Origin of the sequence: Acidovorax sp. NO-1 (assembly GCF_000238595.1) — a bacterium.
In the GTDB taxonomy this organism is placed as follows: domain Bacteria; phylum Pseudomonadota; class Gammaproteobacteria; order Burkholderiales; family Burkholderiaceae_C; genus Acidovorax.
This window is the reverse complement of record NZ_AGTS01000079.1, coordinates 1-48496: the sequence shown is the minus strand read 5'-3', so window position 1 is coordinate 48496 and position 48496 is coordinate 1. Positions and strand designations below refer to the sequence as shown.

Genomic DNA, 48496 nt, shown 5'->3' with positions numbered 1-48496 from the left:
TTGCCGTGCTGGACACAAAGCCCGAGGCCAGCGCTGACAACGCCACCGCATGGCGCGCCTGCATGAGCCGCTTCGCCACATGCGCGAGCGACTGGATGGCCAGCAGCACGATGACCAGGCGCACCACCACCTGGGGGTTCAGCACGTCTTGCCACAGGGGCGCATTGGGCGCCAATGGATACACGAGCAAGGCCAATGCCGCCAGAATGAGGCCGCTGCGCACTTCGCCCGGCTGCAGCCACTGGCTGGAGAACTGGTGCAAGGTGGTGCGCAACGCCAGCAGGCCGGTCACCACCACCGCCAGGGCTGCTGCCAGGAGCTGGTCGCGCGCACAGGTCACGCCAATGAGGTAGGCCAGCAGCAACGCAATTTCAGTGGTGACTCCGGGGTCGCCCGAGCGGTCTCGGGCATAGGCCACCACCGTCAGCGCGGCCACCAGCAAAGCGCCCACCACCACCAGCGCCGGAATGGCTGTGAGCGCAGCCGCTGCGCCCCCGATGGACGCCAGCGTGAAGGACCGGACACCTGCCAGCGAACGATCAGGTCCGGCCCCCTTGCGCCGCTCACGTTCGATGCCCATCAGCAAACCGCACCCCGTAGCGCTTGCCAGAACGGCCGCTGCCGTGGAAAAACCTTCGAATCCCGCCATTGCGCCCCTGCTCTGTGTTGATCTGGTGCTGCATGTTGACAGAACGGCGCGCACGGGCGGCGCGCTGTTGTGCAGCCGGTTAGGTATTGGCCCCAAGTTTGGTGTCAGGTCGATCGGATATAACGAAAACTCTTTGTTACCTTCCATGCAAGAACTTCCGAACGCTGTACCCGCTCCCGGCCCGCGAGGCTCCAGCGACGCCTTGTTGCGGCTGATTGCGGATTCTGTGCCTGCGTTGATGGCCTACTACGATCTGCCAGGCCTGCGCTGCCAGTTCGCCAATCAGGGCTACGCCGCCTACAACGGCCATACCACCGAGTCCATCATCGGCCTGACGGTGCAAGAGGCTATTGGCGACAAGGCCTGGGAGGCCATCCAGCCCCATGTGGAGCGTAGCAGCCGGCGCGAGCACGTGAAATACACGCGCGAGCAGACCCTGCCCAATGGCGAGGTTCGCATGATCGAGGTCAACCTGATCCCGCACTTTGATGCCGACTCGCAGCAGCTGGGCTCATTCGTGCTGATCACCGACATTACCGAGCGCTGGCGTGCCGAACGCACGGTGCGCCAGAGCGAAGAGCGCATGCGCAAGTTCACCGAGGCCACGGACGAGGCGATCGTGTTCCACCGCGACGGCATCATCACCGACGGCAACGAAGCCCTCACGCGCCTCACCGGCTATGCACTGACGGAAGTGGTGGGCCTGTCCATCTTCAACTTCATCAGCCCCGAGTGGCGCGCCGTGGCCCTGGACTACACCCGGTCCGGCCGAGAAGATCCTTACGAAGTGACGATTCGCCACAAGGATGGTCACGCCATTCCCGTGGAGGTGGTGGGCAAGACCATGCCCCTGCACCACGCAGACTACCGCATCGTGGTGGTGCGCGACATCACCGCCCGCAAGCAGGCCCAGGAGCGCGAAGCCTTCATCGCCCTGCACGACAGCCTCACGCAGTTGCCCAACCGGCACTTCCTGATGGAGCAGCTCTCGCAGGTTCTCTCGCTGGCCCGCAGGCGGCACGGGCGGTGCGCTGCGCTGTTCCTGAACCTTGACCACTTCAAGACCGTCAACGACTCGCTGGGCCACCATGCCGGCGACCAGCTGCTGTGCAACGTGGCGGAGCGCCTGCGCCAGGGCGTGCGCGACGCCGATGTGGTGGCGCGCCTGGGGGGCGACGAGTTCGTGGTCGTGCTCACCGACGTGGCCAGCCCAGAAGATGCGGCGGTGGTGGCCGATAAGTTGCTGGCCGCCATGCATGGCGTATTCACCATCGACCAGCTTCCGCTCACCATCTCGCCCTCCATCGGCATCGCGCTGTACCCGGAACACGGCCACAGTGCTGACCAGCTGCTGCGCTGCGCCGACGCCGCCATGCACCACGCCAAGGAGAGTGGGCGCGGAAACCGCCAGTTTTACGACCCCAGCATGGATGCCAGCGCCCTGGACGTGCTGCGCCACGAACGCCTGCTGCGCGAAGCCATTGCGACCGACGCGTTCGAGCTGCACTACCAGCCCCAGGTACGCCTGTCCGACGGCGCGCTGCAAGGCCTGGAAGCCCTGGTGCGCTGGCGCCACCCAGAGCGCGGGCTGGTCGGCCCCGACGAGTTCATCACCTTCTCGGAATCGCGCGGCCTCATCACGCCCATCGGCCGCTGGGTCATGCGCGAAGCCTGCCGTCAGCTCAAGGAATGGCAAGACCAGGGCCTTGCCATGGTGCCGGTCGCGGTCAACCTGTCCGCCATCGAGTTCCGCCAACGCGACGTGGCCGCCGAGATCGCCACCGTGCTGCGCGAAACCGGATTGGCGCCGCACTACCTGGAGATCGAGTTGACCGAGTCCGTGCTGATGCACCAGACCGGCCAGGTGCTGGACACGCTCAACGCCCTGAAGGCGCTGGGCGTGGGCATATCGATTGACGACTTTGGAACAGGCTATTCATCACTGGCGTACCTCAAGCGCTACCCCATCGACAAGCTCAAGATCGACCGGTCTTTTGTGGCAGATACCCCGGGCAACGCAGACGACGTTGCCATCGTCACGGCCATTATTCAGATGGGACACAGCTTGCAGCTGAAGACCGTGGCCGAGGGGGTGGAGACGGCGGAGCAGGTGGGGCTGTTGACGGGGCTGGGGTGCGATTTGATTCAGGGGTTTGTGGTGTCGGAACCGATGGATGCAAGCAGGGCGAGCGACTGGCTGCGGAAATAACCACAGGCTTGTGGACAATAGCGCCATGCCCCTCATCCCCGACTTCATCGCCCCCACCCGCCACACCGATCCGGCCGACGCTCTGGCGCAGGTGCAGCGCATTTACCAGCAACAGATAGACCACCTGCGCGAAGCCATGCACCGCTTTGTGGGCGGTGAGACGCCCGGATCGCCTGTGCGTGCGTTCTACCCCTTTGTCCGGGTGCACACCACCACGGTGGCGCGTGCCGACACCAAACTGGCTTATGGCTTCGTCGAGGGCCCTGGCCGCTACGAGACCACGCTCACGCGGCCCGACCTGTTTGCCAACTACTATGCCGAGCAGTTCCGCCTGCTGCGCGCCAGCCACAACGTGGAGCTGGAAGTGGGCACCAGCGCACACCCCATCCCCATCCACTTCTCGTTTGCCGAGCACGACCACATCGAGGGCACGCTGACCACCGAGCGCCGCATGCTGATGCGCGACGTGTTCGACCTGCCCGACCTGGCCGCCATGGACGACGGCATTGCCAACGGCACCTGGCAGGCCCGCCCGGGCGAGGCGCAACCGCTGTCGCTGTTTACCGCACCGCGCGTGGACTATTCGCTGCACCGCCTGCGCCACTACACGGGCACGGCGCCCGAGTGGTTCCAGAACTTCGTGCTGTTCACCAATTACCAGTTCTACATTGACGAATTCGTGCGCCTGGGGCATGCCGAGATGGCCAAGGAGGACAGTGAATATGTGGCCTTCATCGAACCGGGCAATGTCGTCACGCGCCGGGTGGGGCTGCCCGCCCAGACTGGCGACGAGCTCGGCGTGGCTCCGCCCCGCCTGCCGCAAATGCCCGCCTACCACCTGGTGCGCAAGGACGCGAGCGGCATCACCATGGTCAACATCGGTGTGGGCCCGTCCAACGCCAAGACCATCACCGACCACATCGCCGTGCTGCGCCCGCACGCCTGGATCATGCTGGGCCACTGCGCGGGCCTGCGCAACAGCCAGCAACTGGGCGACTACGTGCTGGCCCACGGCTATGTGCGCGAAGACCATGTGCTGGACGAAGAACTGCCGCTGTGGGTGCCCATCCCCGCGCTGGCCGAGATTCAGCTCGCCCTTGAATCCGCCGTGGCAGGCGTGACTGGCGTGAGCGGTGCCGACCTCAAGCGCATCATGCGCACCGGCACCGTGGCCAGCACCGACAACCGCAACTGGGAATTGCTGCCCGACAACCAGCCCCAGCGCCGCTTCAGCCAAAGCCGCGCCGTGGCGCTGGACATGGAAAGCGCCACCATCGCGGCCAACGGCTTCCGCTTCCGCGTGCCCTACGGCACCCTGCTGTGCGTAAGCGACAAGCCCCTGCACGGCGAGATCAAGCTGCCCGGCATGGCCAACCACTTCTACCGCGAGCGCGTGGACCAGCACCTGCGCATCGGCATCCGCGCGCTGGAAATGCTGCGCGCCGAAGGCATGGCCCGCCTGCACAGCCGCAAGCTGCGCAGCTTTGCGGAAGTCGCCTTCCAGTAAACGCTGCACCGTTTCGAACGGCTGCGCACTCCACTACCGCCCCGCGCCCACGGTGCCGGGGTGGCGCCCCGCTGAGCAGCCCCACGCAAAACGCTATCTTTTCAATAGCTGCCAGCGCTTATCCAATAAGCGCTAGAGGCCTATTTATCCGCAAGCACTGAAGCAGCGCGACCCCAATGCCGCCACAATGGCAGCATGAGCGAACTCTTTGCCGTCCAGAACCTGTACAAGCACTACGGCGATGCCACGGTGGTGAACGATGTGTCTTTTGCCATCGCTCCCGGCGAATGCCTTGGCGTCATCGGCCCCAACGGGGCGGGCAAGACCACCACCATCCGCATGTGCCTGGGCCTGACGGCGCCCGACAGCGGCAACGTGCTGTTCTACCCCGAGGGCGCTGCCGCGCCGCTGTACATGCCGCGCGATGCGCTGGCCATCAAGGCGCAGTTGGGCGTGGTCACCCAGTTCGACACGCTGGACCCGGACTTCACCTGCGCCGAAAACCTGCGCGTGTTTGGCCGTTACTTCCGGCTCAAGGGCCGCACCATGGACGAGCGCGTGCCCCAGCTGCTGGAGTTTGCCGCGCTCACGCACAAAGCAGACGCCAAGCCGGGCGAACTCTCGGGCGGGATGAAGCGGCGCCTGTCGCTGGCCCGCGCCCTCGTCAACCGCCCGCGCCTGCTGCTGCTGGACGAACCCACCACCGGCCTCGACCCGCAGGCCCGCCACCTGATGTGGGAGCGGCTGCAACTGCTGCTGCAGCAAGGCACTTCCATCTTGCTGACCACCCACTTCATGGACGAGGCCGAGCGCCTGTGCTCGCGCCTGCTGGTGCTGGACCACGGCAAGAAAATCGCCGAAGGCAAGCCGCGCGAGCTGATCGCCCTGCACCTGGAAAGCGACGTGGTCGAAGTCTTCGGCGTGGGCGCCGTGGCGCTGGCCGAGGACGCCCACCTGCGTGCCCTGGCCGCGCGCGTGGAGATCAGCGGCGAGACGGTGTTCTTCTACACCCAGAACGCGCAGCCCCTGTTGCAGGCGCTGGGCCAGCATGGCCACCTGCGGACGCTGCACCGCCCTGCCAACCTGGAAGACTTGTTCCTGAAGCTGACGGGACGGCAGATTCGGGAGTGAGGCGCCAGCGTGGCGTCAGGTGTCCGCGCATCCACCCAAGCCATCAAAAATGATAGCTGCCAGCGCTTACTGAATAAGCGCTAGCGGCCCATTTCACTTAAAAACCAGCCTCAAGCCTTGCGCGGCTTGACCTTGCTGGCCGCCAGCTTGGCGTTGCTACGCGCCGTCTCCACATCGGCCGCGCGCGCCAGGGCCACGCCCATGCGGCGCTTGGCAAAGCTCTCGGGCTTGCCGAACAGGCGCAGGTCGGTGCCAGGCACGCGCAGGGCTTCGTCCACGCCGTCAAACACGATGCCCAGGGCTTCCACACCGCCATAGATCACCGCGCTGGCGCCGGGGTTGCGCAGGCTGGTGTCCACGGGCAGGCCCAGGATGGCGCGGGCGTGCAGTTCAAACTCGCTCTGGTGCTGAGTGCACAGCGTGACCAGGCCGGTGTCGTGCGGGCGGGGGCTGACTTCGCTGAACCAGACCTGCTCGCCTTTGACGAACAGCTCCACGCCGAACAGGCCAAGCCCGGAGGGCTTTCCGTCAAAGCCCACGCCCAGGTTGTCGGTCACGGCCTTGGCGATCTGGCGCGATTTTTCGAGCGCTGCGGGGTGCATGGGGTGGGGCTGCCAGCTTTCCACATAGTCGCCACTGACCTGTACGTGGCCGATGGGGTCGCAGAAGCTGGTGACGATCTGGCCGTCAGCGCCCACCGAGCGCACGGTGAGCTGGGTGATTTCGTAGTCAAAGTCAATGAAGCCTTCGACGATGACGCGGCCGTGGCTCACGCGGCCACCGGCCATGGCGTAGTCCCAGGCTTTTTGCACGTCGGCCGGGCCGTCGATCTTGCTCTGGCCCTTGCCCGAGCTGCTCATCACGGGCTTGACGATGCAGGGGTAACCAATGCCTGAATCAATCGCAGCCTGCAACTCCTCCAGCGAATTACAGAACTTGTAGGGGCTGGTGGGCAGGCCCAGCGTTTCGGCGGCCAGCACGCGGATGCCCTCGCGGTCCATGGTCAGGCGGGCGGCGCGGGCGGTGGGGATGACGCGCACCACACCAGCAGCCTCCAGCTCTTCGAGCATCGGGGTGGCAATGGCTTCGATCTCGGGCACCACCAGGTGCGGGCGCTCGGCTTCGATCAGCGCCTTGAGCTGGGCCGGGTCGCTCATGGTGATGGTGCGCGCGTGGTGCGCCACCTGCTGGCCGGGGGCGTTGTCGTAGCGGTCCACGGCAATGGTTTCCACCCCCAGGCGCTGCAGCGCGATCAGCACCTCCTTGCCCAGCTCGCCCGAGCCCAGCAGCATGACTTTGGTGGCATGGGGGGACAGAGGGGTTCCGAGGGTGGTCATGGTGGGTGCTTTCGAGAAGGTGAAAAAGTCGGTAAATGGCGGGACGCAGGCGACTTTAATGCACCCGGGCGCAGAACTTGCAATCGCCCTGACATGCCCCCACCGCCCATGCCCTCCCCTTCCAGCACGGCCCGCTCGCACAGCCCCACCGACTGGCACGCCCAGGAGCTGCTGCTGATGCGCGAGGTGATGCGCCTCATCGGCCGCAGCCTGGCGCCCGGCCTGGTGCTGCGCGAGATGCTGCACCTGATGAGCGAACTGCTGGGCCTGAACCGGGGGCGCATCGTGCTGGTGGACAACGCCCCGTCCTCCCCAGCCGGCGCGCCGCGCACCGCCTCCATCCAGCACGCCTACGGCCTCACCCAGGCCGAGGTGCAGCGCGGGCGCTACGCCTGGGGCGAGGGCATCACAGGCCGGGTGCTGGCCACTGGGCAGCCTGCCATCGTGCAGGACATTGATGCCGAACCGTTGTTTCTGGCACGCGCAGTGGAGCGCAGCCAGCTGCCGCCCGAGACGGTGGCCTTCATCGCACTGCCCATCGAGGTCAACAACGCGCCCATCGGCGTGCTGGCCTGCCACCGCATCCGAAGCCGCCAGCGCCACCTGAACGACGACCTGGCGGTGCTGCGCGTGCTGGTCACGCTGGTCGGGCAGCTGCTGCAGCTGGAAGCCCTGGTGGCAGAGCAGACGCGGCAGCTGCAGGCGCGCAACGCCGTGCTGGCCAATGCGCTCAACACCAAAAGCGCGCGCTACGGGCTCATTGGCAGCTCGCCGCCGCTGCTGCAGGCCTTGAGCGAGCTGGAACGCGTATCGCAAACCCAGGCCACCGTGCTGCTGCTGGGCCAGTCGGGCACGGGCAAGGAGCTGTTCGCACGCGCCGTGCACCTGGCCAGCGGGCGGCGCGACCGGCCCTTCATCAAGGTCAACTGCTCGGCCATTCCGGATGCGCTGTTCGAATCCGAACTGTTTGGCTACGAAAAAGGCGCGTTCACCGGCGCCAGCACAGCCCGCGCGGGCTGGTTTGAGCAGGCCGACAGCGGCACCATCTTTCTGGACGAGATTGGCGAGCTGCCGCTGGCCCTGCAGTCCAAGCTGCTGCGCACGCTGCAGGAGGGCACGCTGGTGCGACTGGGTGGGCAGCGCGAGGTGAAGGTGAACGTGCGCCTGGTGGCGGCCACCCACCGCGACCTGGCGGCCGATGTGGAGGCCGGCCGCTTTCGGCAAGACCTGTACTACCGCCTGCACGTGATTCCGATCCACCTGCCCTCGCTGGCCGAGCGGCGCGAGGACATCCGCGCGCTGGCGCTGCACTTTGTGAGCCGCGCCAACCAGGCGCACCAGCGCAACGTGAACCTCTCGCCCGACGCGCTGGCGCGGCTGGAAGAACACCCCTGGCCCGGCAACATCCGCGAGCTGGGCAATGTGATCGAACGCCTGGTGCTGCTGACCAATGACACGCTGGTAACGCGTGGCGAGCTGGACCGATTTCTGCCCGCTGCGGCTGTGGTTTTGCCACCCGCACCGGCGCCCGTTCAGCAGATTCAGGCCAAGATGCCGTCTACCCCTATCGCCGCAGCACCGCTGGTGCGCGACTACGCCTCGGCCCAGTCCCACAGCGTTCAGGTGCTGCAGGCCGCGCTGGTCGAACACCACGGCAACCAGTCGCGCGCGGCGCAGAGCCTGGGGTTGACGCTCCGGCAGTTCGCTTACCGGCTGCGCAAAGCAGGCTTGAAGTGACGCCCAACACTGTGTCAACAATTTGTAGACACAGTGTTCAGCGTCCGCGTTGGACAGGCTGCGCTCTGGTGATAGTTGGCACAAAATACTATCAAATTAATAGCTTTCAGCGCTTTACCAATAAGCGCTAGCAGCCTATTTCATTCAAATTTCTTTGCATTCACAAGCTCTGGCACACCTGTTGCGATAAGGAGGGAAGGCATCCCGCCCACCACCGCACCGAAAGGTTTTCCATGAGCACCGTGACCGCTACCGCCTCCGACGCCGTCCTCATCTCACCCACCCAGTTGTTGGCCCTGCAAGCCGCAGAGCCTGTGGTGCTGATCGACACCCGCGACGCCGACACCTATGCCCTGGGGCACATCCCCGGCGCGGTGAACCTGCGCGAGACCTTCACGTATCTCGCCACCTCCACGCCCCAAGGCCTGCAGGAGCTGAAAGACACCTTTGCCGCGCACCTGGGCGCCATCGGCCTGTCGGGCGCCGAGACGGCCGTGTTCTATGAAGATGCGCTCAACAGCGGCTACGGCCAGTCGTGCCGGGGCTACTACCTGCTGACCTGGCTAGGCTACCCCAAGGTCAAGGTATTGAATGGCGGCTACTCGGCCTGGAAGGCGGCAGAGCTGCCCGTCTCCACCGAGACGGTGGTGCCCACGCCCGCCATCTTCCCCACCCAGCTGGCCACCACCGATGTGATGCTGACCAAGGAGGATGTGATCGAGGCCCTGGGCACCGACACCGTGCTGCTGGACGTGCGCGATGTGGACGAGTGGATTGGCGACAGCTCCAGCCCCTATGGCAAGGACTTTGCGCCGCGCAAAGGCCGCCTGCCGGGCGCCAAGTGGCTGGAGTGGTACCGCTTCATGAAGCCCTCGCCCCAGGGTCCGGTGTTCAAGTCGCCCGACGAAGTGCGCGCCGAATGCGCCACGGCGGGCATCAGCCCGGCGGACACGGTGTACCTGTATTGCTTCAAGGGCGCACGCGCGTCCAACACCTTCCTGGCGCTCAAGCAGGCGGGCTTTGCCGATGTGCGCATGTACTTCGGCTCGTGGAACGAATGGTCGCGCGACGACAAGCTGCCGATCGAAAGCGGGCTGCCGCTGGTCAAGTTCCCCAAAAAGCCTGCGCTGGCACTGGCGGCCTGAGCACCGTGCGTTGTTGCAGCGGGCATGGCCCGCTGCGAACCCTGTCCTTCTTTTTTGCATTCCCTTCTCTTTCTCCAAGGAACACCATGTCCACCGATCTGCTGGAACCCTCTGCCCCCGTCACCACCGTGCACACACACCTGCGCCCCATCGACCGCGACGGGCTGATGGCCTTTGCCGACAAGGGCCGCAACAACCCTGCCAGCCGGGGTACCAACAAGGTCCATACGGTGATGGAGGGGCAGTACCGCTCGCTGAGCTATGTGGGCAACCACGCGCCGGTGGTGGTGGACGAGCCCCTGCACCTGTTCGGCCAGGACACGGCGCCTGCGCCCGGCGAGATCGTGCTGTCGGGCCTGGGCGGCTGCCTGGCCGTGGGCATCACTGCCGTGGCCACCTGGAAGCAGGTCAAGCTCAGCAAGATCGAGGTGTTCATGGAAGGCGACATCGGCAACCCCGCCGCCTGGGGTGCGGGTGGCGCATTGCAGAAGACGCCGCCGGAGATGGGCTTTCAGGCGATCCGCGTGAAGGTGCTGGTGGAAGGCGATGCGCCGCGCGAGGTGCTGGACGAGATCGTGCAGCACGCCAACTTCTACTCGCCCGTGGCTAACAGCATGCGCAACCCCATCCCCTTCGAAATCAGCCTCGCGGACTGAGGGCGACACACAAAACTCTTCTGGCGTCGTTGCCGCGTCTTGTCGTACTACTCGTACTGCCTGCGACGCAGCGCCTAGCCAGAACCGCTTCGCTGAGTTTTGTGTACCGCCTCTACCTGACCAACCGTTCCCCGCGCACCCAAGGAGCCCCATGAACCCCGCCGACCTCCCCCCCAACTCCACCTGGACGGCGCCCTGCGGGGCGATGCGCTGCTGGCGGCCGTGCGCCAGATTGCCCAGGGCCCGCTGGCCGCGCAGGTGGAGGCGATTGACCGCACCGGCTACTACCCCTGCGCCGAGCTGCAGCAGCTGGCCGCCGTGGGCGCGATGAGTGCGCACCTGGACAGCACCGCAGGCCCGGCCGACTACGGCCTGGCCATCCGCGCCATGGCTGAGGCCTCGCGGGTGTGCGGCGCTACCGGCTTCATGATGTGGTGCCAGGCGGTGTGCGGGCTGTACCTGCAGCAGTCGGGCAACCCCGCGCTGATGGGCGAGGTGCTCCAGCGCCACGGAAGCGGCGCGGGCATGGGCGGCACGGCGCTGTCCAACCCCATGAAGAGCTACGCCCAGATCGAAAGCCTGCTGCTCAAGGCCACACCGGTAGAGGGCGGCTACCTCATCAACGGCACCCTGCCCTGGGTGAGCAACCTGGGGCCTGACCACTACTGCGGCGCGATTGCGGCGGTGGTGGAGGCCGACGGTGCGGCCAGCCAGCGCGAGGTGATGTTCCTGCTGCGCTGCGATGCCCTCGGCGTAGAGATGCGCGAATGCCCCAGCTTCTCCGCCATGGAGGGCACGGGCACCTATGCGCTGCGGCTCAAGGACCATTTCATCGGCACGGCCGACACCATGGCCGACCCCACCCGGCCTTTCATCGCCCGCATCCGCGCTGCGTTTGTGATGCTGCAATGTGGCATGGCCGTGGGCATCACCCAGGGCGCCATCGACTCGATGTGGGCGGTGGAGGCCCAATTGGGCCATGTCAACCAGTTCCTGGAAGACCGGCCCGACGCGCTGCAGGCCGAGCTGGATGCACTGACTGCACGCGTCATGCAACTGGCCCAGACGCCGTTCGACACAAGCACTGATTTCTTCATCGACGTGCTGGACACCCGAGCCCATGGCGCGGAGCTGTGCCTGCGCGCCGCCCAGTCCGCCCTGATGCACCAGGGTGCGCGCGGCTACCTGATGAGCTCGGACGTGCAGCGGCGCGTGCGCGAGTCGCACTTTGTGGCCATCGTCACGCCCGCCATCAAGCACCTGCGCAAGGAGATCGCCCGGCTCAGCACCGAGGAGATGCCTGCATGACGCCCGCCACAACCACCACGCCGTCGGCAGTCAACGCCTTCGCGTTGAGCGCCGCCTCGCAGGCCGTCTACGACGCGTTGGCCGACGCAGCAACACAGGCGCCCTGGCAAAGCTACATCTGCAACGCGTGCGGCTACGTCTACCACGAGGCCGACGGCGACCCCGATGGTGGCCTGCCGCCGGGCACCCGGCTGGCGGACATTCCGGACGACTGGGCCTGCCCGCTGTGCGGGGTGACCAAGGCCGATTTTTCTCCGTACGAAGCCCCCACGCTGGAGGCGCTGCGGGCGCAGGCCAGCGCAGCGCCCCCGGCCTACATCCGCCCGCGTGGCGAGCCGGGCGTGGTCATCGTCGGTGCGGGTCGTGCTGGCTGGCAACTGGCCGAGACTCTGCGCCAACAAAACGCCACGCTGCCCATCACCCTGGTGACGGCCTGCGCTGGCGACCGGTACGACAAGCCTTTGCTGTCGGTGGCCATGGCACGCCAGCTGGACCCGCTGGCGCTGGTGTCCGAGACCGGCCGCGATGCAGCGTTGCGCCTGGGCGTCACCCTGCTGGCCCACACCCATGCCGTGCGCATCTGCGCCGACACCCGCCAACTGCGCACCACGCGGGGCGTGTTGCGCTATGGCCATCTGGTGCTGGCTCACGGTGCGCAGGCCGCCTTGCCGCCGGGCTTGCCCGCCAGCCTGTGCTGGCGCGTCAACCACCTGGACGCCTACCAGCGCCTGCGCCAGCACCTGGGCGACCAGCCCAAGGACGTGCTCATCATCGGCGCGGGCCTGATCGGCAGCGAGCTGGCCAACGACCTGGCCCTGGGCGGCCACCGCATCACGCTGCTGGACGCCGCCGCCGAACCGCTGGCGCGCTGGCACGACCAGCAGGCGGGGCCACAGCTGCTGGACGCATGGAAGGACCTGTCCATCCGCTTTGAAGGCGGTCTGCAGGTGGAGCAAGTGGAGCGCGTGGGCTCGCGCTACCGCATCACCACCACCAGCGGGCAGCGTTTTGCGGCGGACGAAGTGGTGGTGGCTGCGGGTCTTGTGCCCGCCCACCGCCTGGCACAGAGTGCAGGGCTCGATTGGGCCCAGGGCATTGCGGTGGACGCAGACACGCTGCAAACCAGCGTACCCCGCATCCACGCGCTGGGCGATTGCATCAGCATCGACGGGCAGTGCAGCCGCTATATCGAACCGATTGCCCGGCAGGCGCGCACGCTGGCGGCCGCCATCCTGGGCCAGCCGTCGGCACCGTATGAGCACCGGGCAGCCGTGGTGCGCGTCAAGACCACCAGCCGGCCGCTGACCTTGCATTGAGGCAGCCTCCGCCCAGGCGGCGGCCCTGCCAGGGCTGGCATCGGAAAAATTTTTTGCATCTCCTGCATCCAAACGGCGTTTTCGTGGGTAGTACCTACAGCAGCGCAACTTGCTGCTGTCCTATCAACCCATAGACCAGAGAGAAACGCCATGACCATCCACACGTCTCCCATCTCCCGCCTGCTGCCCCTGACGGGTGCTATTGCCGCCGCCGTGCTGCTGAGCGCCTGCGGATCGATGATGTCGTCGCCGTCCAAATCCATGTATTCGCAGGACAGCCTGCCCGACAGCATCAAGGTTCCGGCGGGCAACAAGGTGGCGATGGAAACCGTGGGCGTGGGCGAGATCACCTACGAATGCCGCGACAAGGCCAATGCCCCCGGTCAGACCGAATGGGTGTTTGTGGGCCCCAAGGCCGTGCTGAATGACCGCAGCGGCAAACAAGTGGGCACCTACTACGGCCCGCCCGCCACCTGGGAGTCGAACGACGGTTCCAAGCTGACAGCCACCCAGCTGGCCGTGGCGCCATCGGGCACGGGCAACCTGCCCTACCAGCTCGTCAAGGCCAACCCCGCCATGGGCTCCGGCGCCATGACCGGCGTGACCTACATCCAGCGCGTGGCCTTGAAGGGTGGCGTGGCACCTGCTGCCGCCTGCACCCCCGCCAACAAGGGCGAGCGCCAGATCGTGAAGTACCAGGCCGACTACATCTTCTGGAAGGCCGCGTAAACCACGCACACCCAATCCCCGGCCCAGCGGGGGCTACCGCCGGACGGTGGCGGGTTTGCGGCTACGATGCGTCCACCATCCAGCCGAGGCCCCGCCGCATGCACAACGTGCCCCACACTCCTGGCGATTTTGACTACGAAGCCGCTTTGGCCGCCTGCGCTGCAGGCGACCGGCAAGCCATGCACCGCCTTTATGAACAGGAAGGTGCGCGGCTGCTGGGAGTCGCGCTGCGCATCGTGCGCCAGCGGGCTCTTGCCGAGGACATCGTGCACGATGCCTGCGTCAATATCTGGACGCGCGCCGCCAGCTACGACGCGAGCCGGGGCAGCGCACGCGGCTGGATCTACAGCGTGGTGCGCAACCTGGCCCTGAACGCCGTGCGCGACGGCAGCCGCCACGTGGATGTGGACGACACCACCACCCAAGCCCTGGAGGCCGACATGTCTGTGCAGGCCCACCACGAGGTCGAGGAAACCTTTGAACTCAACGCCAGCCTGGGCCGCCTGCAGCATTGCCTGGAGGGGCTGGACCCGGCGCGACGCAGCTGCGTGCTGCACGCCTATGTGGACGGCTGCTCGCACGGCGAAATTGCCGAGCGCCTGGGCGCCCCGTTGGGCACCGTGAAAGCATGGATACGCGCAGCCTGGTATCGCTGCGGGAGTGCATGGCATGACCGACCTGCGCAACACACCGCCTATGCCCTCGCCGGAAGACCTGCATGTGCTGGCTGGCGAGTACGTGCTGGGCACCCTGCCCGCCGCCGAGCGCCAAGCCGTGCAGCAGCGCCTGCAAGGCGAGCAAACACTGCAGCACGCGGTGGCCGAGTGGGAAGCCCGCCTGCTGCCACTGACCCAGCTGGTGGAGCCTATCGCACCGCCCGCTGCCTTGTGGGCGCGCATCGATCAGTCGCTGCAGGCCGCCAGCGCGCACAGCGCGCAGTCGGCTTCGACACTCGTTGCCGCCCAACCCCGGGCAAAAACCGAACGCAAGCCATCTGTGCGCTGGTGGGACCACCTGGGCCTGTGGCGGGCCCTCGCCGGCTCGGGCTTTGCCATGGCGGCGGTGCTCGCGGCAGTGCTCGTCACGCGCACCGCCCCAGTGGCCGCGCCGCCGCAGTTCATGGTGGTGCTGGTCGCGCCGCAGGACAAGGCGCCCGGCTGGGTGGTGCAGGCCAGCTCGCCGCGGCAGATCAGCCTGATTCCGCTGGGCGTGGCCGAAGTGCCCGCCGACAAGGCCCTGGAGTTCTGGACCAAGGCCGATGGCTGGAGCGGCCCCGTGTCGCTGGGCCTGGTGCAGCCCGGTCAGCCCCTGCAGATCCCGCTGGACAAGCTGCCCCCGCTGCAGCCCAACCAGTTGTTCGAGCTGACGCTGGAACCGCCTACAGGCTCGCCGATTGGCAAACCCACGGGTCCCATCCAGTTCATCGGCCGCGCCGTCAAGGTGCTGTGACGAACACGGCCTGGGCCCGATTTCAGTACTGCTTGTAGGGCAGGAACTTGCCCGACAGGACCACATTCACGCGGTCGCCATTGGGATTGGCCTCGCGCTGGATGTCCATGCTAAAGTCGATGGCGCTCATGATGCCGTCGCCAAACTCTTCGTGGATCAGCTCCTTGATGGTGGTGCCGTACACGCTCACCACCTCGTACCAGCGGTAGATCAGCGGGTCGGTGGGCACGGGTGTGGGCAGCGAGCCCTTGTAGGGCACTACCTGCAGCCACTTCTGCTCCTCGGCCGTCAGACCGAAGATCTTGCCGACGATCTTGGCTTGCTCGGGGGTGGCGGTCATCTGGCCCAGGCACAGGGCCGTGGTCCATTCCTTGGACTGGCCGACCTTCTTGGCAATGGCCTCCCATTGCAGGCCCTTGGCGACCTTGGTGCTGATGATCTTTTCGGTGACGTCGTTGCGGTTCATGGTGATGGCTCCTTCGGTTGGATGGGTTTTGGAACGGGGAACAAAAACTTCAGAGTGTAGCCCTCCCTGCCACCCACAAGGGGCGACACGTCAGGGCTTGGCTATTCAGGAATTCAGTGGGCTTTGGCCCGGGTGACCAGGAAGTCCACGATGTGGTTGCGCAGCGCGTAGTAGCCGTCCAGGTGGTGCAAGCTGGTGCGCGTGCGTTCGCGCGGCAGGGGGTTGACCACCACCTCGGCGATGCCACCGGGGCGGTAGCCCTCAGGCGTCTCGTTGCCGTTGCTCATGAGCAGGATGCGGTCGGCCAGCAGGATGGCTTCGTCCACATCGTGGGTGATCATGAACACCGTCTGCTGCGTCTGGCGCACGATGGTCATCAGCTCGTCCTGGATGGTGCCGCGCGTGAGCGCATCGAGTGCGCCGAAGGGCTCGTCCAGCAGCAGCATCTTGGGCTGGATGGAGAACGCGCGCGCAATGCCCACGCGCTGCTTCATGCCGCCCGAGAGTTGCGACGGCTTCTTGTCGATGGCGGGGCTCAGGCCCACCAGCGCCACGAACTTCTCCACATGCGCATCCACCTGGCTCTTCTTCCAGTCAGGCCAGCGCGACTTCACGGCAAACGCGATGTTCTGGCGCACCGTGAGCCAGGGCATGAGCGCGTGGCTCTGGAACACCACGCCCCGGTCCAGGCTGGGGCCGGCCACTTCGCGCCCGTCCATGATGACGGTGCCCGAAGTGGCGGTGTCGAGCCCTGCCAGCACATTCAGAATGGTGGTCTTGCCGCAGCCCGAGTGGCCGATGATGCAGACGAACTCGCCCTTGTCGAGCGTGAACGACACGTCGGCAAACACCGGCTTGGTGGGTACGAAGGCTTTGCTCAGCCGATCGATCTGGAGGAAGCCTTGGGTCACAGCGGGGGCCTTTCGTTGCGGGAGGTCAGTGGCGAGGGGGGCTGCAGCAGCTGGACGCTGGGTCACGTCACTCCACATAGGTCACCACCTTCTGCAATTGGCCAAAGGCCAGGTCCAGCAGCATGCCCACCAGGCCAATGACCACGATGGCGAAGATCACGTTGGTGAGCGAGAGGTTGTTCCACTCGTTCCACACGAAGTAGCCAATGCCGGTACCGCCCACCAGCATCTCGGCTGCCACGATCACCAGCCAGGCGATGCCCATGCTGATGCGCATGCCCGTGAGGATGGTGGGCGCCGCCGCAGGCAGGATCACCAGAAAGGCCTTGCGCAGCGGGTTGACCTGCAGCGTGGCCGACACGTTGAGCCACTCGCGCTTGACCGACGCCACGCCAAACGCCGTGTTCACCAGCATGGGCCACACCGAGCAGATGAAGATCACGAAGATGCCCGAGATGGATGAGTCCTTGATGGTGTACAGCGCCAGCGGCATCCACGCCAGCGGGCTGATGGGCTTGAGCACCTGAATGAACGGGTCGAACGCGCGGCGCAGCAGCGGCGACATGCCGATGACAAACCCCAGCGGTATCGCCACCAGGCAGGCCAGACCAAAGCCCAGTGCCACGCGGCCCAGCGAATGCGCGAGCTGGATGGCAATGCCCTTGTCGTTGGGGCCGTTGTCGTAGAACGGGTTGGACAGATGGCTCCACACCGTGCTGCCCATGGCACCCAGGGTGGGAAAGCCGCCGCTCTTGGGCGCGCCCGGGTCCTTGCCCATCATCTTGGCGTACTCGATCTGCTCGGCCGTCATGCCGGCCGTGCTGCCGCCCGCAGCGCCCGACGGCGCCGTGGCGATGTACCAGATGCCCAGCAGCGTCAGGAAGATGAGCACGGACAGCAGGCCCGCGCGCAGGTTGAGATTTTTGGCAGGAGTCATGTCATGCCGCCTTGCGGATGGGGAAGCTCTTGGCGTATTCGCTGGCCTTCGCAGCATCGAACTCGCGCCCCATGATCTTGAACTTGGGGTACGCGCCGTCGGGCACCTTCTGGTCCAGCGCCTTCATCTGCTTTTTCGCGTCGGTGATGAGGAACACCTTTTCGGCAATCTGCTTGTAGTCCACATCGCCTTTGATGTAGCCCCAGCGCTGCATCTGGGTGAGCATCCACACGGCCATGCTCTGCCAGGGCATGGGGTCGAAGTCGGCGCGGTCGGGCACGTTCTGGATCTTGCCCAGCCCATCGGCGAACTTGCCGGTGAGCACCTGGTTGATCACCGCCTCGGGCTGGTTCAGGTAGGCCTGGGGTGCAATCACCTTGGCGATCAGCTCGCGGTTCTTGGGGTCGCGCGCCATGGCGGCCGAAGTGAGCACTGCGCGGTACAGCGCGGCAAAGGTGTTGGGGTTCTTCTGGATGAACTCGGTGCTGGTGCCAAAGGCGCAGCAGGGGTGGCCGTTCCACAGGTCCTTGGTGAGCAGGTGGATGAAACCGACTTCCTCGAACACGGCGCGCTGGTTGAACGGATCGGGGCCCAGGAAGCCATCGATATTGCCCGCACGCAGGTTGGCCACCATCTCGGCCGGTGGGACCACGCGCAGCTGCACGTCGGTGTCGGGGTTCAGGCCGGCCTCGGCCAGGTAGTAGCGCAGCAGGAAGTTGTGCATGCTGTACTCGAAGGGGATCGCGAACTTGAAGCCCTTCCAGTTCTTCGGGTCGCGGTTGTCCTTGTGCTTGAGGGCGAGCGTGATGGCCTGGCCGTTCACGTTCTGGATGGTGGCCACGTTCATCGGCGTGGCGTTGGAGCCCAGGCCCATGGAGATCGCGAGCGGCATGGGGCTCAGGAAGTGCGTGGCGTCGTACTCCTTGTTGATCATCTTGTCGCGAATCAGCGCCCACCCTGCTGTCTTGGTCACCTCCACATTCAGGCCCTGCTTGCTGTAGAAGCCCAGCGGGTGCGCCATGATCAGCGGGGTGGCGCAGGTGATCGGGATGAAGCCGATCTTGAGGTTGGTCTTCTCCAGCGTGCCCTGTTTCTCTTGCGCCATGGCCTGCATGCTGGCCACGGGCAACACGCTCGCGATGGCCGCCATGGCCGTTCCCTTGCCCACCGCCTTGATGAAGCGGCGGCGCACTGCGTCTTGCGGAAACAGCGCCTTGACCAGCGTGGCTTCGATGAACTCGTTGCTGTAGAGCTCGAACTCACGGGTCTCGCTGCGCTGGCGCAGGGTGGCTGCGGCGGCATCGGCCGACACCTCGGCATGGTGGTCGGCCACCGTGTGGTCGCGGCCACAGCTGCATTTCAGCATCAACGGGCGGTCGGCATCGTAGGGCGAGAAGAATTCGGACATGGCACACCTCGAAGAAGTTGGTGCCAGGCGTTACGCAAAGCGCGGGCCAGTTTTTGCCGGTATCGGCCCGCTGTCGTGAATTCGTGGGTGTGGTGTCTACAGCGTGTAGGGCCAGCACTACAAATCGGTCGTGCAACGCACCGAATTCACTCTGCCGGTGTGCCACGCGCCAGCAGCGCAAGCTCCACATCGTTGCGCGCGCCGGTCTTTTCGAGGATGCGGGCGCGGTAGGTGCTCACCGTGTTGGGCGCAAGCTTGAGTTGTGCACCAATTTCGCTCACGCTCTGCCCGGCAGTGAGCAGGCGGAACACCTGATGCTCCCGATAGGAGAGCGCGTCCACCCCCGCAGGCGTGCCCTGCTGGGCGGTGCGCACCACCCCGGTGCGTTCCAGTGCACCTGCCAGGGCTTGCGCGGTCGCCTCCGTCAGGTAGCGCCCGCCAGCGGCCACCTTGCGCACGGCGGCCACCATGTCGTCGGGATCGGCGCTTTTGTGCAGATAGCCCGCCGCGCCCATCTGGATGCAGCGCACCGCGTACTGCCGCTCAGGGTAGGTGCTGAGCATCAGCACTGGCAGCGCGGGCCAGGCCTTGCGCAGCGCCTGCAGCACTTCGAGCCCGTCCATGCCCGGCATGGCGATGTCCAGCAGCACCAGGTCCAGCCCCGGTGTTCCCGTGGGCCCTTGCAGGGCGGCGACCTGCTCCAGCACCTCGCTGCCCTGGGTGGCTTCGGCCACCACGGTGATCTCGGGCGCACCGTTGGCCGGGTCGCCCAGCACCTGCTTGAGCCCTTCCCGCACGATGCGGTGGTCATCCCCGATCAACACGCGAACCACGGAATTCATGACAGCTCCAGAGGAATCAGCAATTGCAGGCACGAGCCCTGCCCCGGCGCGCTGGTGATGCTCAACCGGCCCCCAAGCTGCCGCGCCCGCTCGCGCATGCCCATCACGCCATAGGCGGTAGGCGCCTCCAGGGCCTGGCGGGTGGCGCCCACGCCGTTGTCGCGCACGCGCAGTTGCAGCATCTCGTCCTGCACGTCGATGGCAATGTCGATGGCGCTGGCCTGCGCGTGGCGGCCCACATTGCTCAGCATCTCCTGGAAGATGCGGAACACAGCGATGGCTGCAGGCTCGGGCAAGTGCAGGGTGGCAGGCACCTCCATCTGCCACGCCAGCTCCAGTTCGGCCGACTGCACGAACTCCTGTGCCTGCCACTCCAGCGCCGCCCATAGCCCCTGGTGGTCCAGGATGCTGGGGCGCAGGTCGGTGATGATGCGGCCTACGTTGTCCACGGCGTTTTCGATCAGGCGGCTCATGTTCTGGCATTTGCAGCGCATCTGGGTGCGCATGTCGCCCGCGGCCTCGGGCGTGCGCTCGCCCTGCTCGCCCAGGCGCTTGTGCAGCCAGTTGACATCCATCTTCAGCGCCACCAGCAGGCTGCCCAGCTCGTCGTGCACCTCGCGGGCGATGCGGGTGCGTTCGTCTTCGCGCACCTGCTCCGAGTAGGCCGACAGCTCACGCAGCTGCGCCAGCGCCTGCGACAGCTCGTGCGTGCGGGTGGCCACGCGGCGCTCCAGCTCGTCATTGGCGCGGGCCAGCTCATCGTGCGCGCGCTGCAGCTCATCGGCGGCACGCTTGCGGCTGGTGATGTCCACAAAGGCGATCACGGCTCCCTGCACCTGATCGCCTTCCAGAATGGGGTGGCTCGAATACTCCACGGCAAACGCAGTGCCGTCGCGGCGCCAGAACACCTCGGTGTCCACCCGGCAGGGCAGGCCCTGGCGGAACGCGTTGAAGATGGGGCAGTCGCTGTCGGCATAGGGGCTGCCGTCGGGGTGACTGTGGTGGGTGAGCGCGTGCATGTTGCGCCCCATCACCTCATCGGCCGCAAAGCCCAGCATCTGTGCGCCCGCGCGGTTGATGAACACGCAGTTGCCCGCCAGGTCGATGCCAAACACGCCCTCGCCCGTAGACTCCAGCAGCAGCCCCAGGCGGTTTTGCCAGAGGGCGCTGGCACCGGCAGGCAGGTTCAGGACATGGGTGGACATGGCTTGGGCCAAGCAATGGCCGTGCCCAGCTGGCTGGGCAACCGCTGATTGGGGGGCTGTGCGTGCGCCTGTCAACATCGCACAATCAGCGGATGCAAACTTCTTCCCCGTCCACCGTGGCCACCACCGTGGCCCCGCCCCCGCCGTCGGTATGGCGCCCGCCCAGCCTGTCCATGCGCTGGTGGCCCGTGTTCATGCGCAACCTGCTGGTGTGGCGCAAGCTGGCCATCCCCAGCCTGGTGGGCAACATTGCCGAGCCGCTGATGTGGCTGGTGGCCTTTGGCTACGGTATGGGGGCCCTGGTAGGGCAGGTGAATGTGGGTGGCGCAGCGGGCGACACCAAGGTGCCCTACATCCTGTTCCTCGCCAGCGGCTCGATCTGCATGAGCGCCATGAACGCGGCCAGCTTCGAGGCGCTGTACTCAGCCTTCTCGCGCATGCATGTGCAAAAGACCTGGGACGGCATCATGAACGCGCCCGTGAGCCTGGACGACGTGGTGCTGGCCGAAATGCTGTGGGCGGCGTTCAAGGCGCTGTTCACCGTCACCGCCATCCTGGGCGTCATGCTGGCCCTCTCAATCAGCCACAGCCCCAAGCTGCTGGTGGCCTGGCCGGTGCTGCTGTTTGTGGGGGTGATGTTCTCCAGCATTGCACTCATCTTCAATGCGCTGGCCAAGGGGTATGACTTCTTCACGTACTACTTCACACTGGTGCTCACGCCCATGATGTTTCTGTCGGGTGTGTTCTTCCCGCGCGAGCAGTTGCCCCCCATCGTGAGAGCGATCTCCGACTGGCTGCCGCTGACCAATGCCGTGGAGCTGGTCCGCCCGCTGTTCATGGACCAGTGGCCCGCCCACCCCTGGCGCCATGGCCTGGTGCTGGTGGTGACCACCGTGGTGGCCTTCTGGGTGGCCCTGGCCCTGACCCGCAAGCGCTTCAAGGCATGACCGCGCTGCTCGGCCCCAGCCATATCGCCATGCTGGCCAAGGGCGTTTCGGCCATCGTGGCGTCACGCGACGCGGCCCTGCGGCCGAGCATCATGCGCGCCGTGGGCAGCCACATCAGCGGCGATGGGCAGGAGGTCACGGTGTACCTGCGGCGCAGCCAGTCCGAGCAGTTGCTGCAAGACATTGCGCACACCGGCGAGATTGCCGTGGTGTTCAGCGTGCCATCCACCCACCAGACGCTGCAGCTCAAGGCACACCGGGCCACACAGCGCCCAGCCCATGACGGCGACTTGCCGGTGTTGCAGGCCTACCTGCAGTCCATGGTGCAGGAGGTGGGCCAGGTCGGCTACGGCCCGCAGTATGTGGGCGCCATGCTGGCAGCGCCGCTGCAGGATGTGGTCGCAGTGACCTTCACCCCCACCAGCGCGTTCGACCAGACCCCAGGCCCGCGCGCAGGCGCGCAGTTGTGTACGCCGCCCACGCCACCCGTACCGCAGCCATGAGCACCGCAGCGCCGTCCCTGCACAGCATCCGCCCCTGCCTGGAGGGCGCGATTCCCGCCATCATGGCGACCTGCGCCCCCGACGGCACACCCAACGTGGCCTACATCTCGCAGGTGGTCTATGTGGATGCGGGGCATGTGGCACTGTCGTTCCAGTTCTTCAACAAGACCCGCCAGAATGCGCAACCCGCGCGCGTCGGTGCTGGTGCTGGACCCACTCACCGCCCATTTCTACCGCCTGCACCTGCTGTATGAACGCACCGAGGACAGCGGCCCGGTGTTTGAGAGCATGCGCGCGCAGCTGGCGGGGATTGCCTCGCATACGGGCATGGCAGAGGTGTTTGAACTCAAGGGGGCCGACATCTACGCGGTGGAGCGCATCGAATCGGTGACGGGCGAAGGCCTGCCGGCACCTGCGCCGCGCTCCGGGCTGCTGCACACGCTGCGCCTGTGCAGCGAAAGCATCGCGCGCTGCACGGGGCTGGACGAATTGCTGCAATGCGCACTGCAGGGCCTGCAGGACAAGCTGGGCATCCAGCACGCCATGGTGCTGATGCTGGACGCCAGCGCCCAGCAGCTCTACACGGTGGCCAGCTGCGGCTATGCCACGTCGGGCGTGGGTTCGGAAATCCGCCTGGGTCAAGGGGTGATCGGCATGGCCGCGCGCGAGCGCACGCCGGTGCGCATCAGCCACATGACGCACGCCGCCCTGTACAGCCACGCCATCCGCGAAAGCATGGACGCACATGCCGCACCCGATGCACCGCCGCTGCGCGGCATGGACATCCCCTACCCCGGCCTGCCAGAGCCGCACAGCCAGGTGGCGGTGCCGCTGCTGTCGGCCGGGCGCCTGCTGGGCGTGCTGTTTGCCGAGAGCCCCGAGGACATGCGCTTTGGTTTCGAGGATGAAGACCTGCTGGTGGCGATTGCGGGCCAGCTGGCCGCCGCCATCGAGCTGCTGCAGGCCGCGCCCGATGCGCCCGAGCCGCCGCCTACTCCGACGGCGGCACCGCCGGTGAGCGGCAGCGCGCTGCGGGTGCGCCACTTTGCGGCCAACGACAGCGTGTTCATCAACGACGACTATCTGATCAAGGGCGTGGCGGGCGCCATTGTCTGGAAGCTGCTGCGCGACCACCAGCACACCGGGCGCGTGGACTTCACCAACCGCGAACTGCGGCTGGACCCCGCCCTGCGCCTGCCCGATGTGGCCGACAACCTGGAGGCCCGCCTGCTATTGCTGCAGCGCCGCCTGCAGGAGAACTGCCCGCACATCCACATCGAAAAAACGGGGCGCGGGCGCTTTCGGCTGTGCGTGCTGCGCCCGGTGGTGCTGGAGGAAGCCTGAGTTCTCTCAGTGCGCCAGACCTGGCACCACCGGCAGGGCCAGGCTGCGCATCAGCTTGGTCCATTCGGGCTGCGTGAGGTGCGGCTGCACCTGTGCCAGCAGTGCGGCGAGCACAGGGGCAGGCGCATGTTGCTGCATGTCCAACAGCATGGCCGTGCGCTCGGCGGGTGACATGTAGGGCTCCATCCAGCGGGCCACCACCATCATTTCGTGCGGCGGGATCGAGGCCACCAGCGCATCGTGCACGCCCGCCAGTTCTGCGTCGGTGTAGCACTGCCAGAGCACGCGGTTGTGAGCAGTCTCTTCCTCGTGCATGTGCTCGAAGTTGTGCGCCACAAACAGCGCCAGCTGGCGGTACAGGGCCTGGGTGGCGGCCGGGCGTGCGGGCTTGGCACAGGCCATCAGGTGGTTCACCCCGTCTGCCAAAGCGACGATGGCCTGTTCGTGCTCCATATGTTCACCGGCAATGCTCTGGCTGGAGCCGGGCAGGCGCGCCTCCATGGCGGCGTGCACGAACTGGTTTTCGTGGAGCAGGTGGGCGCGGCACAGGTCCAGCAGCTGTATCACGCGGTCGCAGGTCTGGGCAAACTCCAGGTCGTCGTCCACATCCATGCGGCCCAGGCCCAGCAACGTGTCGGCCATGAAGGCGCGCAGCGCCTTGTGGATGCTGGCGTACATGTCCATGCGGGGCGCGGCGGGTTGGGCTTGTGTCAGTGCGGCAATTTCGCGGGCATCAATCTTCATCACGTTCTTTCATGGCCCCGGTGGGCTCTTTCAGCGCCTTTTTTCTGGCGCCGGGCCGGGTGCACCATGCACCCGTTTCCATGCAAAGAAGTCTAGAAATTCGCCGCGCTTTTGCCTGTTAAAAACTCCTTAAGCAGACCCTTTGAAAACCTTAAAAATCGCGCTCCGGGCGCCAAACGTGAAATCTTTCACGGCGCGGCGCGCAGCAGGTCCACCGCTTTTTCCGCAATCATCACCGTGGGCGCATTGGTGTTGCCGCTCACGATGCGCGGCATGATGGACGCGTCCACCACACGCAGGCCCGAAAGGCCATGCACACGCAGTTCGGCATCCACCACATCCAGCGGCCCAGGCCCCATGCGGCAGGTACCCACGGGGTGGTAGATGGTGTCGGCGTACTGGCGGATGAACTGCTCAATCTCCGCATCGGTGCGCGCACAGGCCGATGCTGCCAGCTCCTTGGCACCGAACTTTGCGAGCGCCGGTTGCGCCAGGATCTCGCGCGTGCGCTTGAAGCCGCGCACCATGCGCTGCATGTCATCGGCGTCGCCAAAAAAGTTGGGGTCCACCAACGGCAATTTCATGGGGTCACGGCCTGCCAACGAGACGGCGCCGCGGCTCCTGGGCTGCAGCAGGCACACATGGGCCGAGTAGCCGTGGCCGAACACAGTCTTGCGGCCGTGATCCACCAGCTTGCCGATCACAAAGTGCAGCTGCAGGTCGGGCGCGGGCTCGGATGGGTCGCTCTTGATGAAGCCGCCCGCTTCGGCAAAGTTGGTGGTCAGCATGCCTGTGCGGTGCTTGCGCCACTCCAGGATGCCGCTCAGCGTCTTCGCCATGCCCGACAGCGACAGGCCGAAGAGGTCCTTCAGATCGGGGGCGTCCAGCACCTGCACCACATCGGGGTGGTCGTGCAGGTGCTGGCCTACGCCCGGCAGATCGTGCAGCACGGGGATGCCGTGCTGCTGCAAGTGCGCCGCCGCCCCCACGCCCGACAGCATCAGCAACTGGGGCGATATCAACGCGCCCGCGCTCATCAGCACCTCGCGACTGGCCTTCACGTGGTGCAGCGAGCCGCCCTGGCGGTATTCCACGCCCACGGCACGTTTGCCTTCGAACACGATGCGGGTGGCGTGCGCCCCGGTGACGACCTGCAGATTGGGCCGCGCCAGGTGCGGCGTGAGGTAGCCCTTGGCCGCGCTGTGCCGCTCGCCATTCTTGTGGGTGACCTGGTACAGGCCCACGCCTTCCTGCGTGGCGCCGTTGAAGTCGGTGTTGTACGGGTGGCCGGCCTGCACACCCGCGTCGGTGAAGTATTGGCTGAACCGGTGGGGGGCGCGCAGGTCGGCCACATTGAACGGCCCGCCTTGGCCGTGCCAGGCGTCGGAGCCGCGCTCGTTGTTTTCTGCGCGCAGAAAGTAGGGTTTCACGTCCTCCCAGCCCCAGCCGGGGTTGCCCTGGGCTGCCCAGTGGTCGTAGTCGGCATGCTGCCCCCGGATGTAGACCATGGCGTTGATGGAGCTGGAGCCGCCCAGCACCTTGCCCCGTGGCTGAAACCCCCGGCGGTTGTTCAGCCCGGCCTGCGGCGTGGTGTTCAGGCCCCAGCCGTTGAGCTCGAACTTGGCCATCACCGCCAGCCCGGCGGGGCAGTGGATGAGCACACTCTTGTCTGCCGGCCCTGCCTCCAGCAGGCAGACGCGCACTGCGGGGTCTTCGGTCAGGCGGCCCGCCAGCACAGAACCCGCTGAACCGCCGCCAATGACGATGTAATCGAACATGCTGTCTTGTCTCCTCCGCCATGCTGTGTGGCGGGTTGGTTATGTGGAGTGAAGCGCTGCTCACACAACCCGGCAAGGCGGTTCTGGCCAGGCGCCGCGCCGCAGGCAGTACGGGTAGCACTGCAGGCACGGCACGACGCCAGGAGAGTTGTGAGAGCGGCGCCGGGCCACGATAACCGAACGGTCGTGCGATTCGCCTTACCATTCCGCCCATCCGTTTCACTTTGAAGAGAGCTCTCTATATGACGATTCAGACCGTAGGCATCATCGGCGCAGGCACCATGGGCAACGGCATTGCACAGGCCTGTGCGGTGTCGGGCATCAACGTGGTGATGGTGGATATCTCGGATGCTGCAGTGCAAAAAGGCCTGGCCACCGTGGCCGGCAGCCTGGACCGCCTGATCAAGAAAGAAAAGATCACCGAGGCCGACAAGGCCGCCGCGCTGGGCCGCATCAAGACCTCCACCAGCTACGACGACCTCAAAGCCGCGCAATTGGTGATCGAGGCCGCCACCGAAAACTACGAGCTCAAGCTCAAGATCCTGAAGCAGGTGGACGCCATCGTGGCGCCCGAGGTGCTGATCGCATCGAACACCTCGTCCATCTCCATCACCAAGCTGGCCGCCGCCACCAGCCGCGCCGACAAGTTCATCGGCATGCACTTCTTCAACCCCGTGCCCATGATGGCGCTGGTGGAGATCATCCGTGGCCTGCAGACCAGCGATGCCACGCACGACGCCGTGAAGGCCCTGGCCGAGGCGCTGGGCAAGAGCCCCATCACCGTGAAGAACGCGCCCGGCTTTGTGGTCAACCGGATCCTGGTGCCCATGATCAACGAGGCCTTCTTTGTGCTGGCCGAAGGCCTGGCCACGCCCGAGGACATCGATGCGGGCATGAAACTGGGCTGCAACCAGCCCATCGGCCCGCTGGCACTGGCGGACATGATCGGCCTGGATGTGTGCCTGGCGGTGATGGACGTGTACCTGACCGAGTTTGGCGACAGCAAGTACCGTCCCTGCCCGCTGCTCAAGGAAATGGTGGCTGCGGGCCGCCTGGGCCGCAAGACTGGGCAGGGCGTGTATACCTACTAACCCCCTGAGTCGCTTCGCGCCTTCCCCCTAGCAGGGGGACGCCCCCAGCGCGGCGGGGCGGCCCTTGCGCCGGGGCACTGGTAAGGCGCCGCGCCGGTTTTTGAAGCCGCGGCCGCATGGGAGCGCTGCGCACATGCGTTGTCCCCCAGGGGACGGCGCAGTCGGCGCGCCGGGTTTTCAATCGTGGAAACGAAAAGGAGACCCGGCCATGTCAGAAGCCAACACCACCACACCATCCAGCACCATGCCCCCGCCCGAGGGCTGCATAGACACCCTGGTGCTCGGCCACGTACTGCTGATAGGCATCAACCGCCCGGCCAAGCGCAACGGCTGGACACCCCCCATGTTCCGCCAGCTGGCCGAGGCTTACACCCGCCTCGACGATGACCCCGAGTTGCGCGTCGGTGTGCTGCATGCCATGGGTGACCACTTCACGGCCGGACTGGACCTGCCCGCTGTGAGCGCCTACATGCAGCGCGGCGAGAAAGCCATCCCTGAAGGCCTGGTTGAGCCGCACGACTACGGCCTGCCCGGCTACCGGCGCCGCACCAAGCCCATGGTGGTGGCGGTCAAGGGCATCTGCTTCACCGTTGGCATCGAGCTGATGCTGGGTGCCGACATCGTGGTGGCCGCCGACAACTGCCGCTTCTCGCAGATGGAGGTGCAGCGCGGCATCATGGCCACGGGTGGCGCCACGCTGCACATGGCCGAGCGCGCGGGCACGGGCAATGCCCTGCTGCACCTGCTGACGGCCGACGAGTTCGGCAGCGCTGAGGCGTACCGCCTGAACTTTGTGCAGAAAGTGGTGCCGGCTGGCCAGGAGCTGAATGAGGCATTGGCGATTGCCCAGCGCATTGCCGCCCAGGCGCCGCGCGCGGTGGTCGCCACGCGCCTGAATGTGCTCAAGGCCATCGAGCAAGGCCAGGCGGCTGCGGTGGCGGACTTCATCCCGGTGCAGAAGCAACTGGCCAACAGCGAGGATGCGGCCGAAGGCGTGCGCGCATTTGTCGAGCGACGGCCCGCGCAGTTCAGCGGGCGCTGAGGTCCTGGTGGTGCGTCGCCGCCAGAGCCACCCCGCGCCAGACTTCAAGCCAAATCGCCCGCTAGCGCTTATAAATCATGCGCTGACAGCTCCACTATTGATAGCAATGTCTTGCGGGCGACGTGGACGCGGCGCGCCGCATGCGCCAGCGGAGCGCGCGAATAGCACCGATGGCGCGGCGCCGCTCTCCCACCGGCACAATCCCACCCATTAGCAAAGTTTTTCACAATTTAATTGCACACAATTTAATTGTCAGCCACAATTCACCCCATGTCTAGCCACAGCACACCCCCCACTCCCAGCCCCGCCATCCTGCGGCTGGACAACCAGGTCTGCTTCGCGCTGTATTCCGCCTCGCTGGCGATGACCAAGCTCTACAAGCCGCTGCTCGACAAGATCGGCCTGACCTACCCGCAGTACCTCGTGATGCTGGTGCTGTGGGAGCAAGACGGCGTGACGGTGTCCGAGCTGGGCGAGCGCCTGTTCCTCGACTCCGGCACGCTCACGCCGCTGCTCAAGCGCCTGGAGGCGCAGGGCCACATTGCCCGGCTGCGCGATGTGCAGGACGAGCGCCGCGTACGCATCACCCTCACTGCGGAAGGCCGCGCGCTGCGCGACCAGGCCGAGGCCATTCCGCCGTGCGTGCTGCAAAGCAGCCAGTGCTCGATTGCCGAGCTGACGGCACTGACCACCGAGCTCAAGCAGCTGCGGGACCGGCTCAGCGAGCAACGCTGACGGACTGCAGACAACGTAAACACCGATTCCCTCCACCGCCCGCCTCTGTGGGCAACAACCGCAAGGAAGACACCATGACCACACTCGAAAAAGTCCTGTACACCGCCAAGTCGCACGTGACCGGTGGCCGCGATGGCGCCGCCAAGACCGATGACGGCCGCCTGGAAGTCAAGCTGTCCTCGCCCGGCACGTCCGGCACCGGCACCAACCCCGAGCAGCTGTTTGCCTCCGGCTACGCCGCGTGCTTCATCGGCGCGATGAAGGCGGTGGGTGGCAAGATCGGCATTCCCGTGCCGCAAGACGTGTCCATCGACGCGGAAGTGGACCTGGGCCCCATCCCGAACGCCTACGGCATCGCTGCCCGCCTGGCCATCAGCCTGCCCGGCCTGGACAAGGCCACGGCCCAGAAGCTGGTGGACGCAGCCCACCAGGTCTGCCCCTACTCCAACGCCACGCGCGGCAACATCGACGTGACGATCACGCTGGTGTAAGTACGCGGGCAGGGCGCCTGTCCTGTCACCAAAGCGGCCCGCTGGTGTTGAGCCAGCGGGCCGTTTCGTTTAGCGTGGCGCCATGAGCACCACCACCCTTCTCGTGCGCCAGGACCAGCTGGCCACCACCCGCCTGTTGACCACCGACGACACCCCGCTGGCCGAGGGCCAGGTCCGCGTGCGGGTCGAGTCCTTCGCCCTCACAGCCAACAACATCACCTATGCCGCGCTGGGCGACATGCTGAACTACTGGCAGTTCTTCCCCACCGGCGAGGCCGGCTGGGGCATCGTGCCCGTGTGGGGCTTCGGCACTGTGGTGCAGTCGCTGCACCCGGCCGTGGCCGTGGGTGAGCGCCTGTATGGCTACTGGCCGATGGCCAGCCAGGCCGTGCTGTCGCCAGCGCGTGTGAGTCCGACGGGCTTCAGCGACGGCGCCGCCCACCGCGCGGGCCTGCATGCGGTCTACAACCACTATCTGCGCACCAGCACCGACGGGCTGTACCGCGCTGACAACGAGGATGTGCAGGCCCTGCTGCGGCCGCTGTTCATCACCTCGTGGCTCATTGACGACTTTCTGGCCGACCAGCAGTTCTTTGGTGCAAAACGCATGCTGCTGTCCAGCGCGTCGAGCAAGACGGCCTACGGCACCGCGTTCCAGCTCGCACAGCGCGAGGGCATCGAGGTCATCGGCCTCACCTCGCCCGGCAACGTGGCGTTTTGCGAAAGCCTGGGCTGCTACCACCGCGTGGTCACCTACGACGCACTGGACACCATCGACGGCGCCACGCCCAGCGTCTATATCGACTTCGCGGGCAGCGTGGGCCTGCGCCAGCGCATACACGCCCATGTCACCGGCCTGGCCTATAGCTGCTCGGTGGGGGCGAGCCATGTGGGCGATCTGGGCGGCGCGGGCCAACTGCCCGGCCCGCGCCCGGTGATGTTCTTTGCGCCCGCCCAGGTCAAGAAGCGCCATGCCGACTGGGGCGCCCAGGGCCTGAACGACCGCCTGGTGGCAGCGTGGAAGCAGTTCAGCGCCGCCGTGTCGTCAGGGCCGCAGCCCTGGCTGGTGGTGCAGCACCATGCAGGCCCCCAGGCCACGCAGGCGTTGTTTGCCAGCGTGCTGGCGGGCAGCGGCCACCCACGTGCAGGGCATATCGCCAGCATGCGGCCCTGATCACCGGGCGCCGGTGCACCGGTGCGCCGCAGTTCCGAGGGGCGGGTTTAGCCGGCCGTCAACCGCGCCTGCGAGGCAGGCCCGGCATGGGCCAGCTTGAAGCGCCCCACCAGGCGTTCCAGCACCGCCGCCTGCTCGCTCATGGCACCGGCCGCTGCGGCGCTTTGCTCCACCAGGGCCGCGTTCTGCTGGGTCATCTGCTCCAGTTCGCCCACGGCGGAGTTCACCAGTTGCATGTCGCCGCTTTGTTCAGCGGTGCTGGCGGTGATCTCCTCGATGATGCCGCTGACGCGCTGGACCGATTGCACGATCTCCTGCATGGTCTGCCCCGCGCGGTCCACCAGGGCCGTACCGGCTTCCACGTTTTCGACCGAGGCGGAAATCAGCGCCTTGACCTCGCGCGCGGCCTCTGCCGAGCGCCCGGCCAGCGAGCGCACCTCGCTGGCCACCACCGCAAAACCACGCCCCTGCTCACCGGCGCGGGCCGCTTCCACGGCGGCGTTCAGCGCCAGGATGTTGGTCTGGAACGCAATGCCGTCAATGACGGCAATGATGTCCACGATTTTCTTGGATGAGCTGTCGATGCGGTGCATGGTGTGCACCACCTCGCTGACCGACTGGCCGCCGCTTTGCGACAACGTGAAGGCCGAAGCCGCCAGCGCATTGGCCTCGCGGGCCGAAGCGGCCGACTGCCCCACCGCGCCGCTGAGGTGGTCCAGCGTGGACGATGCGCGCTGCAGATGGGCGGCGGTGGCCTCCGTGCGGCTGGAAAGGTCGTGGTTGCCATGGGCAATCTCGACGCTGGCCGTACCGATGCTGCCCGCCGAGCGCTGCACCTGTCCCACCAGTTCCGCCAGGGATTGCGACATCTGCGCCAGCGCGCGCAGCACCTCGCCCATTTCATCCTGGCGGTCGGTGCCGATGCGCACCGTCAGGTCACCCGCGCCAATGGAACGCGCCACCTGAACAATGTCGGCCAGGGGTTCGGTCACACCGCGCTGCACCAGCCTTGTGCCGATACACACGGCCAAGATGATGATGGCCATGATGCCCGCCACGCCCCACACGGTTTTGAGCCGCTCGGTACCCGCCTTGTCGCGCAACTCGGTGGCGCCGCGTTCGGTCAGGCGCACCATGTCCTGCTGCGCGCTCTGAAACGCCTTGAGCTTGCCCTGGGTGTCGCCCCGGATGTGTGCCTGCAGCGCGGCCGCATCGCCCCCGGCCTTGAGCTGTTGCGCCGCGTCCAGCGATGCCTTCAGCGCCTGCGCCTGCTGCGTGGCGGCGACCAGCGCAGCGCGCTCCGTCGGCGTGGTGAGCAGCGTGCCCAGCGCCGATTGCACCTGCGCCAGCTCCTGCTGGTCCTGCTCCTGCCCGCCCTGCAGCAGGGCGGCCGAAGCCTCATCGGCCGCCAGCGCCGCGCCCAGGGTGCGCAAGGCCTGCGCCTCGGCCAGGCCGCGCCAGCGCGACGCCAGCTCCAGCTTGCTCTGCTGGTCGGACTGCTCTTTGACCGTGATCGCCTGCGACTGCACCGTGCGCACCGCCGAGCCCACTGACATGAGTACCAGCCCCATGCTCACGGCAATGGCCGGCAGCCATATCTTGGTTTTGATGCTCAACGCCATGCGCGCCCCTTGTATTGAAACTGAACTTGTAACCAGCTGTTAAAAGTATGGCACGGCTGAAGCGCAACGGACCGGCGAGAATGAGTGAATGCACTCTATTCCCGACGCCTCGCCACTGCACCCCTTCTCCAAGCTCACCCCCGACGTGGTGCTGGACGCGCTGGCCAGCGTGGGCCTGTACGGCGACGGCCGCCTCATGGCCCTGTCATCCTACGAAAACCGGGTGTACCAGGTCACACTGGAAGACGGTGAGCGCGTGGTGGCCAAGTTCTACCGCCCCGGCCGGTGGAGTGACGCGCAGATCCTCGAAGAGCACGCCTTTGCCGCCGAACTGATGGCCGCCGAAGTGCCCGCCGTGGGCCCGCTGGTGCTGAGCGGCGCCACCCTGCACCAGCACGATGGCTTTGCGTTTTCCGTCAGCCCCTGGCGCGGCGGGCGCCAGCCCGAGCTCGACGACTTCGAGGTGCTCGAATGGATCGGCCGCTTTCTGGCCCGCATTCACACCGTGGGCGCGGCCCAGCCGTTTGACCACCGGCCCACGCTGGACCTGGCCTCCTTTGGCACGGCATCGCGCGACTGGCTGCTGATGAACGAGATCATTCCGCTCGACATGCAGGCGACCTGGAAGGCGCAATGCGACAAAGCTCTTGAAATGATAGCTGCCAGTGCTTATCCATCAAGCGTTACAGGCCAATTTGGCTTGAAAGATGCAGCCCTGATCCGCCTGCACGGCGACTGCCACCCCGGCAACATTCTCTGGACCCCGCTGGATGAATGGGGCCGCGGCGGCCCGCATTTTGTGGACCTGGACGACGCGCGCATGGGCCCGGCCGTGCAGGATCTGTGGATGCTGCTCTCGGGAGATCGGCGCCAGCGCACCCACCAGCTCGGCGCCTTGATCGACGGGTACGAGCAGTTCCGCAACTTTGACCGCCGCGAGCTGGCGCTCATCGAGCCGCTGCGCACGCTGCGCCTGATCCACTACAGCGCCTGGCTCGCGCGCCGCTGGCAAGACCCGATCTTCCCCGCCAACTTCCCGTGGTTTGGCAGCAGCGACTACTGGCGAGGGCAGGTGGACATGCTGATCGAGCAGATCGAGGCGATGGCGGAAGAGCCCCTTATGGCCTGAGGCGGCGTGAGCGCGCCCCGCCCTTGCCACAGCGGCTTGGGCTTGCTGCGCGCCTGGGCTATGCTGCAGGTTCGTTCATCCCCCAGCGAGTTGGCCTGCCCATGAAGGATCTGCTTCGAAACCTGTTTTCCATCCGCCAGCAGCGCAAACCTGCGCCGGTAGGCCCGCTCCCGCAGGTCGGCAGCACCATCATCCGCGGCGAAGTCAAAATGTCCGTCGATCAGCCCATCTCCCGCGAGCTGTGGGACTGGCTGGTTCTTTCGGGCTGGCGCAATCTGCCAGTCAAGAACGACCGGCGCAAGGGGCTGCGCATCCCGCAAGGGGCGCTGCGGGAGCTGATCGCCGCCAACCCGCAGGAGCGCAACCGCGCGCACTCCCGCATCCTGGAGCAGGCCGAGCCCGAGGAGTGACGCCGCACCGCTGCGGCCGGCCCCACATCAACATGCAAAAACCCCGGTCTGCCACAGCAGCCGGGGTTTTCTATTTTGATAGCTGCCAGCGCTTACTGGGTAAGCGCTGGAGGCCAATTTAGCCCCAAATATATCCCTTGGAGCCGATGGATCAGGCCAACAGGGCGTTCACGCGCTTGACGTAGGCCGCCGGGTCTTCCGGCAAGCCGCCTTCGGCCAGCAGCGCCTGGTCGAACAGGATGTGGGCCAGATCGTGGAAGTGCACGCTGCCGTCGAGCTTCTTGACCAGCGCGTGCTCGGCATTCACTTCCAGCACGGGTTTGGTCTCGGGCGCCTGCTGGCCAGCCTGCTTGAGCATGCGCGCCAGCTGGGTGCTCATGCCATCGTCCTGCACCACCAGGCAGGCGGGTGAATCGACGAGGCGGGTGGTCACGCGCACGTCTTCGGCCTTGTCCTTCAATGCTTCCTTGAGCTTGGCGAGCACGGGTTTGAACGCCTCGGCAGCCTCTTCAGCGGCCTTCTTCTCGGCCTCGTCCTGCAGCTTGCCCAGGTCCACGGCGCCCTTGGCCACGCTTTGCAGCGGGGTGCCGTCAAACTCGTGCAGGTAGTTCAGTGCCCACTCGTCCACGCGGTCGGTCATCAGCAGGACCTCGATGCCCTTCTTCTTGAAGACTTCGAGCTGTGGACTGTTCTTGGCAGCAGCCAGGGTGTCGGCGGTGATGTAGTAAATCGCCTCCTGGCCTTCCTTCATGCGCGCCTTGTAGTCGGCAAAGCCCACCGTCACAGCGTCGCTGGTGGTGGAGGCAAAGCGCAGCAGCTTGGCCAGGCGCTCGCGGTTGCCAAAGTCTTCGCCCAGGCCTTCCTTCAGCACAGCGCCAAACTCGCTGTAGAAGGCGGTGTACTTGCCTTCCTTGGCCTTGTCGTCGGCATCGACCACATCGGTCACGCCATCGGCATTGGCCGCGGTGTCATGCTTGTCGTGCTTGGCCAGGTCTTCCAGCATGGAGAGCACGCGCTTGGTGCTGCCTTCGCGGATGGCGCGCACGTCGCGGCTTTCCTGCAGCAGCTCGCGGCTCACGTTCAGCGGCAGGTCGGCCGAGTCGATCACGCCCTTCACAAAGCGCAGGTAGGTGGGCATCAGCGCCTCGGCGTCGTCCATGATGAACACGCGCTTCACGTACAGCTTCACGCCTGCCTTCTTGTCGCGGTTCCACAAATCGAACGGCGCCTTGGCGGGGATGTACAAGAGCTGCGTGTACTCGGTGTTGCCCTCGACGCGGTTGTGCGCCCAGGTGAGCGGGGCCTCGTGGTCGTGGCTGATGGTCTTGTAGAACTCGGCGTACTGTTCTTCGGTGATGTCCTTCTTGGGGCGCGTCCACAGGGCGCTGGCCTTGTTGATGGTTTCCCACTCGCCGGTCTTGACCATGCCGCCGGGCTGGCGGCCACCGTTTTCGTCGCTGGGGTTGATGAGCTCGCCATCTTTCCACTCTTCCTTTTCCATCAGGATGGGCAGGCTGATGTGGTCGGAATACTTGGCGATGACCTGCTTGAGCTTCCAGGCGTTGAGATACTCCTCAGCCTCTTCGCGCAGGTGCAGGATGATGCTGGTGCCGCGTGCGGCGCGGGTGATGGTTTCCACCTCGAAATCCCCCGTACCGCCGCTGATCCAGCGCACGCCTTCTTCGGCCGCAAGGCCTGCACGGCGCGATTCCACGGTGATCTTGTCGGCCACGATGAAGCCCGAATAAAAGCCCACACCAAACTGGCCGATGAGCTGGGCGTCCGCCTTCTGGTCGCCTGAGAGTCGGCCCATGAAGTCCTTGGTGCCGCTCTTGGCAATCGTTCCCAGGTGGTCGATGGCCTCCTGCGGGCTCATGCCGATGCCGTTGTCGGTGATGGTCAGCGTCTTGGCTGCCTTGTCGAAGGTCACACGCACTTCGAGGTTGGGGGCGTCTTCGTACAGGGCGGGCTTGTCCAGCGCCTCAAAACGAAGCTTGTCGCAGGCGTCCGACGCGTTGGAGATCAGCTCGCGCAGGAAGATTTCCTGGTTGGAATACAGCGAATGGGTGACCAGGTGCAGCAGCTGGGCCACTTCGGCCTGGAACGACAGGGTTTGCTTGCTCATGGAGGGTTTCTCTCTGTGGATTCGGTCGATACGGAAGAACAGGGCCCGGCACAAAAAATCACGCCTGCCGGGCCAGCAGGCGTGATGTAGGGGCATGCGCCCGGTTTTCAAGGGCCCGCGCGGGCGGCTGCCCGCCACCCAGCCGGGGGCGCCGGGATCAGCCGTCGTTGGTGATGCGCTCGATCAGCGTCTTGAGCATGGCGTCGGCCTTGTCGTTGGCCACCTGGCAGGTGCCCGCCGCAGCGTGGCCGCCGCCGCCAAACTCCAGCATCAGGTTGCCCACATGGGTGTTGCTGCTGCGGTCCAGGATGGATTTTCCGGTGGCAAACACGGTGTTCTGCTTTTGCAGGCCCCACATCACATGGATGGAGATGTTGCACTGGGGGAACAGCGCATAGATCATGAACCGGTTGGTGGCCCAGATGGTTTCCTCGTCGCGCAGGTCCAGCACCACCAGGTTGCCGATGCGGATGGCGCAGCTTTGCAGCTGGGCCTGGGCCTTGGGGGCGTGCTCGCGGTAGAGCTGCACGCGCTCCTGCACATCCGGCAGGGCCAGGATCTCGTCAATCGTGTGGTCACGGCAGTACTGGATCAGGTCCATCATCAGCGCGTAGTTGCTGATGCGGAACTCCCGAAACCGCCCCAGGCCCGTGCGCGAGTCCATGAGGTAGTTCAGCAGCACCCAGCCCTGGGGGTTCAAGATGTCGTCGCGCGAATACTGGGCCGAGTCGGCCTGGTCCACGGCGGCCATCATTTCCTCGGTAATGCGGGGAAACGCGGCCTTGCCGCCGTAATAGTTGTAGACCACGCGTGCGGCCGAGGGAGCGTGCGCCTCGATGATGTGGTTCTCGTCGCGCCGGCCCGAGTTGCGGATGGTTTCGGACTCGTGGTGGTCGAACACCATGTGCGCGCCGGGCACATAGGGCAGGTTGGTGGTGATATCGCGGCTGGTAATGGCGACCTTGCCATCCTGCATGTCTTTCGGATGCACGAAGGTGATCTCGTCGATGAGTTCCAACTCATTGAGCAGCACGGCACAGACCAGGCCGTCAAAATCGCTGCGGGTTACCAGGCGGTATTTCTTGTCGCTCACTCATTGCTCCTTGTTATTCAGTTCGTGGTGGGATGGTAGCGTCAGCCCCACGCGGGGCAACACCGCTCGCAGGCCAAAACAGACCATCGACACCGCTTGCGCACCCAGGAAGGCGCCACCAGGTTCGCCTCATGCTGGCTCCAGCCAGTGCTGCAGCTGCTGCGCCACAACGGCGTCGCCCAGCAGCGCCAGGTGGCCCATGCGGTGGTACACGGCCTGCCGGGCCTTGCCAAAACCCAGGGTACGCCGGGCATCATCGTGGATGCCCAGCGCGCTGCGCAAGGGCACCAACCCGTCCCCCACCAGCCGCTCCGCCGACGGGCTGCGCCGCGGCGCCAGGGTGGCCGCGATGGCAAAACACGCCACGCCTTCGGGCAGCGGCACCGGCGTGCGACGGTCGGGATGGCGCAGGAAGCGGTCACACCCCTGCCAGTCAGACTCCAGCACGTGGCCGTAGCGCAGGTCGGTGATGCCCGCACTGCGCAGCTGCGCCAGCCGTGCAAAGGGGCGGGAATACGGTGTGCTGCCCAGCAGGGTATCGACCCAGTGGCCCGCTTTCTCCAGCGGCGCGCCGTGGTGGGGAGTGCCCAGAAATATGAGGTGGCGCAGCAGCGCCAGCCAGCCCTGCCCGCCCGCCTGTTGCGCCTGCTGGCAGGCGCTGCGGGCCACCAGCCCCCCCATGCTGTGGGCCAGCACGGCCAACTCGGTCACGGGCACAGGCCAGGCGGTGATCAGCGATTCCAGCTGCGCCGCCAGCTGCGCGCCGTTTTCCGAGGTATGCAGGCCCGTGTTGTAGCGCAGGTAGACCGGGGTGTAGCCCAGCGCCTGCGCAAGGTACGCGCCATGGTCATGGCCCTGGTGCCGCCACTGCAGATCGTTCATGCACAGGCCATGAACCAGCACCAGCAGCTTGCCGGTGGCAGCGCCGCTGGCAGCCAGGTTGGCAAGGTCCAGGGGCTGGCCATCCCGATAGAACCCCATGCGCGTGCACAGCGGGTTGTTGTCATGTTGCAGGCGGTCGCCCATCACGCCATTGAGGGCGGCCAGTACGGCCTCGCGCTCCCAGTGCACCGATGAAGGGGGCTCATCAGGGCCAAAAAACGGCTCCAGCCGCGCCAGGCCGGCCTGCAGGCCCGCATCGACCAGGCGGGTCACACCCCGGATGCTCTGGTACACCAGCCCCGTGAGCCCGCGAGCCTGCCCCGGCTGCGCCCCCCCGGGAAGCCCCAGCGTTCCCAGCACCGACTGGTGCACGCCCTCGGCCACGTGGCTGATGCTGGTGGTGGCCTGTGTTGCCAGCCGTGCCACACCGCGCAGATCGGAGGCGCGCAGCTGGCGCAGCGGATTGGATCGGGGGACTGGTGCCAAAGCGGCGCGCGGCCGAGAGGGATTGGGCATGCGGACGGCTCCGTTCGGGAATGCGGTGTGAGGCCAGCGGTCTTCAGAACCGCTCGTTGGGCGACAGGTAGCGCCACTGCCCCACGGGCAGATTGCCCAGGGTCACGCGGCCGATGCGGATGCGCTTGAGGCCCACCACCTTGAGCCCCACCAGCTCGCACATGCGGCGGATCTGGCGTTTTTTGCCTTCCGTGAGCACAAAACGCAGCTGCTCGGGGTTTTGCCAATCGACCCTGGCGGGCTTGAGCGGCTCGCCGTCCAGGCTCAGGCCATGGCGCAGGCGCTCCAGCAACTCTCGGGGAAACACCGCCTGCACGTTGGTGCTGACCGGGTCACGCTCGTCGATTTCCTGCAGCGGCGCGGAGCGCTCGCCGGGGTGGCGTGGCACCGCCTGGCCCGGTGCCGGGTAGACCACGCGCACGAGGTACTCCTTTTCCATCTCGGAGTCCTCGCCAATGATCTGCCGGGCCACGCGGCCGTCCTGCGTCAGCACCAAGAGGCCCACCGAGTCGATATCGAGCCGTCCGCAAGGTGCCAGGCCCCGCAGCTGCGGCGGCGAGAAGCGGTTGCGGCTGGGGTCATCGCGCCAGTGGGTGCGGGGATTGATCAGCGCAACGGCGGGCGTGTGGCCGTCCTCGGCCTGGCCGCTCACATAGCCAATGGGTTTGTTCAGCAGGATGGTGACGCGCTGCTCCTGGAAACCCTGGGCAATCTTGTCCACCTCGATGCGGTCGGCCGCCGTAACCTGCTGGCCCATGGTGGCCAACACACCGTTGACCTTGACCCAGCCCTGCTCCACCCAGTCGTCGGCCTCGCGGCGCGAACACAGGCCCAGCTCGGCCATGCGCTTGTTCAGGCGCGAGGTGGGCAGGCCGCCCACGGTGCTGGTGGCAGGCGCAGGCACCTGGCGCACGGGCGCCACAAACGCGCCCGATGCCACACGGTAACCCGACGGCGCGGGCGCGCGGTCGGGCCGTGGGGCCCTGGGCGGCTGCGCAGGCCGCGTGGGCGGGGCGGGTTTGGCCGCCAGGGTCGGGCGGCGCAGCACGGGCCTACCGGCCGCAGGCGCAGAAGACGATGGGCCGCCAACGTCGGAGGCTGGGGCGGCGGCGGGGCCGGCAGGCGGGCGAGAGGAGGAGGAAGACATTGCGTGTATTTTCGCCTGTGGACTGCTTAGAACCTGTTCAAAGTCTTTTTGGAGTTGCACAAGTACCTTGCCGGGATGGGATGCAAGGCGCGGTGAGCCGCCAATAGCCCGGCTATTGGCAAGCGCCGCAACGCCGCAGACCGCCCGGCAAGGCACTTGCCCGAAGGGTTGGAGTGAAATCGGGCGATTGAACGCCCCGGCTGCTTGCATGGGCACGAGCCCATGCGGCGCACCCGAGGCATCCACTCATCTCCGATTGCACTCCAATGCAATCACCAAAAAGATTTTGAACAGGTTCTTAGCCCCCAAAAACGGCGATGCAACGGGCTGCTGCAAGCTACCTTGGGCGCGCCTGCCAGGCCAGAAAATCGTCCACCGGCAGGGGCCGCGCGATGTGATAACCCTGCGCCTCATCGCAGGCCAGGATGCGCAGCCGCTCCAGGATGGCGGCGGTCTCCACACCCTCGGCCACCACGGTGAGCCCCAGGTTATGCGCCAGGTCGATGGTCGAGCGCACGATCATCGCGTCGTCCTCGCCCGTTTCCATGCCCATCACAAACGATTTGTCGATCTTGAGCTCATCCACCGGCAGGCGCTTGAGGTAGGCCAGCGATGAATACCCGGTGCCGAAATCGTCGATGGACAGCTTGAACCCCTGCTCCGACAGGCGGTTGAGCATGGCCTCGGCACGCTGCGGATCGTCCATGATGGCGCTCTCGGTGATCTCCAGGCAAAACGCACTGGCCGCTACCCCGTGGCGCAGCAGAATGTCGGCCAGCCGGTGGCTCAACTCAGGGTCGAGCAGGTCGCGGGTGGAGAGATTGACCGACACCCTGAGCGGCAGGGCCCGGGTGCGCGGGTCGGCCAGCAGGCGCGCCACTTCTTCGAACATCCACAGCGTGAGGTGGCGCACAAACCCGGTCTGCTCCGCAAACGGGATGAACTGCATGGGCGGCACCAGGCCGCGCTGCGGGTGCTGCCAGCGCACCAGCGCCTCGGCCGCCAGGCCCGGCTGCCCGTGCAATCCCACCTTGGGCTGCAGGTACAGGCGCAGCTCATGGTGTTCAACCGCGTGGCGCAGCTCACTCAGCAGCGACAGCGTCTGCGTGCTCGTCGAGTCGAAAGCCGCGTCGTACTGCAGTGCACCACTGAGCTTGCGCTTGGCGGCATACATGGCGATCTCTGACCGGCTGAGCAGGGTATCGGCGTCGTCCGCATCCCCCGGCCAGCAGGCAAAGCCGATCCCGGCGCTCAGGTCCACCGTCTGGTCTTCGAACGCCAGGGGGTCCTCGAACGACTGGTTGATCCGCAGCGCAACATCGTGGGCAGCCGCGGCATCGGCGCGGTGCAAAAGAATCGCGAACTCGTTGCCGCCCAGGCGGGCCACCATGTCATCGGGCGAGCGCACCTGCTGGCTCAGGCGCTCGGCCACGGCCTGCAGCAGACGGTCGCCAAAGGCGTACCCCAGCACGTCGTTGACATGCTTGAACCGGTCCAGATCGAGGGTGAGCACGGCCAGCGGCTGCACGGGGCTGGCAGGGCTCGCGATGGCCTGCACCACGGCGTCGCGAAAACGTTCGCGGTTGGGCAAGCCGGTCAGCCGGTCCCAGTAGGCCAGTCGGCGGATCTCGGTTTGCTGCGCACCGATGTCCACACGCATGAGGTCGAACGAACGCGCCAGGTTGCCAATCTCATCGGTGCGGCGCGTGTGGTCCAGCGGAACATCGTATTCGCCGCGCGACAGCCGTTGCGTGGCGGCCAGCAGCGAGCGCAGCGGCGTGGTGAGCCTTTGCGCCACCAGCCCCGTGCCCACGGCAAACAGCAGCACACCCGCCACAGTGATGATGGCAAGCAGCACCTGCAGCTGGCGGTAGGGTGCAATGACCTCTTCCACCGAACGCAGCAGCAGCGCCTGCACATCGCCCCCCACGCTGTCCAGGCGGATGGCGCGGGCCAGCAAGGTGCCGTCCGGCGTCTGCAGCTCGCCCGAGGGCACACCCTCCCGCTGCAGCTGCGCCAGCGGCCCGGGCGGCAGCGTGCTCACTGGCACCTTTGTGGCGCCGCCGGCATCCGTCACCACCAGCGCCACGTGCACTGACAGCAGCTGCCGCACTTCGTCGGCCAGCGGCTGGTTGACCGGAAAGCCCATCAGCACCCAGCCGATGACCACCGGCGCGCGCAGCGGCACCATGACAAACTGGTAGGGCACACCATCGACCACCGCGATCTGGCTGCCCTGGGGCTGCACGGCCAGCGGCGGCACCACGTCGCGCAGGGCGTCCGCAAATGCGTTCATGGAGCCAGTCAGGCTGACCGCCCGCACTTCCATGCCGGTACCGAGCAAGGCAGCCACGGTGGCCCCGATGCGGCTGCCGTGGTTCTCCAGCACCGACTGGATGGTGTCCTCATCGCCCGAGTTCACGGCCGAGCGAAAACCGTAGTCGGCAGCCAGCAGGGCCGAGCCCTGGCGCAGCTTCTCGGCGTTCTGCTCGAGCAGGCGACGCCACACGTTTTCATCCAGATCGAGGGCCTGCGCGATCTGGGCTCGTGCATTGCGGTCGATGGTGGCCCGCACCACCGCAAAGCCCGCCGCCTGGACCAGGAGCAGCAGCAACAGCGAGAGCCCGACCAGCCGCAGGATCAGGCTGTGCCGCAGCAGGCGCCACTGCATCAAGGCTGCAACCCTGCCAGGCGCACCGTGGCCACCGCGCCTCCTGCGGGGGGCACGGTCAGTGTCTGCTCCTGCGCAGGGGCGCCCACCGGCAGGCGCGCGTGCCAGGTGCGCAGGGTGTAGGCGCCAGGCGGCACATTGTCGATCTGCGCCCGGCCTGGCGCTGCCGGTGTGCGGGCGAAATGCGGAGTGTCCACCACCACGATCCAGCCCACCATCTGGTCATGGATGTTGCACCCCAGCACAGCCACCCCGGGCTGATCGAACCGCACCGGGTTGGAGGGCATCCCCGTGTAGAGCTTGAGCTCGAATTTCTTGGCAGGCGAAAACGAATAGACGTGGTGGCGCACGGTGTCGTGGTTGGGGAACCGCACCTCGGTCCCCAGGGGCACCACCAGCACACCGGGTACGAACTGCCGCTTTTCCTGTGCCATCTCGGCGCCCGCCAGGGGCCTGACCGCCTTGCGGGCCTCGGGCGATTCCAGAAACACCACCGCATCGGCCAGTGGCTGGCCTGCCGCGTCCAGCACCTCCACCTGCACGGTTGCGGCGTGCGCGCCCAGCCCCAGCCCCAGCGCACAGAAGGCGCCCAGCACGCCCCGGCCAGCGGCCCTGCCCCCGGCGCGCAGCGCAGCGCGGCGGCTCCCGGTGGTGGTCATGGCTCGATGGCCATGCCCAGCAGCGCGGCGCCCTCGCCCACGGTCCCCAGCGGCCGGGTGGTGCCGGTGCGCAAGTCCACCAGGTGCAGGCGCGTCTGGCGGTCCGCCGCTGTGCGCACGGCAATCAGGGCCGTGTTGTCAACGTCAGAGATGTCAAACGCCACGTCGGTCAGCGGCGGCAGCCCCAGTGACCCCACGGTGCGCAACTGGCCCGTGTTGGGCGACACGACCGGCGTGGTGCCCTCGCGCGATCCCTGCATTACCAGCACACCGAGCGCGCGATCGATGGCGTAGTTGGTGGTGAGCTTGCTGTCCTGCGTGTTGTAGGTGTAGGCCGCCCCGACGATATCCGGCGTGCGGCCGGCATTGGCATCGCTCCAGGCGTATCGCAAGGACGGGTCAGGCTGCACGCCCTCCAGGGCAGCGTCGCCGTCCACTGCGGCGCCGGTATCCGGGTGCAGCCGCAGGTTCTGGCCGGTGTTGGACACCACGCGGATCCGGTCTGCTGCCGGGTTGAAGTCGAAGCCGAACGAAGTGCCTTTCAACGCCACAATCGCCGGCGCCGCTCCCACAGGGCGCAGGGCACCGGTAGGTATATCGAGCGTGTAGAGCCTGCCCGCCTGCGACAGCGCATACAGCACGCCGCGCGCCACCCGGAAGTCGATGCCCACCAGCCGCTCCCCCGCGGGCAGCCCGGTGACCGGGCGCCGCTCCAGAATCTGGGCGGGCTGTGCGGCGTTGAAGGTGATGAGCTCGTGCGAGTCCGTCACCGCGACCACCAGTTCACGTTGGCTGGTCTCGGGTGCAGGCGCCGTGGCGCAGCCCGTCAACGCCACACCCGCCACAAGTGCCAGCCACGCGGCGGCAGTGCGGCGCACTGAAAGAAGGGAATGCAGTTTCATCGGGGAGGCCTCACATCTGTAACGGGTTTATACCTGATGGGTCGCTTTTCGGGGGAGCATCTCTCCATGCCCCACGCGTCAAAATGCTATTTTATTAATAGCTACTAGTTGTTTATCAATAAGCGATTGAAACGTTTTTCACGTCGACCGCAACAACCGGTACGGACGCGCGCACAATCGCCAGCACGTCCGGCGAAGTTGTAACAGACACCCCATGCGCAATGGGCATGCCGCTATCCACAAGCGTCATGACACATTTTGTAATTCCTCCCTACACTGCCGCCAATGGCAGCCTGTGAGACTCATCTGCCGTCGGGGAGAACTGGCACCGTCATTGCATGGGGCCTGGCACCGTCAAAACGCTTCATACAAGGAACACCATGCAGGCCGCAACGTCATTGAAATCGCTGTCGATATCCACGCGGCTCGGGCTGGGGTTCGGGTGCATGCTGGTGCTGGTGGTAGCGGTGGCCGCCGTTGGCCAGTTCTCGGTGGGCAAGGTGCACGAGCAGATGCGGCTGATCACCGGCCTGGGCGCCCAGAAGTCGGTGCTGGTCAACGGCATGCTTGAAAGCGTGGGCGCGATGGGCATCCAGAGCCGGTCGGCAGCCATGCTCAACGACATTGACCCCAAGCAGGCGCGCGAGCAGATCGAAGGCGTGGCCGGGACGCTCAGGGAATATGCGCGTCAGGAGGCGGCACTGGCCGAACTGCTGGCGACTGGCGGCGGCTCGGCCGCGGAAATGCGGCTGTTGCAAGAGGTGCAGGCACTGGGTGCCAGGACACGGCCGGAACTGGAGAACGCCATCAAGTCCGCCGATGAAGGCGACACCGTGAGTGCCACGCTGGCGCTGATGACGCGCGTGGCCCCTGCTGAAACCGCCTGGCGCGGCAAGCTGCGCGAGCTGGTGGACCTGCAGGGCAGACTGAACGCCGAAGCCACCGCTTCGGCTGAGCGCACTCAAGTCCAGGCCCGCACCGTGGCCGGGCTGCTGGTGCTGCTGGCGATCGGGCTGGGGGCGCTGATCGCCTGGCGCATCACGCGCAGCATCACTGCGCCCATAGGCCGGGCTGTCGTGGTGGCCGAGCGCATTGCCCGCGGCGACCTCACCTCGCAGGTGGAAGTACGCATCCAGGACGAAACCGGCCGCCTGCTCGGCGCCATCGACGCCATGCAGGACCGCCTGCGCTCGCTGGTGGGCGAGATCGGGCAGACGGCGGATTCGATCCTCGTGGCCAGCTCCGAGGTGGCCTCGGGCAACCTGGACCTGAGCCAGCGCACCGAACAGACCTCGCACAACCTGCAAAGCGCCGCCAATTCGCTGGTGGACCTGACCGGCACGGTGGCCCAGAGCGCCGACGCCGCCCGCCAGGCCAACCAGCTGGCATCCACCGCCTCGGATGCGGCCACGCGCGGCGGCGAGGTGGTGTCACAGGTGGTGCGCACCATGGACACCATCAGCGCCAGCTCGCGCAAGATCGCCGACATCATCAGCGTGATCGACTCCATTGCCTTCCAGACCAACATCCTCGCGCTGAACGCCGCCGTGGAAGCCGCCCGCGCGGGTGAACAGGGGCGCGGATTTGCGGTGGTGGCAAGCGAGGTGCGCAGCCTGGCGGGCCGCTCGGCCAACGCGGCGCGCGAGATCAAGGCCCTGATCGGTGCCAGTGTGGACCAGGTGCAGGAAGGCAGCACCCTGGTCCACCATGCGGGCACCACCATGGATGAGCTGGTGCAGTCGGTGCGCCGGGTGTCGGACATCATGGGCGAGATCACGGCCGCCACGCAGGAACAGAGCCAGCGCATCGGCCAGGTGAGCGGGGCAGTGGGCGAGCTGGAGGAAATGACCCAGCAGAACGCCGCACTGGTGGAGGAAGGCGCCGCCGCCGCCGACAGCCTCAAGGACCAGGCCGGGCGCCTGACGCAGATGGTGGGCACCTTTCGCCTCACGCGCGACGGGGGCGATGAAAAGAGCTGGGGCGCGGCCCAATCCGCCACACCGCCGCTGGCCGTGCCCGCGCCAGCACCCACAGCCGCCCCGCGCGCTCCCGCATTGCCGCGCAGCTGAACCCACCCCGGTCGTCACATCACGGCGCGCACCGCAACGAGGGCGCAGTCCCCCGGGGGAAGCCGCGCAGCGGTTACTCAGGGAGGGGAGACACTCGAGCGCAGCGCCGCCAGGTCGAGCACCCGCAGGCCACCGTATTCGACACGGATGGCGCCCTGCGCTTCCAGCGCCGCCAGCGCCTCGTTCACCCGCTGGCGCGACAGGCCCACCAGATACGCCAGCTCCTGCTGCGTGATGCGCAGCACCTCGCCCACGCCGGGGTAGAGCACCGGGTTGAACAGCGACGCCAGGCTGCGCGCCACACGCACGTCGGGGTTGTTCAGCCGGTCGATCTCGCGCGCGGCAATGAACTGGCCCAGGCGCTCGTTGAGCTGGTTCATCACAAAACGGTTGAAGCCGATGGAGTGGTCCAGCAGCCAGTGAAAGCTGTCAATGGGCAAACCCGCCACCACGCTTTTGCGCAGCGCCTGGATGTTGTAGCGGTAGGGCTCGCGTTTGATGGTGGTGCCCTCGCCAAACCAGCCGCCGGGCGGCAGGCCGGCATACGTCATGGTCTGGCCCTGGGCGTCATCGCTGCTCATCTTGAGCAGGCCTTCGACCACGCCAAACCAGTAGGTCACAGGGCGGCCCACGCGGCATACATAGTCGCCCGCGTTGGCGTCGCCAACCAGCAACGATGCGACGGCGCGTTCGCGCTCGGCGGGCAGCAGCAGGCCCAGCCAGGGAATGCCCTCCAGCTCCTGCGGCGTGGGCGAGCGGCGCCGCTGGTGCAACGACAGGTCCTGGTTCATGCGAGAGTCCATGGCACAGCGTGGTCAGAGTGAAAACAACAAGGAAAAAGGGAACGGCAACGCGCCGGAAGGTGCGGGAATACCACGACCCTGATTGTCGTCAGAACGACAAAAAAATGTCAATTGAAGCCGGATGATGTCGCCTCGCCCCGGAAGCCAAGGTCGTGCGACCCCGGGGCGCTTTGAGGAGACCCGCACCATGCACACCCCGCCGTCAAACACAGACCTCCAGCGCCCCGCGCTGCACCACCCACGCCCGCTGGCGCGCCGCCAGGTCCTGGCCGCAGCCGCTGCCAGCCTTCCCTGGCTGGGCTGGGGGGCGCCGCCCGCGCGCAGGAAAGCACCATCCGGATCGCCCAGTCCACTGCGCTCACAGGGCCCCTGGGCGATCTGGGCTCGGCCATGCACCAGGGCGCCAAGGCCGCATTTGCAGGCATCAATGCGCGCGGTGGCGTGCACGGCAAGACCATAGAACTCGTCACGCAGGATGACGCCTACGAAGTACCCAAGGCGCTGGCGAACGTGGAGCTGTTCATGGCCGATCCGGGCACGTTCGCGCTGTTCAACTGCATGGGCACGCCGATGATCGATGCCATGCTGCCCAAGGTGATTGACAGCGGCATTCCGTTCTTCGCACCGTTCACCGGTGCGCAGCTCAGCCGCACCAAGGCCAAGAGTGTGTTCAACATCCGCGCCAGTTACGCCGACGAGGCCGAGAAGCTGGTGCAGCACCTGTCCACCATCGGCATCCAGCGCATCGGCATCGTCTATCAGAACAATTCCTTTGGCAAAGAGGTCTACACCGCCGCCAAGCAGTCGATGGACCGCCTCAAGCTGCCCGACGCCGTGACGGTGACGGTCGAGAACAACGCCTCCGACGCTGGCAGCGCCGCGGCCAAGCTGGCGGGGGGCAACCTGGAGGCGATCGTGATCGGCCTGGCGGGCAAACCGACGATGGAGTTTGTGAAGGCGTTCCGGGCGCTCAAACGGGGCGTGACGCTGTATGCGCTGTCGGTGATGGGCACCCCCGCCACCGTGAAGGCCCTGGGCGCCGATGCCACCGGCATGGCCATCTCGCAGGTGGTGCCGCTGCCCTCCAACGCGGTGATGCCCGTGGTGCGCGAGTTTCAAACCGCCTGGAAAGCGTCGGGCGCCACGGCCGAGCCCTCGCACCTGGCGCTGGAGGGCTACATCAACGCCCGGGTGTTTGCCGAGGCCCTGCAGCGCGCGGGCCGCAACCCCACACGGGCTGCGTTCATCGACGCCACCTGGAACCTCAAGAAATGGGACCTGGGCGGCTTTGAAATCAATGCCGCCACGCCCGAACGCAACGCATCGCGCTTCGTGGAGCTGACCCTGGTGGGGCGCGACGGCAGGTTCATCCGGTAGCCGGTTGTACGTGGCAGCGCTGCTTGCCACGGCACGTTATCGCTACATTTTTAATAGCTGCTCGCGCTTTACCATTAAGCGCTAGCGGCCATTTTGACTGATATTTTCTACTGCGAAGCCAGCCCGTAGCGGTAGCCCCGAAACGACCAGATCGTGCGGCCCTGTTCGATTTTTTCGAGCTGCAACCCGGGTGCAGCCAGGTCGCCTTCATGCAAGACCTGGCCGTTCACGATCGCCATGCGGTACACGGGGTTGGAGGAGTAGGTGGCCCCCGATATCTTGAGCACGGGCAGTTGCGCG

The 48496-nt window shown here is 66.4% G+C and carries 42 protein-coding genes and 2 pseudogenes; 23 read left to right on the top strand and 21 right to left on the bottom strand.

Going from position 1 to position 48496, the window contains the following annotated elements:
* Positions 1–649, bottom strand: a 649-nt coding sequence (locus tag KYG_RS12695; protein ID WP_008905305.1) for an MgtC/SapB family protein, incomplete at its 3' end; no start/stop codon positions are given.
* Between the two features lie 145 nt (positions 650–794).
* Between KYG_RS12695 and KYG_RS12690 the strand changes: the two genes are divergently transcribed.
* The 3 genes from KYG_RS12690 to KYG_RS12680 all read left to right on the top strand — a co-directional run bounded on the left by KYG_RS12690 (position 795) and on the right by KYG_RS12680 (position 5496).
* Complete coding sequence (locus KYG_RS12690) at positions 795–2858, top strand: bifunctional diguanylate cyclase/phosphodiesterase (protein WP_034694449.1); 2064 nt, start codon at positions 795–797, stop codon at positions 2856–2858.
* Positions 2859–2883: 25 nt separating this feature from the next.
* Positions 2884–4365, top strand: coding sequence for an AMP nucleosidase (locus KYG_RS12685; protein WP_008905303.1), 1482 nt, complete (start codon positions 2884–2886; stop codon positions 4363–4365).
* Positions 4366–4560: 195 nt separating this feature from the next.
* Complete coding sequence (locus KYG_RS12680; RefSeq protein ID WP_008905302.1) at positions 4561–5496, top strand: ATP-binding cassette domain-containing protein; 936 nt, start codon at positions 4561–4563, stop codon at positions 5494–5496.
* Positions 5497–5606: 110 nt separating this feature from the next.
* Here the strand turns inward: KYG_RS12680 and purT are convergent, their stop codons facing one another.
* Positions 5607–6833 carry a formate-dependent phosphoribosylglycinamide formyltransferase gene (gene purT, locus KYG_RS12675; RefSeq protein ID WP_008905301.1) on the bottom strand — a complete coding sequence of 409 codons (1227 nt, stop codon included), beginning with the start codon at positions 6831–6833 and terminating at the stop codon, positions 5607–5609.
* Positions 6834–6941: 108 nt separating this feature from the next.
* Between purT and KYG_RS12670 the strand changes: the two genes are divergently transcribed.
* The 8 genes and pseudogenes from KYG_RS12670 (at position 6942) to KYG_RS12635 (ending at position 15173) form a co-directional block, all read left to right on the top strand.
* Entirely contained in the window at positions 6942–8570 is a 1629-nt protein-coding gene (locus KYG_RS12670; protein ID WP_034694447.1) for a sigma-54-dependent Fis family transcriptional regulator, read from the top strand.
* Positions 8571–8803: 233 nt separating this feature from the next.
* Positions 8804–9715, top strand: a complete 912-nt coding sequence (locus tag KYG_RS12665; protein ID WP_008905299.1) for a sulfurtransferase — start codon at positions 8804–8806, stop codon at positions 9713–9715.
* Positions 9716–9801: 86 nt separating this feature from the next.
* On the top strand, positions 9802–10371 hold the full coding sequence (locus KYG_RS12660; protein WP_008905298.1) for an OsmC family protein: 570 nt from the start codon (positions 9802–9804) through the stop codon (positions 10369–10371).
* Positions 10372–10593: 222 nt separating this feature from the next.
* Positions 10594–11679, top strand: a complete 1086-nt coding sequence (locus tag KYG_RS12655) for an acyl-CoA dehydrogenase family protein (protein ID WP_008905297.1) — start codon at positions 10594–10596, stop codon at positions 11677–11679.
* On the top strand, positions 11676–12995 hold the full coding sequence (locus KYG_RS12650) for an FAD-dependent oxidoreductase (protein WP_008905296.1): 1320 nt from the start codon (positions 11676–11678) through the stop codon (positions 12993–12995). Before KYG_RS12655 ends, KYG_RS12650 begins: the two co-directional genes overlap by 4 nt.
* 150 nt (positions 12996–13145) lie before the next feature.
* On the top strand, positions 13146–13724 hold the full coding sequence (locus tag KYG_RS12645) for a DUF3455 domain-containing protein (RefSeq protein WP_008905295.1): 579 nt from the start codon (positions 13146–13148) through the stop codon (positions 13722–13724).
* A gap of 98 nt (positions 13725–13822) precedes the next feature.
* Positions 13823–14397: pseudogene (locus tag KYG_RS23820) on the top strand (sigma-70 family RNA polymerase sigma factor).
* Positions 14394–15173: an anti-sigma factor domain-containing protein gene (locus tag KYG_RS12635; protein ID WP_085942572.1), complete on the top strand. Its 780-nt coding sequence runs from the start codon at positions 14394–14396 to the stop codon at positions 15171–15173. The pseudogene KYG_RS23820 and the gene KYG_RS12635 overlap by 4 nt, the downstream one beginning before the upstream one ends.
* Positions 15174–15195: 22 nt before the next feature.
* Here the strand turns inward: KYG_RS12635 and cynS are convergent, their stop codons facing one another.
* From cynS to KYG_RS12605, 6 genes are all read right to left on the bottom strand, one after another.
* Positions 15196–15639, bottom strand: a complete 444-nt coding sequence (cynS, locus tag KYG_RS12630; protein WP_008905293.1) for a cyanase — start codon at positions 15637–15639, stop codon at positions 15196–15198.
* A 113-nt stretch (positions 15640–15752) separates the two neighbouring features.
* The gene (locus KYG_RS12625; protein WP_034694439.1) at positions 15753–16628 is read right to left on the bottom strand and encodes an ABC transporter ATP-binding protein; all 876 of its coding nucleotides are present in this window, start codon (positions 16626–16628) and stop codon (positions 15753–15755) included.
* A complete protein-coding gene (gene ntrB, locus KYG_RS12620; protein ID WP_008905291.1) occupies positions 16618–17487 on the bottom strand; it encodes a nitrate ABC transporter permease in 870 nt (289 codons plus the stop codon). Before ntrB ends, KYG_RS12625 begins: the two co-directional genes overlap by 11 nt.
* A 1-nt stretch (position 17488) precedes the next feature.
* Positions 17489–18895: a CmpA/NrtA family ABC transporter substrate-binding protein gene (locus KYG_RS12615; protein WP_008905290.1), complete on the bottom strand. Its 1407-nt coding sequence runs from the start codon at positions 18893–18895 to the stop codon at positions 17489–17491.
* Between the two features lie 146 nt (positions 18896–19041).
* Positions 19042–19737, bottom strand: coding sequence for a response regulator transcription factor (locus KYG_RS12610; protein ID WP_008905289.1), 696 nt, complete (start codon positions 19735–19737; stop codon positions 19042–19044).
* The gene (locus KYG_RS12605) at positions 19734–20942 is read right to left on the bottom strand and encodes a PAS domain-containing sensor histidine kinase (protein WP_008905288.1); all 1209 of its coding nucleotides are present in this window, start codon (positions 20940–20942) and stop codon (positions 19734–19736) included. Before KYG_RS12605 ends, KYG_RS12610 begins: the two co-directional genes overlap by 4 nt.
* 92 nt (positions 20943–21034) lie before the next feature.
* Here KYG_RS12605 and KYG_RS12600 point away from each other — a divergent pair, with 92 nt between their 5' ends.
* The 3 genes and pseudogenes from KYG_RS12600 to KYG_RS12590 all read left to right on the top strand — a co-directional run bounded on the left by KYG_RS12600 (position 21035) and on the right by KYG_RS12590 (position 23736).
* Positions 21035–21889, top strand: coding sequence for an ABC transporter permease (locus KYG_RS12600; protein WP_008905287.1), 855 nt, complete (start codon positions 21035–21037; stop codon positions 21887–21889).
* Positions 21886–22392 (top strand): hypothetical protein, encoded by a 507-nt coding sequence (locus KYG_RS12595; RefSeq protein WP_008905286.1) that lies wholly within the window; start codon positions 21886–21888, stop codon positions 22390–22392. Before KYG_RS12600 ends, KYG_RS12595 begins: the two co-directional genes overlap by 4 nt.
* Positions 22389–23736 (top strand): annotated as a pseudogene (locus KYG_RS12590) (GAF domain-containing protein). The gene KYG_RS12595 and the pseudogene KYG_RS12590 overlap by 4 nt, the downstream one beginning before the upstream one ends.
* Before the next feature lie 6 nt (positions 23737–23742).
* Here KYG_RS12590 and KYG_RS12585 read toward each other — a convergent pair.
* Positions 23743–24480, bottom strand: coding sequence for a hypothetical protein (locus KYG_RS12585; RefSeq protein WP_008905285.1), 738 nt, complete (start codon positions 24478–24480; stop codon positions 23743–23745).
* A gap of 188 nt (positions 24481–24668) precedes the next feature.
* Positions 24669–26258, bottom strand: a complete 1590-nt coding sequence (locus KYG_RS12580; protein WP_008905284.1) for a GMC family oxidoreductase — start codon at positions 26256–26258, stop codon at positions 24669–24671.
* A gap of 242 nt (positions 26259–26500) precedes the next feature.
* Here KYG_RS12580 and KYG_RS12575 point away from each other — a divergent pair, with 242 nt between their 5' ends.
* From KYG_RS12575 to KYG_RS12555, 5 genes are all read left to right on the top strand, one after another.
* The gene (locus KYG_RS12575; protein ID WP_008905283.1) at positions 26501–27349 is read left to right on the top strand and encodes a 3-hydroxybutyryl-CoA dehydrogenase; all 849 of its coding nucleotides are present in this window, start codon (positions 26501–26503) and stop codon (positions 27347–27349) included.
* Positions 27350–27557: 208 nt separating this feature from the next.
* Positions 27558–28391, top strand: a complete 834-nt coding sequence (locus KYG_RS12570) for a crotonase/enoyl-CoA hydratase family protein (RefSeq protein WP_008905282.1) — start codon at positions 27558–27560, stop codon at positions 28389–28391.
* Positions 28392–28661: 270 nt separating this feature from the next.
* The gene (locus KYG_RS12565; protein WP_008905281.1) at positions 28662–29126 is read left to right on the top strand and encodes a MarR family winged helix-turn-helix transcriptional regulator; all 465 of its coding nucleotides are present in this window, start codon (positions 28662–28664) and stop codon (positions 29124–29126) included.
* Between the two features lie 74 nt (positions 29127–29200).
* Positions 29201–29617, top strand: a complete 417-nt coding sequence (locus tag KYG_RS12560; RefSeq protein ID WP_008905280.1) for an organic hydroperoxide resistance protein — start codon at positions 29201–29203, stop codon at positions 29615–29617.
* Positions 29618–29699: 82 nt separating this feature from the next.
* The gene (locus KYG_RS12555; RefSeq protein ID WP_008905279.1) at positions 29700–30791 is read left to right on the top strand and encodes a DUF2855 family protein; all 1092 of its coding nucleotides are present in this window, start codon (positions 29700–29702) and stop codon (positions 30789–30791) included.
* 47 nt (positions 30792–30838) lie between these two features.
* On the opposite strand, the gene KYG_RS24700 is transcribed toward KYG_RS12555, so the two are convergent.
* The gene (locus tag KYG_RS24700; protein ID WP_008905278.1) at positions 30839–32413 is read right to left on the bottom strand and encodes a methyl-accepting chemotaxis protein; all 1575 of its coding nucleotides are present in this window, start codon (positions 32411–32413) and stop codon (positions 30839–30841) included.
* Between the two features lie 88 nt (positions 32414–32501).
* On the opposite strand from KYG_RS24700, the gene KYG_RS12545 reads away from it, so the two are divergent.
* Both KYG_RS12545 and KYG_RS12540 read left to right on the top strand, forming a co-directional pair.
* Positions 32502–33542, top strand: coding sequence for a serine/threonine protein kinase (locus KYG_RS12545; RefSeq protein ID WP_008905277.1), 1041 nt, complete (start codon positions 32502–32504; stop codon positions 33540–33542).
* Positions 33543–33643: 101 nt separating this feature from the next.
* Complete coding sequence (locus KYG_RS12540) at positions 33644–33952, top strand: hypothetical protein (RefSeq protein WP_034694436.1); 309 nt, start codon at positions 33644–33646, stop codon at positions 33950–33952.
* Positions 33953–34103: 151 nt separating this feature from the next.
* Here KYG_RS12540 and htpG read toward each other — a convergent pair whose 3' ends face one another.
* The 8 genes from htpG to KYG_RS25375 form a co-directional block, all read right to left on the bottom strand.
* Positions 34104–36077 carry a molecular chaperone HtpG gene (htpG, locus tag KYG_RS12535; RefSeq protein ID WP_008905275.1) on the bottom strand — a complete coding sequence of 658 codons (1974 nt, stop codon included), beginning with the start codon at positions 36075–36077 and terminating at the stop codon, positions 34104–34106.
* 157 nt (positions 36078–36234) lie between these two features.
* Positions 36235–37170 carry an exopolyphosphatase gene (locus tag KYG_RS12530; protein ID WP_008905274.1) on the bottom strand — a complete coding sequence of 312 codons (936 nt, stop codon included), beginning with the start codon at positions 37168–37170 and terminating at the stop codon, positions 36235–36237.
* A 129-nt stretch (positions 37171–37299) separates the two neighbouring features.
* The gene (locus KYG_RS12525) at positions 37300–38568 is read right to left on the bottom strand and encodes a triacylglycerol lipase (RefSeq protein ID WP_008905273.1); all 1269 of its coding nucleotides are present in this window, start codon (positions 38566–38568) and stop codon (positions 37300–37302) included.
* A 43-nt stretch (positions 38569–38611) separates the two neighbouring features.
* The gene (locus KYG_RS12520) at positions 38612–39472 is read right to left on the bottom strand and encodes a pseudouridine synthase (RefSeq protein ID WP_050813852.1); all 861 of its coding nucleotides are present in this window, start codon (positions 39470–39472) and stop codon (positions 38612–38614) included.
* 580 nt (positions 39473–40052) lie between these two features.
* Positions 40053–42386 (bottom strand): bifunctional diguanylate cyclase/phosphodiesterase, encoded by a 2334-nt coding sequence (locus KYG_RS12515; RefSeq protein WP_008905271.1) that lies wholly within the window; start codon positions 42384–42386, stop codon positions 40053–40055.
* Complete coding sequence (locus KYG_RS12510; RefSeq protein ID WP_008905270.1) at positions 42386–43045, bottom strand: methylamine utilization protein; 660 nt, start codon at positions 43043–43045, stop codon at positions 42386–42388. The genes KYG_RS12515 and KYG_RS12510 overlap by 1 nt, the downstream gene beginning before the upstream one ends.
* Positions 43042–43947 (bottom strand): DUF4394 domain-containing protein, encoded by a 906-nt coding sequence (locus KYG_RS12505; protein ID WP_034694433.1) that lies wholly within the window; start codon positions 43945–43947, stop codon positions 43042–43044. Before KYG_RS12505 ends, KYG_RS12510 begins: the two co-directional genes overlap by 4 nt.
* 115 nt (positions 43948–44062) lie before the next feature.
* Positions 44063–44197, bottom strand: a complete 135-nt coding sequence (locus tag KYG_RS25375; protein WP_255344426.1) for a hypothetical protein — start codon at positions 44195–44197, stop codon at positions 44063–44065.
* A 130-nt stretch (positions 44198–44327) separates the two neighbouring features.
* On the opposite strand from KYG_RS25375, the gene KYG_RS12500 reads away from it, so the two are divergent.
* Complete coding sequence (locus KYG_RS12500; RefSeq protein ID WP_008905268.1) at positions 44328–46016, top strand: methyl-accepting chemotaxis protein; 1689 nt, start codon at positions 44328–44330, stop codon at positions 46014–46016.
* Positions 46017–46093: 77 nt separating this feature from the next.
* Here KYG_RS12500 and KYG_RS12495 read toward each other — a convergent pair whose 3' ends face one another.
* A complete protein-coding gene (locus tag KYG_RS12495; RefSeq protein ID WP_008905267.1) occupies positions 46094–46807 on the bottom strand; it encodes a Crp/Fnr family transcriptional regulator in 714 nt (237 codons plus the stop codon).
* 402 nt (positions 46808–47209) lie between these two features.
* Between KYG_RS12495 and KYG_RS12490 the strand changes: the two genes are divergently transcribed.
* A complete protein-coding gene (locus KYG_RS12490; RefSeq protein ID WP_008905266.1) occupies positions 47210–48196 on the top strand; it encodes an ABC transporter substrate-binding protein in 987 nt (328 codons plus the stop codon).
* 107 nt (positions 48197–48303) lie between these two features.
* Here KYG_RS12490 and KYG_RS12485 read toward each other — a convergent pair.
* Positions 48304–48496, bottom strand: a 193-nt coding sequence (locus KYG_RS12485; protein WP_008905265.1) for a general secretion pathway protein GspB, incomplete at its 5' end; no start/stop codon positions are given.

Bases quoted from the DNA above. Each gene is read 5' to 3' on its own strand.
- KYG_RS12690 (WP_034694449.1), top strand. From the start codon at position 795: ATGCAAGAACTTCCGAACGCTGTACCCGCTCCCGGCCCGCGAGGCTCC.
- KYG_RS12685 (WP_008905303.1), top strand. From the start codon at position 2,884: ATGCCCCTCATCCCCGACTTCATCGCCCCCACCCGCCACACCGATCCG.
- KYG_RS12680 (WP_008905302.1), top strand. From the start codon at position 4,561: ATGAGCGAACTCTTTGCCGTCCAGAACCTGTACAAGCACTACGGCGAT.
- purT (WP_008905301.1), bottom strand. From the start codon at position 6,833: ATGACCACCCTCGGAACCCCTCTGTCCCCCCATGCCACCAAAGTCATG.
- KYG_RS12670 (WP_034694447.1), top strand. From the start codon at position 6,942: ATGCCCTCCCCTTCCAGCACGGCCCGCTCGCACAGCCCCACCGACTGG.
- KYG_RS12665 (WP_008905299.1), top strand. From the start codon at position 8,804: ATGAGCACCGTGACCGCTACCGCCTCCGACGCCGTCCTCATCTCACCC.
- KYG_RS12660 (WP_008905298.1), top strand. From the start codon at position 9,802: ATGTCCACCGATCTGCTGGAACCCTCTGCCCCCGTCACCACCGTGCAC.
- KYG_RS12650 (WP_008905296.1), top strand. From the start codon at position 11,676: ATGACGCCCGCCACAACCACCACGCCGTCGGCAGTCAACGCCTTCGCG.
- KYG_RS12645 (WP_008905295.1), top strand. From the start codon at position 13,146: ATGACCATCCACACGTCTCCCATCTCCCGCCTGCTGCCCCTGACGGGT.
- KYG_RS12635 (WP_085942572.1), top strand. From the start codon at position 14,394: ATGACCGACCTGCGCAACACACCGCCTATGCCCTCGCCGGAAGACCTG.
- cynS (WP_008905293.1), bottom strand. From the start codon at position 15,639: ATGAACCGCAACGACGTCACCGAAAAGATCATCAGCACCAAGGTCGCC.
- KYG_RS12625 (WP_034694439.1), bottom strand. From the start codon at position 16,628: ATGTGGAGTGACGTGACCCAGCGTCCAGCTGCTGCAGCCCCCCTCGCC.
- ntrB (WP_008905291.1), bottom strand. From the start codon at position 17,487: ATGACTCCTGCCAAAAATCTCAACCTGCGCGCGGGCCTGCTGTCCGTG.
- KYG_RS12615 (WP_008905290.1), bottom strand. From the start codon at position 18,895: ATGTCCGAATTCTTCTCGCCCTACGATGCCGACCGCCCGTTGATGCTG.
- KYG_RS12610 (WP_008905289.1), bottom strand. From the start codon at position 19,737: ATGAATTCCGTGGTTCGCGTGTTGATCGGGGATGACCACCGCATCGTG.
- KYG_RS12605 (WP_008905288.1), bottom strand. From the start codon at position 20,942: ATGTCCACCCATGTCCTGAACCTGCCTGCCGGTGCCAGCGCCCTCTGG.
- KYG_RS12600 (WP_008905287.1), top strand. From the start codon at position 21,035: ATGCAAACTTCTTCCCCGTCCACCGTGGCCACCACCGTGGCCCCGCCC.
- KYG_RS12595 (WP_008905286.1), top strand. From the start codon at position 21,886: ATGACCGCGCTGCTCGGCCCCAGCCATATCGCCATGCTGGCCAAGGGC.
- KYG_RS12585 (WP_008905285.1), bottom strand. From the start codon at position 24,480: ATGAAGATTGATGCCCGCGAAATTGCCGCACTGACACAAGCCCAACCC.
- KYG_RS12580 (WP_008905284.1), bottom strand. From the start codon at position 26,258: ATGTTCGATTACATCGTCATTGGCGGCGGTTCAGCGGGTTCTGTGCTG.
- KYG_RS12575 (WP_008905283.1), top strand. From the start codon at position 26,501: ATGACGATTCAGACCGTAGGCATCATCGGCGCAGGCACCATGGGCAAC.
- KYG_RS12570 (WP_008905282.1), top strand. From the start codon at position 27,558: ATGTCAGAAGCCAACACCACCACACCATCCAGCACCATGCCCCCGCCC.
- KYG_RS12565 (WP_008905281.1), top strand. From the start codon at position 28,662: ATGTCTAGCCACAGCACACCCCCCACTCCCAGCCCCGCCATCCTGCGG.
- KYG_RS12560 (WP_008905280.1), top strand. From the start codon at position 29,201: ATGACCACACTCGAAAAAGTCCTGTACACCGCCAAGTCGCACGTGACC.
- KYG_RS12555 (WP_008905279.1), top strand. From the start codon at position 29,700: ATGAGCACCACCACCCTTCTCGTGCGCCAGGACCAGCTGGCCACCACC.
- KYG_RS24700 (WP_008905278.1), bottom strand. From the start codon at position 32,413: ATGGCGTTGAGCATCAAAACCAAGATATGGCTGCCGGCCATTGCCGTG.
- KYG_RS12545 (WP_008905277.1), top strand. From the start codon at position 32,502: ATGCACTCTATTCCCGACGCCTCGCCACTGCACCCCTTCTCCAAGCTC.
- KYG_RS12540 (WP_034694436.1), top strand. From the start codon at position 33,644: ATGAAGGATCTGCTTCGAAACCTGTTTTCCATCCGCCAGCAGCGCAAA.
- htpG (WP_008905275.1), bottom strand. From the start codon at position 36,077: ATGAGCAAGCAAACCCTGTCGTTCCAGGCCGAAGTGGCCCAGCTGCTG.
- KYG_RS12525 (WP_008905273.1), bottom strand. From the start codon at position 38,568: ATGCCCAATCCCTCTCGGCCGCGCGCCGCTTTGGCACCAGTCCCCCGA.
- KYG_RS12515 (WP_008905271.1), bottom strand. From the start codon at position 42,386: ATGCAGTGGCGCCTGCTGCGGCACAGCCTGATCCTGCGGCTGGTCGGG.
- KYG_RS12510 (WP_008905270.1), bottom strand. From the start codon at position 43,045: ATGACCACCACCGGGAGCCGCCGCGCTGCGCTGCGCGCCGGGGGCAGG.
- KYG_RS12505 (WP_034694433.1), bottom strand. From the start codon at position 43,947: ATGAAACTGCATTCCCTTCTTTCAGTGCGCCGCACTGCCGCCGCGTGG.
- KYG_RS25375 (WP_255344426.1), bottom strand. From the start codon at position 44,197: ATGACGCTTGTGGATAGCGGCATGCCCATTGCGCATGGGGTGTCTGTT.
- KYG_RS12500 (WP_008905268.1), top strand. From the start codon at position 44,328: ATGCAGGCCGCAACGTCATTGAAATCGCTGTCGATATCCACGCGGCTC.
- KYG_RS12495 (WP_008905267.1), bottom strand. From the start codon at position 46,807: ATGAACCAGGACCTGTCGTTGCACCAGCGGCGCCGCTCGCCCACGCCG.
- KYG_RS12490 (WP_008905266.1), top strand. From the start codon at position 47,210: ATGCACCAGGGCGCCAAGGCCGCATTTGCAGGCATCAATGCGCGCGGT.